Source organism: Mitsuaria chitosanitabida ATCC BAA-476 = NBRC 102408 (genome assembly GCF_001598255.1).
In the GTDB taxonomy this organism is placed as follows: Bacteria; Pseudomonadota; Gammaproteobacteria; order Burkholderiales; family Burkholderiaceae_C; genus Roseateles; species Roseateles chitosanitabidus.
The window spans coordinates 509,468-566,170 of sequence record NZ_BCYP01000018.1 but is presented as its reverse complement, the minus strand read 5'-3'; the positions used below and the strand labels follow the sequence as shown (position 1 = coordinate 566,170).

Genomic DNA, 56,703 nt, shown 5'->3' with positions numbered 1-56,703 from the left:
GCGGCGTTCATCGCCTTGCACAGCTTGTCGCGCGCGCCGTTGGTGTTGTTCTTGTACTTGGCCGCGTACTCGGCGTTGAACACCGGCTTGCCCTTGCTGGTGAAGGCCGTGTATCCACCGCACTCGTTGTACTGGTTGCATTGCTCGTTGAGCGCCATGTCGAACCAGGGCTCCAGCGCGGCGAGCTGGTCCACGTCGTTCTTCAGCGCGATGGCGAGGCCGCGCGCATGCGCCGCGTTGGCGAGGTACTTGTTGTAGTCGAGCTGGGTGGCCGCGGTCAGCGGGAAGCCGGTCTTGTTGCCGTAGCCGTCGACGTTGTCGGGCTCGACGCCGTCGCAGCCCTTGGACACGGCCAGATCCAGCCGGGTCAGCATGATGGACCGCACGTTGACCGAGCGCGTGTCCAGCCAGCGCTCGCCGGCCCAGCCGTCCAGGGCCTGGCCCATGTCGGTGGACTGGAAGCTGCCGAAGTCCGGACGCCAGTTCTCGGAGCTGCCCGCCGAGAAGTAGCACACCACCTTGCGCCCCTGCCCCTTGAGCTGCGCGATGGTCTGGGGGCTGGTGTCGAACAGGTCGATGTCGTAGACGTCGACGTTGTAGGCCGTGTCCAGGGTGCCGGACAGCTGCCATTGCCAGGTGGTGTTCAAGCCCGGCTTCCACCAGGACTGCGCCTGCGCGCCGGAGGCCAGACCGGCCGTGGCCGCCAGGGCCACGACCATCGAACGGAGGAACGATCGCTTCATGAGGTTTCCTTGTGGCGGACCGCGTCGCGGTCCGGATTGAGTTGCCCCCAACGTCCTCGCCAGGTGTCCCGGCGTCAGAACTTGATGCTCGCGCCGATCGTGAACGCGCGGCCCCAGCGGTTGTAGCCCTGCGGCAGCGTGATCTTGCCGTCGCCCAGCGTGTACTCCTGCTTGGCGTCGGTCAGGTTGCGGCCCTCGATCGAGACCTTGAGCCACTGGTTGAACTCGTACGAGGCCTGCGCGGTCAGCCAGGTGATGGCCTTGGCGCGCTCGTTGAAGCCCGGGCCGATCACGTTGATCGCCGAGACGAACTCGTCGGTGTGGTCGGCGGTGGCGCTCAGGCTCCACGGGCCCTTCTCGTACAGCAGCCCCAGCGAGGAGGTCGCCGGCGCGATGCCCTCCAGCGGCCGCTCCTCGGCGCCCACCCAGCTGCGCGAACGGTTGCGGGTGTACTGCGCCCGCACGCCGAAGCCGTTGTCCCACAGGTGCTGGAAGCCGATCTCCATGCCGCGCACCTTGGCCTTGTCGCCGTTGATGGGCTTCATCACATTGAACAGATGGCCCGGCACGCCGATGTCCACGCCGGTCTGCCAGCTGGTGGTGATCTGGTTCTTGATGTCCTTCTGGAACACCGCGAAGGTCAGCGCCGAGTTGCGCGCGTAGTACCACTCCAGCGAGGCGTCGTACTGCTTGGCGCTGTAGGGCTTGAGCTCCGCGTTGCCGCCGTAGACCTGCGTGAAATCGCCCCAGGCGACGCTGGCCGTGGTGCTGGTCGGCGCGAGCTGCTCGACCGAGGGACGCGCCATGGTCTTGGCCGCGCCCAGACGCAGTTGCAGCTTGTCGTCGAAGTGCCAGACGAAGTTGGCCGCCGGCAGGCCGTAGGTGTAGCTGGCGTCCTGGCCGATCTGCACCGGATCGGCGTAGACGGCGGTGTAGTTGAAGGGGCCGTTCTCGGTCAGGCTGGAGATCTTGGCGTCCCAGGCCTTGGCCGAGGTCTTGGTCTTGACCAGGCGCACGCCGACGTCGGCGTTCCACTTGTCGCCGGACAGGTCGGCCTGGACGAAGAAGGAGGTCGTCTTCTCCCGCACGCGGTAGCTCTGCAGCGGGTTCCAGACCGGCGCGGCCAGGCTGAAGTCGTAGACGCCGCCGTCGGGACGCGGCTTGCCGTTGTAGGCCTGCAGCGCGGCCAGGTAATTGGGCACGTCGAAGCCCAGGAAGCTGCGCGGGAAGCTGCCGCTGACGCCGTTCATGAAGTTGGGCGGGGTCAGGTGTTGATCCAGGACGTTCCCGCCCAGCGTGCCCACGTTGATCGCGTTGGTGCCGGAGTAGTAGTTCTCGCCGCCGTTGATGGCGTTGTCGACCAGGTCGCGGTTCTTGTCGCGCCGCGTGGCCTGCACGCCGAACTGGATCTGGTCGATGTTGAAGCGGTCCACCGCCCACGCGCCGTTCAGCGTCAGGCCGCGGATCTTGTCGTCGATGTTGTCGCCGCTCAGGCCCAGGTAGTGGGTGTTGAAGTCGCTCGGGCCGAAGGCGCCGCTGGCCAGGCCGGTGATCAGGTCGCGGCCGTCGGAGAACGTCGTCTTGATGTCCGGCACCTGCGATCCGGTCAGGTTGACCGTCGTCACGTTGGGCTGGTTCATGCGCAGCACCGTGTAGGTGTCCTGCCCGCCCGAATGACGACGCGAGGTCGACTGGTAGACATCGCCGTTGAACTTCAGCGTCTCGGTCGCCTTCCAGTCCAGGTTGATGCCGTAGACCGAGCTGTCCACCACGCGGTGGGTGGTCAGGTTCAGCAGCTCCGGATTCAGCATGAGGTCCGGGTTGGCGCTGTCCATGGTGAAGCCGGTCACCACGCCGTTGCTGGTCTTGATGTTGGACCAGCGGCCCGGCGAGAACAGCGTGTAGAAGGACTGCTGGTAGCCGACCTGCGGCGAGTTCAGCCGCGTCTTGATGCCGTCCACGGTGAGCTTGAGCGCATCGCTGGGCCGCCACTCGACCTTGCCCGACAGCGCGGTGCGCTTCTTCTGCTCCTGGATGGTGCCGACGCGGAACTGGCCCGGTCCGATCAGGCCCTCCTCATCGGGATCCAGCACGCCATTGCCGTTGGGATCGATGTTTCCGCCCCAGGCGTTGCCGGTCCAGTTGGCGGCCGGATCCGAGATGGGATTGCGCGTCCAGCCGCCGTCGTTCCCGGCGGTGTCCGTGCGGACCTTGCGATCGGCGTAGACCACGCCCAGCAGCACGCCCAGCTCCTTGCCGAAGGTGTTGCTGTAGGTGGCCGACACCTTGGCCCCGTTGAGCTTGGACATCAGGTTGCGATCGCCCTCCACGCGCAGCACGCCGTGCTGGCCGGGCTGGTCGAAGGGGCTGGCCGAGCGCAGGTTCACCAGGCCGCCGATCGCGCCTTCCATCACCGAGGCCTGGGCCGACTTCACGACGTCGGCGCCGCTGATGATGTCCGAGGGCAGCACGTCGAAGGCGAAGTCGCGGCCCGCGCCGTCGGTCGCCAGGATGCGGTTGTTGAAGGTGGTCAGCGTGTACTCGGGCCCCAGGCCGCGGACGCTGACCTTCTGGCCTTCGCCGCCGGCCGTGCGCGAGATCGACACGCCGGTGATGTGGCTCAGCGAATCCGCCACGTTGTCGTCGGGGAAGCGCCCCAGCTCGGTGGCGCTGATGCTGTCCTGCACGCCGGCCGCGTTGCGCTTGAGGTTCAGCGAGCGCTGCAGGCTGGCGCGGGTGCCGGAGACCTCGACGCGCTCGAGCGTCTGGTCGGCGGCGTCCTTGGCCTTGGCCTTCGCGTCGGTCTCGGTGGACGTGCCCTGCGCGGCGGAGGCGGCGCCGGCCGGCGGCTGGACCTGGGCTTGCGCGAGGGCGCTCAGCGCGGCCAGCGCGGCGGCCACCGCCACGGGCCGCGCCGCGAAGCGCGAGGCCAGGGCGGCCGGCAGGAGGGAGGACAGGGGAGCTCGCATCACATGGTTCCTTTGTTGTCGTATCCACCGCGTCCGGGCTCTTCCGGGACCGGCGGAGGGCATCCGCTGGGGGCGCGCCGGGTCTCTCTCTGGCTGGCGCGGAGTGCCGATCTCTGGACCTCTGATCGGGTTGCGGCAAGTCTACGAGTCCTTTCGATTAATTTCGCATATCGTTTTTACCGACGTTTTGACTTTCGATACGCCTATCGCCGAAAACGATCGGAATCGAAAGTCGTGCCATGGCACCAGGGTCCGGTGCTCAACAGGCGCAATGTTCATCGGGTTTTCCCTCGAAATGGCCGACTTGATGCGCTGCCACGGAAACTTCCGTTGTGTTTCCGATTTCCTTGCCCTATTCTTTCGTACGAAAGTTCACTTCCGCTTCCACCCGGGAAGCCGTCACCCGAAAGCCCTCATGCAACGACATTGGCTGACCTACGCGCTTGTCACGACCCTGTTCTGGGGCGCCTGGGGCGCGCTGACCGGTCTCTCCGCCGAGCGCGGCTTCCCCGACACGCTGGTCTATGTCGTGTGGGCGCTGACCATGCTGCCGCCGGCGCTGATCGTGCTGGCGCGCGCCGGCTGGAAGCTGCAGCGCGACCGACGCGCCGTCGTCCAGGGCCTGACCGTGGGCCTGCTGGGCGCGGGCGGGCAGATGCTGCTGTTCCGCGCGGTGGAGTCGGGCCCGGCCTACCTGATCTTCCCGATCGTGTCGCTCTCGCCCGGCGTGACCATCGCGCTGTCCTATGGCCTGCTGCGCGAGCGCACCGGCAAGCTGGGCCTGGGGGGCATCGTGCTGGCGCTGATCGCGCTGCCGCTCTTCGATTACCAGCCCGGTCAGCAGGCGCAGGACCTGGGCCTGTGGTTCGTGCTGGCGCTGGTGGTGACGGCGTCCTGGGGCCTGCAGGCCTTCTTCCTGAAGACGGCCAACAACGTCGCCAGCGCCGAGAGCATCTTCTTCTACATGGCCGTCAGCGCCGTGGCCTGCATCCCGGCGGCGCTGTGGATGACGGACTTCTCCCACCCCATCCCCTGGGGCTGGAACGGCCCCGGCCTGGCCGCGCTGATCCAGGTACTGAACGCCGTCGGCGCGCTGACCCTGGTCTACGCCTTCCGCTACGGCAAGGCGCTGGTGGTGGCGCCGCTGGTCAATGCCGGCGCGCCGCTGCTGACCGCGCTGCTGTCGATGGCGCTGAGCGGCGCCGCGCCCGGCGGCTTCAAGCTGGCCGGTGTCGCGCTGGCCCTGCTCGCCGCGCTGTTGCTGGCGCTCCAGCCCGAGACCCCCTCCCCCGCCGAGCCCGCCCCGGGCCCGGTCCGCGATCCGCTCGGCGACGGCAAGGCCTGACCCTGTCGCGTCCGACGCATCGCCCCCACCGACCTCTCAAGCCCAGGAAGGACTTCGCTTGAAACTCATGCTCGATCTCGTGCGGCGGCACAGGCAGCCGTCGCTGGTCGGCGGCGCGACGGCCGTCGGCATCCCCTCGATGTGCTCGGCCCATCCGGTCGTGCTGGCCGCGACCCTGCGCGAATGCGCGGCCCTGGGCCGCCCGGCGCTGATCGAGGCCACCTCCAACCAGGTCAACCAGGAGGGCGGCTACACCGGCATGACGCCCGAGGACTTCCGCCGCTTCGTCCGCGCGCTGGCGGACAAGGAGGGCCTGGCGCCCGAGCTGCTGATCCTGGGCGGCGACCACCTCGGCCCCAACGCCTGGCGCAGGCAGCCCGCGGCGCAGGCCATGGCCAAGGCGGAGATCATGGTCGCGCAGTACGTCGCGGCGGGCTTCCGCAAGATCCATCTGGACTGCTCCATGTCCTGCGCCGACGACCCCGTGCCGCTGCCCGAGCCGGAGATCGCCGCCCGCGCGGTGCGGCTGTGCCGGGCCGCCGAGCAGGCCTGGCGCGACGCGCCCGATCGCGGCGAGCCGCCGGTCTACGTCATCGGCACCGAGGTGCCGGTGCCGGGCGGCGCGCACGAGGACCTGGACGAACTGGCCGTGACCTCGCCCGAGGCCGCCGGCGCGACGCTGTCGCTGCATCGCGAGGCCTTCGCGGCCGCGGGGCTGGAGACGGCCTTCGAGCGCGTGATCGCGATGGTCGTGCAGCCGGGTGTGGAGTTCGACCACCACAAGGTCATCGACTACCGGCCGGAGAAGGCGCGCGCGCTGAGCGCCTTCATCGCGGCGCAGCCGGGGCTGGTCTTCGAGGCGCACTCGACCGACTACCAGACCGCCGACCACCTGGCGCAGCTGGCGCGGGACCACTTCGCGATCCTGAAGGTGGGCCCCGGCGCGACCTTCGCGCTGCGCGAGACGCTGTGGGCGCTGGCCGCCGTGGAGCGCGAATGGCTGGGCCGCCAGCGCGGCGACGAGGGCCTGGTGGAGACTGTGCTCGGCGTGATGCGCGCGGAGCCCGACCACTGGAAGCCCTACTACCAGGACCCCGCGCGGCTGGACGTCGACCTGGCCTACAGCCTGAGCGACCGCATCCGCTACTACTGGGCCCATCCGGCGGTGCAGCGCGCCTGCGCCGGGATGCTGGACCGGCTGGAGCACTCGCCCCCGCCGCTGACGCTGCTCAGCCAGTTCCTGCCGCGCCAGTACGACGCGATCCGCGACGGCCGCCTGCGCAATCGCCCCGGCGAGCTGCTGCGCGACGGCGCGGCCCAGTCGCTGCGGCCCTACCTCGACGCCTGCGCGGCCTGAGGACCGGCCCGCCAGCGACCCGACCACGGACTCGCCCGTCGACCGATCCGACGCCGACCTTCCACCGACAGAACAAGACATGACCCTGCTCCACCTGAACCCCGCCGAGCTCGACCGCCGCGGCGCCCCGCACACGGCGCGCGAGATCGCCCAGCAACCCGCCGTCTGGCAGACCGTGCAGACGCTGGTGCAGTCGCGGCGCGCGGCGCTCGACGCCTTCCTGCAACCGCTGCTGGCCCTGCCCGATCTGCGCATCGTGCTGACCGGCGCGGGCAGCTCCGCCTTCATCGGGCAATGCCTGGCCCCGGCCCTGCTGCAGCGACTGGGCGCACGGCCCGGCATCCGCGTCGAGGCCGTCGCCACGACCGACATCGTCTCCAACCCCGCGCAGTGCCTGCAGCCCGGCGTGCCGACGCTGCTCGTGTCCTTCGCGCGCTCGGGCAACTCCCCCGAGAGCCTGGCCGCGGTGGACCTGGCCGACGCGGCGGTCGGCGAATGCCACCACCTGGCCGTCACCTGCGCGGCCGACGGCACGCTGGCGCGCCGTCTGGGCGACCGCGCGCGCGCGCAGGTGCTGCTGCTGCCGGACGAGACCCACGACCGCGCCTTCGCGATGACCTCGAGCTTCACCGGCATGCTGCTGGCGGCGGCCTGGGCCTTCGAGCTGCCGTTGCCCTCGGCACGGACGCTGGGCGCGGCCGCGACGCAGCTGCTGGCGAGCGAGGCGGACCGGCTGGTCGCGCTCAGCGAGCAGCCCTTCGAGCGCGTCGTCGTGCTGGGCAGCAACGGCCTGAAGGGCCTGGCCAACGAGGCGGCGCTCAAGATCCTGGAGCTGACCGATGGCCGCCTGGTCGCGCTGGCGGATTCACCGCTGGGCTTCCGGCATGGGCCGAAGACGGTGCTGAACGAGCGAACGCTGGTGCTGATCCTGCTGTCCAACGACAGCTACACGCGCCGCTACGACCTGGACCTGCTGCGCGAGCTGCGCCGCCAGGGCCGCGGCCGCGTGATCGCGCTGAGCACCGCGGCGCTGAACGGCGCGGACGCGCTGGCCGAGGACGACGTGCTGCTGGATCTGCCGGCCAACGCGCCCGACCTGGCGCTGGCGCCGGTGGCGCTGGTGTTCGGACAATGCCTGGCGCTGCTGGCCTCGCTCCAGCTGGGCATCACGCCGGACAATCCGAGCGCCTCCGGCACCGTGACCCGCGTGGTCAGCGGCGTCACCATCCACCCGCATCCGCAGGGCTGACTCCCGATGAACGTGATGACATCGACGCCGCACGACGCGGTCTATCTCGGCATCGACGGCGGCGGCACGAAGACCTCGTTCCTGCTGCTGTCCGGCGACGGGCGGCTGCTGGCGCGACACGTCTCCACGACCAGCTACTACCTCGAGATCGGCTTCGACGCGCTGCGGGCGCTGCTGCGCGAGGGCATCGCCGAGTTGCTTCGGCAGGCCGGCCTGCCGTCCAGCGCGGTGAGCTCGGCCTTCGCGGGCCTGCCGGCGCATGGCGAGGACAGCGCGCTGCTGCCGGCCTTCGACGCGCTGCTCGCGGACCTGCCCCGCGCGCGGGTCGGCAACGACATGGTGTGCAGCTGGGCGGGATCGCTCGGCGGGCGCGACGGCATCAGCCTGGTCGCGGGCACGGGCTCCATCGCGTACGGCGAGTGGCAGGGCCGCGGCGCGCGCAGCGGCGGCTGGGGCGAGGTCTTCGGCGACGAGGGCTCGGCCTACTGGCTGGCGCGGGAGGGATTGGCGCTGTTCTCGCGCATGGCGGATGGGCGCGCGGCGCCGGGACCGCTGCTCGGGCGGGTGCGCGAGCACTTCGCCCTGAAGCATGACCTGGATGTCTGCGCGGCGATCAACGGCGCGGCGGCGCGGAGCCGGTTGGCGCAGCTGGCGCGGCTCGTCTCCGCCGCGGCGGCCGACGGCGACGCGCAGGCGACGGCGCTGCTGACGCGCGCGGGCGAGGAGCTGGCGTTGCTGGCGGCTGGCGTCGCGCGTCAGCTGCGACTGCCGACGGATGTGGCGGTCGAGGTGTCGTACACGGGCGGCGTCTTCGAGGCGGGCGACGCGGTCACCGGCGCGCTGCGCGCGGCGATGGCGGGCTCGCTGCCGAATGCCGCCCTGGTGGCGCCGCGCTTCGGGCCGGAACTCGGCGCGGCGATGTACGCGGCGCGGCTGGCAGGCGCCCGGCTCGCGCCGGCGTCGAGCGTGATCGCGGCGCTGACGCGTTGAGCGGGGCCCCCTGCACTCCCTCACTGCATCGACCCTCACCCCAACCCCTCTCCCGCGCAGCGGGCGAGGGGTTCGAGGCACCGTCTCCCGCGTTTGACAACGCCACCAATCGCCTGAGCGCCGGCAACCCCCTCTCCCGCTGCGCGGGAGAGGGCTGGGGTGAGGGCCGTGAACCACCACGAGCCCGGCATCCGCCGCCCCACGCAAGCGGCTAAGGCTTTCTCCCCGCTTCCGAACGCCGCCTCCTCGATATCATTCGAAAGTCCACGACTTCCGCATCGTCATGTCCTCCACCCGCTCCACGAGCTCTCCGTCCGCCGACAAGCCCGATTCGGCGCTGCTGATCGACGAGCGCCGTCAGCTCATCCGCGACCAGGTGCAGGCGCAGGGCCGGGTCACGGTGGAGGAACTGGCCGAGCGCTTCGGCATCTCGGTGGTGACCATCCGCAGCGACCTGAACGCGCTGGCCGCCAGCGGCGCGCTGATGCGCACGCATGGCGGCGCGCTCGCGCATCGGGACACCGAGGAAGTCCCGATCAGCGTCAAGCAGAAGCTGCGCCACGAGCAGAAGGTGCGCATCGCCATCGAGGCCGCCAAGCTGATCCGCGACGGCGAGACCATCCTGCTGGACTCCGGCTCGACGACCGAGGAGATCGCCAAGCAGATCCGCGGCCTGCGCCTGCAGTCGCTCAACGTCATCACCAACGCGCTGAACATCGCCGTGCTGCTGGCGACGGTGCCGGGCGTGAACGTGATCATGCCGGGCGGCCTGCTGCGACAGAACTCGTACTCACTGTCGGGCCCGCAAGCCGTGACCGCGCTGCAGAGTCTCTATGCGGATCGGTTGTTCCTGGGCGTCGACAGCCTCGACCCGGACATCGGCCTGATGACCCCGCACCTCCTGGAGGCGCAGCTGAACGCGCAGATGATGAAGATCGCGCGCCAGATCGTGGCCGTGGCCGACGCCTCCAAGCTGATGAAGCGCAACCTCTCGGTCATCGCGCCGGTCGAGCAGCTCGACATCCTGATCACCGACGACGAGGCCGATCCGGCCATCGTCGCGGAGCTGCGTCGACGCAGCGTGGACGTCGTGCTGGCATGACCTGACCCCGGCGCCGAGGGCCCGGTGGGCCTCGGCGATCCAGCGGCTCGACGCCTCAGCGCTTGAACACCGCGCAGGGATCCTCGCGCTTCGCCTCGGGCGCCCGCTCCACGCGGTCGTAGCCGCCGGCCGGCACGCTGCTGTCCGGCTCCAGATAGGCGACGGCGTCGATGTCCGCGGCCGGCACGCCCGCCGCCTGCAGGTAGACCGGCACCGCCACGTCGCGGCGGACATGGCCGTTGCCAGCGATCAGCACCACCTGCCTCGCGCCGGCCTGCCGCGCGTCGAGCATCGCCTTCGCCATCGCCGCATCGCGCGCGCGCTGCGCCTGGACCATGCCGGGCAGCATGGCCTCGGGCATCGCGCCGCAATGGCCGTCCTGGATGTCCTTGGCGAGCGTCGCCTGCTGGGTCGCGCTCCACGGCGCGCGGTCGCGCAGCGCGATCAGATCGACCGGCCAGGCCGCATCGCCCTCGCGCACGATCCTGCGGACCTGATCGCGATCGATGTTGCCGCCATGCGCCTCGGCGCCAGTGGCGAGCACCGCGTCGAACAGCGGCTGATGCAGCGGCCAGCGCCAGTTCTTGCGATCGAACTGGGCGGCCTCGATGACGGCCTCCACATCGCCCGGATGCGCGCGGCGCGCCTGCGCCACCGCCGCGTCCTGCGTGCGCGAGAACTGCTCGAAGACGACGACCGTGCGCGGCTCCTTCGCGATCAGCTGGCGCAGCTGCTCGGCGCGGGCGCGGTGATGGTCGGGGTTGTCGTGGAGCTCGCCGAGGAGGATGAAGTCGGGCGCGGGCTGGCGAGCGGAGGCGGAGGCGGAGACGGAGACGGCGGCGGTCGACGCGGTCGACGCGGTGCTTCCGGCGTCGGACGCGGCACAGGCGCCGAGCAGCGCGAGCGTGGGAAGAAGCGCCAGCCAGGCGCCGCGGGAGGCAATGTTCATGGTGTCGATCCTGGGATCCGGGAACGGGAACAGTCCTGGCGGTGGGCTGGGGCGGACGCGCATTGTCGCGCGTCCTTCGAGCGGGGGCCGGAAACGACGATGGGCCCGCGAGGGGCCCATCCACATCGACCGTCGCGGCCGGTTCGTCGCGGGTCGATCCTCAGCGGATCGAGGTCGCCATCGACCTCATCGTCCGCACGGCGCCCTCGCCCATCGCGGCGCCGAAGCGCTTGGCGAGTCGTTCGGCGACGTTGTCACGCGGCGTGTAGTCGACGACCTCCTCGGCCTTGACCACCTCGCGGGCGACGTAGTCCAGATTGCCCATGCCGTCGGCCAGGCCCATCTGCACCGCCTGCTCGCCGTTCCAGAACAGGCCGGAGAAGGTCTCCGGCGTTTCCTTCAGGCGCGCGCCGCGACCCTCGCGCACGACGTGGATGAACTGCTGATGGATCTGGTCCAGCATCGCCTGCGCGTAGGCCTGCTGCTTGGGCGTCACGGGGGAGAAGGGATCCAGCATCCCCTTGTTCTCGCCCGCCGTCATGAGGCGGCGCTCGACACCGACCTTCTTCATGATCTCGGTGAAGCCGAAGCCGTCCATCAGCACGCCGATCGAGCCCACCACCGAGGCCTTGTCGACGTAGATCTCGTCGGCGCCCGCGGCGATGTAGTACGCGCCCGAGGCGCAGATCTCCTCGACCACGACGTAGACCTTCTTGTTGTGCAGGGCCTTGAGCCGCTTGATCTCGTCGTTGACGATCCCCGACTGCACCGGGCTGCCGCCCGGCGAGTTGATGCGCAGCACCACCGCCGCGGAGTTCTGGTCCTCGAAGGCCGCCTTCAGCGCCGACACGATCAGCTCGGCGCTCGCCTCGGTGTCCGGGGCGATCTCGCCGCGCACCTCGACCAGCGCCGTGTGCGGGCCCACCGCGGTGCTCGCGGGATGCTTGCTCATGAACAGGGCCCAGACGAACAGCAGCGCCAGCGTCACCCAGATCAGCCGGAAGAAGGTCTTCCAGCGCCGGTCGCTGCGGCGGTCGCGCAGGTAGTCATGGGCGAACTGCTCGAGCACGTGCTCGTAGCGGCCCGCCGGGCCGGGGCTCGCGGCCGGCGCGGCGGCGGCCTCGGACGCGGTGCGCGGGGCGGGCGGCGCCTGCTTGAGCATGTCCTCCGGATGCGGCGTGGCATCGGGGATCGGGGGCGGCAGGTCGGAATTGTTGTCGTGGCTCATTCAGTCCTCGAAGACAGGACGGGTGTCGCGGGAAGGATACCAAGTCACCTGGCCGTCGCTCTCGCGCACGTCCAGCTTGGTCAGGCCGATGCGGCCGCACATGCCGGTCACGCAGCGACCGTCCTGCGGGTGGTACACCGCGCCATGGATGCTGCAGATGATGTACTCCTTGCGGCTGTCGAGGAACTCGCCCTCCTGCCAGTCCATCTCGGTGGGCACATGCGCGCAGCGGTTGAGGTAGCCCACCACCTGGCCGTCGAAGCGCAGCGCGAAGGCCGACGCCGGCTGGCGGAAATGCATGACGTCGAAGACATGCGCGCGGCCGCGCTCCTCGAGGTCGGCGGAGGCGCACAGCGGCACCGGGGGCAGGTCTTGCTCGGTCATCGGTCGGGAGAGAGGTACGGCAGGAGATCGGACCGGAGGGTCAGGCGTTGCTCAGCAGCCAGTCGTGCAGCGTCTTCACGTCGTGCGCGACCAGCAGCGGCGCGAAGTCCAGCAGCGACTCGTGCGCATGCGCGCCATAGGTCACCGCCACCGCCGGGCAGCCGGCGTTTCGCGCCAGCTCCAGGTCGTGGGTGGTGTCGCCGATCATCAGCGTGCGCTCGGGCTCGGCGCCGAACTCGCGCATCAGCTCGATCAGCATCATGGGATTGGGCTTGCTGGCGGTCTCGTCGGCGGTGCGGGTGCCGTCGAACAGCCTCGTCATGTCGACCGCCGCCAGCGCCTCGTCCAGACCGCGCCGGCTCTTGCCGGTCGCCACGGCCAGCCAGTGGTGGCGCGCCTTCAGGTCGCGCAGCAGCTCGGGCACGCCGTCGAAGAGCGTCACCTCGTGCGCCGACGCGAAATAGTGCTGGCGGTATCGCTGGCCCAGCTCCGGATAGCGCGAGGGCTCCAGGTCCGGCATCGCGTGGCGCAGCGCCTCGATCAGCCCCATGCCGATCACGTAGCTGGCCCGCTCGCGGGAGGGCGGCTCGAAGCCCAGGTCGACCGCCGCCGCCTGCATGCAGCGCACGATCAGCGCGGTGGAGTCGAACAGCGTGCCGTCCCAGTCGAAGACGATCAGGTCGAAGCGTTGAGGCATGGGGAACTCGAAGGATTCCGGGGGAAGTCAGGGCGCGGCCCGGCGCAGCGCGGCCAGGAGTGTCTCGCACTCCGGCGGCAGCGGCGCCGCCAGGGTGATGGTCTCGCCGCTGGCCGGATGGGTGAAGCGCAGCTCCCGCGCATGCAGGAACATGCGGTCGAAGCGCAGCGCGCCGCGGGCCAGCGCGCGGTTGGCTTCGAAGTCACCATACTTCGGGTCGCCCACGATGGGATGCCCCTCATGGGCGAGGTGCACCCGGATCTGGTGGGTGCGACCGGTCTTGATGGTCACGTCCAGCAGGCTGTAGCCCCCCTGCCCCGGCAGCGCCTCGGCCACCTTCACCAGGCTGATCGAGCGCTTGGCCTGATCCGCCTGCGGATCCTTGGGGTTGGGGACCGCGCGCACCCAGCGCTCGCCGTCGCTGCCGACGAACTTGAGCAGCGGCACGTCGACGACCTTCCGGCTCTTGCTCCAGGCGCCCGACACCAGCGCGGCATAGGTCTTGCCGGTCTCGCGCTCGCGGAGCTGGTCCTGCAGGTGAGTCAGCGCGCTGCGCTTCTTGGCGATCATCAGCAGGCCGGAGGTCTCCTTGTCCAGCCGGTGCACCAGCTCCAGGAACTTGGCCTGCGGACGCGCGCGCCGCAGCTGTTCGATGACGCCGAAGCTCACGCCCGAGCCGCCGTGCACCGCGACGCCGGCGGGCTTGTCGACGACGATCAGGTGCTCGTCCTCGAAGACGACGGGGAACTCGCGCGCGGGGATGGCGGGATCGGCGGGCTTCTCGGCCAGCCGGATCGGCGGGACGCGGACGATGTCGCCCACCTCCAGCCGCGAATCGGCGCTGCAGCGGCCCTTGTTGATGCGGACCTCGCCCGAGCGAATGATGCGGTAGACCAGGGTCTTGGGCGCGCCCTTGAGCTCGCGGATCAGGAAGTTGTCCAGGCGCTGGCCGGCGGAGCCTTCGTCCACGGTCAGCAGGCGGACCTGGGCGGCGACCGGGCTGTCGGCGGCAGCTGGGGCGGGCGTCGGCGCCTTGGCCGGGGCGGCGCCACCCCTCGTGGCACTGCGGGCAGTCCCTGGGGCGGGCTTGCGGGCTTTAGCCCCTATAATGCTGCTTGCCACGTTTTCGTTGTAAGTATTTGATTTTTCTCATTTTACTCGGGCAACAGCGTTCGAGTCAGACTTGAACGTGGCAGTGGATGGCAATTGTGAGTAGGCTATCCATTACTTTTGGTGATGCAACGTCATGTCGTTGGCGTCGGGCCGGCTACCCAAAGCGAGTCGGCAGGCGCGACGGCGAGATGGCAGAGCAACGTCGTCAGAACCATGCTCACGCGGCCGAAGACGTCATGGACGTCGGCAAGCGGCGCGGGCAGCACAACAAGGTTTCACGACGACAGCGAGGGACGCGAGTCCATGCGCTGTCGTCAGCACCCAGGCTCCGATTCCGGATGTTTTCTCGAGTCCCCTCAACCCCCCGCCGCCTGCGAGCGCGTGATGGCTTCGTCCACACGCCGGGCTCCGGCCGTGGACGGGTCGCCCTCCTCGGAGGGCGCGCGCGGACAGGAACATGCGGCCCCGGACCCTTGGCGCACGCGCCAACGCTGCGATTCCGAACCGTCGACTGAACGGTTCGATTGGCAGTCCAGGGCGATTCCTTTCCTGGTTCTCTCGCGTTTCTCGTGCATCGGTCGAATCGCCCGCCGGTGAATCACCGACGGCGGTTCAGATGTGGAACGCGCGTCAGCGGCAACGTCCCTGGCGTGGAGGAGAACTGATGAAACGCATGCTGATCAATGCGACGCAGCAGGAAGAGCGTCGCCTGGCCATCGTCGATGGACAGAAACTGCTGGACTTCGAGACCGAGATCGAAGGCCGCGAACAGCGCAAGGGCAACATCTACAAGGCGGTCGTGACGCGCGTCGAGCCGTCGCTGGAAGCCTGCTTCGTGGATTACGGCGAGGACCGCCACGGCTTCCTCCCGTTCAAGGAAATCTCGCGCCAGTACTTCAAGGAAGGCGCCGACGTCCGCTCGGCCAAGATCCAGGACGCGATCAAGGAAGGCCAGGAACTGCTGGTCCAGGTCGAGAAGGAAGAGCGCGGCAACAAGGGCGCGGCGCTGACCACCTTCGTGTCGCTCGCCGGCCGCTACCTGGTCCTGATGCCCAACAACCCGCGAGGTGGCGGCGTCTCGCGCCGCATCGAGGGCGAGGACCGCGAGGAGCTCAAGGAAGCCCTCGACCAGCTCGAATACCCCAAGGGCATGTCCCTGATCGCCCGCACCGCCGGCATCGGCCGCAGCGCGGCCGAGCTGCAGTGGGACCTCAACTACATGCTCAAGCTCTGGACCGCCATCGACGACGCGTCGAAGGGCGGCAAGGGCGCGTTCCTGATCTATCAGGAGTCGTCGCTGGTGATCCGCGCGATCCGCGACTACTTCACCGCCGACATCGGCGAGATCCTGATCGACACGGACGACATCTTCGAGCAGGCCCACCAGTTCATGAGCCATGTGATGCCGGAAACGGCGCACAAGGTGAAGCGTTACCGCGATGACGCCCCGCTGTTCAGCCGCTTCCAGATCGAGCACCAGATCGAGACGGCCTTCAGCCGCACGGTGAACCTGCCCTCGGGCGGCGCCATCGTCATCGACCACACCGAGGCGCTGGTCTCGGTGGACGTGAACTCGGCGCGCGCCACCCGTGGCGGCGACATCGAGGAAACCGCCACCCGCACCAACCTGGAAGCCGCCGACGAGATCGCGCGCCAGATGCGTCTGCGGGACCTGGGCGGCCTGATCGTCGTGGACTTCATCGACATGGAGGAGTCCAAGAACCGCCGCGAGGTCGAACAGCGCCTGCGCGACGCGCTGCGCCAGGATCGCGCCCGCGTGCAGTTCAGCTCGATCAGCAAGTTCGGCCTGCTGGAACTGAGCCGTCAACGCCTGCGCCCGGCGCTGAGCGAAGGCAGCCACATCACCTGCCCGCGCTGCAACGGCACCGGCCACATCCGTGACACCGAGTCGTCGGCGCTGCAGATCCTGCGCATGGTCCAGGAAGAGTCCATGAAGGACAACACCGCGGCCGTGCACGTGCAGGTCCCGGTGGAAGTGACCAGCTTCCTGCTCAACGAGAAGCGCACCGAGATCACCAAGATCGAGCTCAAGCAGCGCGTGACCGTGCTGCTGGTGCCCAACAAGCATCTCGAGACGCCGAACTACAAGCTGGAACGCCTGCGCCACGACGACCCGCGTCTGGAGAACCTGCAGGCCAGCTACACGATGATGGAAGAGCCGCAGGACGAGGTGGGCATCACCCGTCGCGGCGCCGAGAAGAAGAACAAGCAGGAGCCGGTCATCAAGGGCATCCTGCCCGAGCAACCGGCCCCGATGCCGGCACCGGCGCCCGCCCCCAAGGCGGCCGAACCGGTGGCCGCGGCCCCGGTGGCGGCACCGGCCGCGCCCGTGGCGGCGGGTGGTGGCTTCTTCGGCTGGATCAAGAACTTGTTCGGCGGCGCACCGGCCCCGGCCCCGGCGATGGAAGCCGAGGTCAAGGCCAGCGAGCCGGCCAAGAAGGAACGTGGCGAGCGCGGTGAGCGCGGTGAGCGCGGCGGCGACCGCAACGGCCGCGGCGACCGCAACCGCCGTGGCGAGCGCGGTGACCGTGGCGAACGCGGTGAACGCGGTGAACGCGGTGAACGCAGCGAGCGTGGCGACCAGAAGGCCCGTGACGGCAAGCCGCGTGGCGAGGGCAAGCCGCAAGGCGAGCGCGCCGAACGCGGTGACCGTGCCGAGCGCGGTGAACGTGGCGCCGAACGCGGTGATCGCGATCGCGGCCGTCGCAACGAGCCGCGCGCCGACAGGCCGGAACAGGCCGTCGAAGGCGCCCCGCGTCAGGAACGCGCCGAGCGTGGCGATCGCGCCGAGCGCGGTGATCGCGCCGAGCGCGGTGACCGTGGCGAGCGCGGCGAAGGCCGCCGCCGTCGCGAGGAACGTGCGCCGCGCGAAGGCGTGGCCGCCGAGAACGCGACGGAGCAGCTGCTGCCGCTGGCCGGCACCGAAGCCGCCAACGCGGAGTCCCCGCTGGCCTTCGCCGACACGCAACCCGCCGGTGAAGGCGCGGACGAGCGTTCGGGTGAAGAGCGCTCGGGCCGTCGTCGTCGTCGTCGCGGCAACCGCGGCGAACGCGCCGAGGGTGGCGAGGTCGAGGGCGCGCTGATCGAGGGCCAGGCCCCGGTCGATGGCGAGACCTCGTTCGCTTCGGGCGCCGAGTCGGCCGAAGCCCCGGTGATCCAGGGCGAAGGCGCCGAGGGCGTCGAAGCCGGCCGTGAAGGTGGCGAAGGCGAGGAAGGCCGTGAAGGCGGTCGTCGTCGTCGTGGCGGTCGCGACCGCTATCGCCGCGAGCGCCGTGAAGGCGAGCTGGGCGAAGGCCAGGGCGAGCCGTCGCCGGCCGCCGCCGCGGTCGACGGCCTGGTGCTGGATGCCGGCGCCGCGCCGCGTCAGCTGGAACTGGGTGGCGAGCAGCCGGTGGAAACGCCGGTCGCGCTGGCCGCGCCGGTGGCCGCGCCTGTCGCCGCTCCGGTGGCCGCCCCCGTGGCGGCTCCGGTCGCCGCGCCGGCTGCTCCGGCCCTGCCGCGCTTCGAGCTGCCGATGGGTGAGCTGAGCGCCGTCGCCGAAGGCGCCGGCCTGGTCTGGGTGAACAGCGATGCCGACAAGATCGCCGCCGCTCAAGCCGCGATCGCCGCCGAGCCGGCCGGCCCGGCGCTGGGCCGCGAGCCCGCGCCGGTCGTGCTGGTCGACGAGGGCCCGCTGGTGCTGGTCGAGACCCGCAAGGATCTCAGCCAGTTCAAGCTCCCGTTCGAAGCCTGATCTGGAACTGCCACGCCTCATGAAGGCCGGTTGATTCCGCGAGAACCGCGACGGGCAGTCTGATCTGCCTGTCGCCCACAGCCGCCGAGGCCCACGCCCGGCGGCTTTCCTTTTGGGGCGTCACGAGCGCCCGACGACGAGACGGAGACATTCGTTTGAACTCTTCCACCACCGCCGCCCAACTGGGCGGCGCGGCAGGCAACGCGGCCCAGACCGCGCCCAAGATGCCGCCGCAGATCCCGTACATCATCGCCAACGAGGGCTGCGAGCGCTTCAGCTTCTACGGGATGCGCAACATCCTGACCGTGTTCCTGATGACCAGCCTGCTGCTGGCCATCCCCGAGCCCCTGCGCAAGGGCGAGGCCAAGGAGGTGTTCCACACCTTCGTGATCGGCGTCTACTTCTTCCCGCTGCTGGGCGGCTGGCTGTCGGACCGCTTCTTCGGCAAGTACAACACCATCCTCTGGCTGAGCCTGGTGTACTGCGCCGGCCACGCCTGTCTCGCGATCTTCGAGAACAACCTGCAAGGCTTCTACTTCGGCCTGTTCCTGATCGCGCTGGGCTCGGGCGGCATCAAGCCGCTGGTGAGCTCCTTCATCGGCGACCAGTTCGACAAGAGCAACCGCTCGCTGGCGCAGAAGGTCTTCGACGCCTTCTACTGGATCATCAACTTCGGCTCATTCTTCGCGTCGCTGCTGATGCCGATCTTCCTGAAGAAGTTCGGCGCGAGCGTGGCCTTCGGGATCCCCGGCGTGCTGATGTTCCTGGCCACCGTCATCTTCTGGAGCGGCCGTCGCAAGTACACGCACGTGCCGGCCGGCGTGTCGCACCGCGACCCGCACGGCTTCCTGAAGGTGGTGCGCACGGCGCTGCTGTCGCAGGGTCCCGGCGAGGGCCGCGGCGGCCTGATGGTCGCCGGCCTGGGCGTGCTGCTGGCCGTCGGCGCGCTGGCGCTGACGCCCAACCTGGGCTTCGTGATCGCGTTCTGCTCGGCGCTCGTGCTGCTGCTGGGCTTCGGTGGCGCCGGCGCCTGGATGCAGCTGGAGCGCGCCGCCAAGGTGCACCCGGCCGAGGCCGTCGAAGGCGTGCGCACCGTGCTGCGCCTGCTGGTGCTGTTCGCGCTGGTCACGCCCTTCTGGTCCCTGTTCGACCAGAAGGCCTCGACCTGGGTGCTGCAGGCCGACCAGATGACCAAGCCGGCCTGGTTCGAGTCCTCGATGATGCAGGCGCTGAACCCGGCGCTGGTCATGATCCTGATCCCGTTCAACAACTTCGTGCTGTACCCGCTGCTGGAACGCCTGGGCCTGAAGCTGACCGCGCTGCGCCGCATGGGCGCGGGCATCGCCTTCGCCGGCGTGGCCTGGATCGTGGTCGGCGCGATCCAGCTGAGCATCGACGGCGGTCAATCGGTCGCGATCACCTGGCAGGTCCTGCCCTACGCGCTGCTGACGCTGGGCGAGGTGCTGGTGTCGACGACGGGTCTGGAGTTCGCGTACAGCCAGGCGCCGCTGCCGATGAAGGGCGTGATCACCAGCTTCTGGAACCTGTCGGTGACCATCGGCAACCTGTGGGTGCTGCTGGCCAACTCCAGCGTCAAGGGCGAGGCGGTGACGAGCTACATCCAGTCGACCGGCACCAGCGTGACGGCCTTCCAGATGTTCTTCTTCGCCGGTTTCGCGCTGGTCGCGGCGCTGCTGTTCGCGCTCTACGCGCGCGGCTACAGGATGCAGAACAACTACCGCGGCTGACCCCGTGGACCCGCGCGGCCCGTCGGCGATCGACCGGCGATCGACCGGCGACCGCGCCTCATGAGCAGACCGCCTTCGGGCGGTCTTTTCGTTTCCGCCCCGACGGACGGGCGACGTGAGCCCCTCCTCGGAGGGAACGGAAACGCCATCCGGCCTCCCTATGATGGCGCCCATCGTCGCGGGAGCCCGCGGCGCAGATCACACGATTTCCTCGGGAGGATTTTCATGCTTCGCATCGCCCCCACGGCGCGCTCCGCGCCGTCCGCTCGTCCCCTGTCGCGGCTGGCCGCCCTCGCGCTGGCCGTCGCCATCGGCGCTCCTGGCGCGGCCTCCGCCGAGCCCGACAGCGTCAGTCTGAACCTGATGCCGCTGCCGGCCAGCCGCCAGCAGCTCGACATGAAGACCGACGTGCGGATGACGATGTCGATGGAAGCCGGACCGGACGCGCCGGAGAAGGCGCGCCAGACCGCGGCGGCGCTCAAGGACTCGGGTCGATTCACGATGCGCAGCGAGATGCGCCAGTCCGTCACCACCACGCCCAAGGCCGCCGACGGCAGCTACGCGATGCGCGCGGACCTGGTCACGCTCAAGAGCGAGATGCGCGATGCCACGGGCAAGGTCCAGCCCATGCCCAACATGGGCAAGATCACGTTCAAGGCCGGCTTGAAGAACGACGAGATCCAGTCGATCGACGTCGAGCTGGACCCGAACAGCCCGATGGCCTCGACCTGGTCCCAGGAAGTCACCCGGCAGATGTTCGACAAGGCCTTCGACTGGATGCGCAAGTTCAACGGCACGACGCTGAAGGTCGGCGAGTCCATCGAGCTGCCGATGGACGTCAGCCTGCCGCCGGGCGTGGCCGCGGGCAACGGCCGGATGGTGGGCCGCTACACGCTGACCGAACTCAAGCGCGGCATCGCGACCTTCGACGTGGGCGTGAAGATGGACATGGCCCTGACGGTGCCGGTCCCGCCGGCGAAGGCCGCCTCGGGCGAGGACGCGGCCTCCACGCCGGCCGATACGGCCTCGGTCCCCGCGAACGCCGCCTCGGCGCCGGCCGATCGCGCCGGCCAGGCGGCGATGTCGGGGACGGGCCAGGGCACGATGGTGCTGCGCATGGCCGACCGCCTGATGCTGCGCAACGACATGACCATGACCCTGGACATGGACCTGGGCATGCAGCAGGGCGTGATGATGCGCATGAACATGCAGATGGACATGCAGGCGGTGGGCAAGTCGCTGGCCGCCGCCAAGGGCGCCGCGCCGGCCAAGACCAAGACCAAGGGCTGATCCAAGGACTGATCCGTCGCCCGCCTCCAATGAAAGGACCGCCCGAGGGCGGTCCTTTTGCATTCGTGAGGCTTCAGTGCAGGAACCTCAGCAGCGTCATGACGGCGATCAGCAATCCCACGCCGCCGAAGATCGATCCGAGGGTCCGGCGCTGTCCATCGGAGATGCGCTGGATGAGCTCGGCGCGCATGTCAGACACCTCGATGCGCACCTTGCCGATCTCGCTGTCCAGACGCGCGATGTCGCTCTTCGTCGCCAGGTCTCGATGCGCCGAGGCGACGAGGGCCTCCACGCCCTTGCGAACGCCCTCGGCGGCCCATCGCGCCTCCGGCTCGGCCACCCCGCCCCGGGTCAGCGCCAGATAGATCTCGAGCTCCATGCATCAGCTCTGCTGTTCCTGCGTTCCAGTGCAGGTGAGGAATCTACGCGGGGGTGCGCAGGGACACACTGACTTGTTCTCGCATGAATCATGGCGAGGCCACCCGGAAGCAGCGGATCCCTGACGGATCCCGGTCGTCCTCAGCGGTCGAGCGGCGACGCCAGGCCCACGACCGTCTGCGCGAGCACCACCCGCGCCTGCGTGAGCACCTGCCGCTTCCACTCGTCGGTCTCGACATAGAAAGCCGCGCGCAGCGCGCGCTTGATGTCGCGGCGCGTCTCGTCATCGGTCTCGGGATGGTTCTCCAGCCAGTGGTCGCGGCGCAGCGCGTCCAGCACCGCGCGACCGGGCAGCGTGCCGTACTCGAGCGTCAGCCCGTTGTACTCCGCCTGCGGACATTCCTGCATCACGCCCTGGTCGAGCGTCCCGCCCAGCACGCTGGACGAGGAGTTCCCCTCCTCGCTGCTGGTCACGTCCTGCCCCCACCAGCGCCGCGCGCGCGCGATCGAGGCCGCGTCGGTGCGACCCTTGTAGATGCGCTCGCCCACCCCCATCGGACCGAGGCCGGTATGGATGTCGATCCAGCCGATGCGGCGGCAACGCTGCGCCTGCTCGCGCAGGATCGCGCGCAGCTGCAGGTTGCTCCAGGTCGGTCCGTGACCGGCGAAGAACAGCCCCTTGGGATCGACCTGCTGGCCACGCGAGATCGCCGCCTGGATGGCCTTGCGACCGCGCGTCAGCGCCTTCCAGGTCAGACCGAGCGAGCTGCCCAGCGTCGGCGGGCAGCGCTCGGGCAGCAGCAGATGCGCGATGGCCAGGTAGTCCAGGTCCTCGCTCCATGGCCGACCGAAGTCGCGGAAGTTGCGGTTCAGGTCGACGTTCTCATGGGTGACGCGGCGTTCCCACGAGAAGCCATGCGGGTTCAGCGCGTGCAGATAGAGCACCGCCAGATCGTCCCGGTCGCAGGCGCGCTGGAAGGCCGCGTCGCGCAGCAGGTCGATCTGCACCGCCGAGCCGCAGAAGCCCTCGATGCCGTGGCAGCCGCTGCTGACGACGAGCAGGTTGCTCGCGTCCTCGCGGCCCACGCGCACCAGGTCGAGGGCCAGCCGCTCGCCGTCCCGCCCCTCGAGCGGATGCAGGTACGAGCGCACCGTCAGCCCCAGGCGCGCCGTCGCCGCGAGGAACTTGTCGCGCGCCTCGACGTAGCTCGACGAGAAGACGCTCAGATCGAGGTCACTCGTCGAGGTGGCCGGCATGGCGGCCGCAGTCATGGTGGTGGTCGTGGTGCTCATCGTGGTGGCCGCCTTCACGCCTTCGCCGCGCCGGCAGGCACGGGACGCTCGATCACCACGCGGCCCACGCTGCTCGCCTGACCGTCGACCTCGGTCGACGCGATCTCGATGCGGGTACCGAATTCCTCCGACAGCAACGCGAGCCGCTCCAGGATGCGCCGCGCCTGATGCTGGTTCGCCTCGGTATCCACGGCCATGCGCGGGATGCCGCGCTCGGCGTCGCGTCCGGAGAAGCCCAGCTCGATCGGATGCAGCAGCAGCTCGCGCAGCTGGCCGTCCGCGCCGAAGCGGCATTCCGCCACCACGCTCTCGAACCAGATCGGCTCGGCGAAGATGCCCACCACGCGCCGCCATTCGAGGAACTCGGCCGGCGTCGTCAGCCTGGGGTTCGTGATGCCCTTGGGGCCGACGATCTGCTCGGCGGCGGCCCATTCGAGCTCCTCCCACTCGTCGCGCGCCACCACCTGCTGGCTGTTGTCCATGAAGCAGAAGTTGCCCAGCGAGTACAGCAGCGGCTTGCCCTGGTGGACCTCGATGCCACGCAGCTGATGCGGGCCGTGGCCGCAGAGCATGTCCGCGCCCTGCTCCACCAGCGCGCGCGCCAGCGCGGGCAGGTAGTTCGGCACCTCGGTGGTGAAGTTGTCCGGCTCGTGCGTGTGCTGCGCGACGATGGTGAAGTCCGAGGTCTGCTTGGCCTGGCGCACATGGCGCAGGATCTCGTGCCGGTCGCGCGGGTCGCACTCGTGATGGATGCGCAGCGAGCCCGGCGCCGCGCCCGGGTCCACGCGGTAATGCAGCTTCATGCCCAGGTGCACGCTGTGCTGGCCGTACAAGGCCTTGAGCAGGTGGTGGTCCTGGAAGGCTTCCTGCTCGTTGAGCCGCTTGAGCACGGCGAAGTCCTCGGCGCTCACCAGCCGGTGCGGCGTCGTGCGCAAGGGGTTCAGGCCCGGACGCGGCGGGACCACGCCCATGCCGTCGTTGGCGGGCGAGTTGGCCTCGAAGGTCGTCGCGTAGGACACCAGCGAGACGCGACCGCGGTCGGTGTCCACGAAGGCCGGCGCGCGCGCGGCGCTCAGGCTGCCGCCGGTGCCGGCGTGCGCGATGCCCGCGTCGTCGAGCAGGTCGTCGGTCATGCGCATGCCGGCCACGCCCCAGTCCAGCGCGTGGTTGTTGGCGCGGGCCATCAGGTTGAAGCCCATGGACGCGAGATCGGTCGGCGCGTCGGGATCGCTGACCAGCCAGGCGAAGCCGGACTCGGCCTCGGGATGACCGTCGTAGCGCTTGAGGTCGATGGCCGAGCCTTCGTAGTTGCCCACCACCACGTCGCCGCGCGCGAGCAGGTCCAGCAGCGCCGGCGAGTGGCGCGCGAGCTTCTTTCGGATGGCATGCGTGATGATGATGTCGCCCACCGCGACGACGGTGAAGCCGTCATCGACGGCGGCGTCGCGCCAGGTCGGTGAGAGCTCGAGGGAGGCGGGCCGCTGCTGCGGCGCCTGGACGCGCAGCGGGCGCGAGGACTTGTCGGACATGAGAGGGCTGCCTGACCGCGCGAGCGGCCGGATCTGAGGAAGGAAAACGGAGAAGGACATCGACGACGGCCGCCGCGCGGCCATCGATCCGGGAGCGGGACCCGACCCGGAAGACGACCGCCGCGCGGGTGTCGCGGTCAGCCTGAGGTCGCGCGACGGCTGCGCTCGGGATCGATGAAGCGCCAGCCGATCACGCCGGCGGCGATCAGCGCCAGGCCGAAGCCCCCGAGGGCGAGCTCGAAGCCGCGCGCGATGTCGCCGCCGAAGTGCGCGACCGCCACGCCGACCCCATGCGGCGCGAGCATCCCCGCGCTGGTCATCAGGCCGATGTGGATCGCGAGCATGCTGGCCCGCCGCGCCTCGGGCGCGATGAAGGCGACGATGCTGTTCGAGAAGGCCGGCAGCAGATTCACCAGCATGCTGCCGACCACGAACAGCGCCAGCGTCGCCGCCAGGGGCCGCGCCGTGAAGCCGATGGCCGCGAGCGCGACGCCCGACAGCACGCAGGACAGCATGGGCGGCGCGACCATCGCCGCGCGCACCGAGACGCCGCGCTGCAGCGCCCGCTGGGAGAGCGAGGACACGACCAGGTTGAGCAGGATCACGCCGACGGTCGCCACCATCACCATCAGGCCGGACTGCGTCGGCGTCAGGCCGAGGCCGCGTTGCAGGTAGACCGGCACCCAGCTGTAGATCAGCGCGGTGGGCAGGTAGCTGCAGAAGCCGGCCAAGGTCACGACGACGAAGCTGCGGTTGAGGAGCAGGCGGCGGTAGGACGCGGGGACCGCGCTCGGGGCGGTGCTCTGTTCCTGCGCCGGTGCCGTGGCGTTCGCAGGATCCCCATGATGGACGCGCGGCGCGAGATCGCCGTGTCCATCGGGGATCCGGGCCGGTCCGTGGTCGACGGCGTCGCCTTCCGCGCCCTCGCGGCCGAAGACCTGCCACAGCAACAGCCAGGCCAGGCCCACGCCGGCCAGGATCAGGTAGGCGTTGCGCCAGCCCAGCTTCTGGATGAGCAGCGGCAGCGACAGCGCGCCCGCGACCGCGCCCAGCATGATCGCCACCTGGATCATCGCGGCGGGGACGACGCGCTCGCGCGGGGCGTACCACTTGAAGCAGGCGTGCTGCGTGACCGCCGTGCCCGGGCCGCAGCCCGCGCCGAGCAGCATGCGGCTCGCGACCAGCGCCGAGAATCCGCCGGCCGCCGCGGTCGCCAGCTGCGCCAGCATCCACACCAGGGACATGCCGCTGAGGATCCAGCGCGCCGGCCAGCGGTTGGCCAGGAAGCCCACCAGCAGCCCCGACACGGAGTACAGGAAGAAGAACGCGCTGCCGACGAAGCCGAACTGTTCCGGGCTGAGCGCGAGCTCATCGATGATCTGCGGCCCGGCGAAGGCGAAGATGGACTTGTCCAGCACGCTGATCACCATCACGGCCATCAGCAGCGCCACGACGAGCGCGCGCCGCGGCCGGACGCGACGGCCCGGGCGGTCCCCCTCGCCGGCGTCGACGGCCGGGTCGCGGAGAACGGCACCGGCGTCGCGGGGCGCGGTCGGAGCGTGGTGCTCCGTGGAGGAAGGGGTCGGCACGGCGGCGCTCATCGTGTCAGAAGTGGACGTACATGCCCAGGGCGGCGGTCTGCGTCTCGATGCCCAGCTGGGCGTTGGTCGAGCCCGCCTGCAGCGGCAGCTGCGCGTTCTGGAAGACCACCGTCGAGGCGCCGAAGTTGCGGATCAGGCCGGCACGCGCGTACAGGCCGACGCTCTTGGACAGCTCGTAGTCGTAGCCGGCCATCAGGCCCAGCGCCGCGCTGTCCACCTCCTGCTTCGTGAGCTGGTTGCGCACGCCGCTGGTGTCGCGGTAGACCGCCGACACGCGCCACACATGGCGGCCGCGCGGCACGATCAGGCCCAGCGAATAGACCGTGGCCTTGCCGCCGTCGGCGATCTTGACCTCGTTCTGGTTGACCGCGGCGGACAGCACCAGGTCGCCCGCGTCGTAGATGCCGGCCAGGCCGGTGACGTCGGTGCGCACGGCCGCGCCGGTGACGGTGTTGTTGCCGAAGACCTGGTTGTAGCTGGCGGCCGCGAACCAGGGGCCGTTGACGAAGGTCGTCACCACGGCCTTGTTGTAGACCTTGTTGAAGGCGGTCGTGTTGGCGCCCGGGGCGTACATCAGCTTGGCGTCGAAGCCGGCGACGCGCGGCGAGGTGTAGCTGATGGCGCGCGGCACGCGCGTGGTGACCTGCGAGGCGCCGTTGCCCAGGTCGCTGTTCAGACCGATGGACGAGATGCCGGAGGTGTAGGCGCTCTTCTGCACGATGGCGCTGGCGAGCCAGTAGCTGACCGAGTTGGTGGTCACCACGCCGAAGACGTCGACGAACAGCGGCAGCGTGGCGCCGAGCTGGTTGCCCAGGCGCAGCGTGCCCCAGTCCCTGGACTTGAGGCCCACCCAGGCGGCCCGGTCCCAGAACTGCGTCGCGGTGACGGCGCCGGTGTCGGCCTTCAGGCTGGCCTCGAGGTTGAACTCGGCCTTGAGGCCGCCCCCCAGGTCCTCGCGGCCGTAGATGCCCAGCTTGGAGGTGTAGTCGCCGCCACTCTGCAGGGTCTTGGCGGCGGGGGCGCCCTCGGTCCTGGTCCAGTTGGCGCCCAGGTCGACCGTGCCGTACATCGAGACCTTGTTGTCGCCGCTGCTGAACTCGGGCCAGCGCGCCAGGTGGGTGTACAGGTAGGGCTCGGCGGCGGAGGCGGCGCCGCCGGCCAGCAGTGCGCAGGCGGCCAGCGCCAGGCGGACCGGACGGACGCGGCCGGCGCTCGCGGACCGGCGGGACAGGCAGGCCCGGCGGGCGGTGCCGGCGGCGCGCGGCGGGGGGGTCATCAGGGTCACGGGATCTCTCTTGTCTCAGGGGGAGGGGCTGTGCGGTGGGGGACTGCTCTGGACCGCTTCTGGGGGCGCCGTACAGCTCGTGGCGGAACGGACTCTGAGGACGAAATCGAGAACCGACAATTCACGGATGGTTATGCCGATAACCAGCGCTTATTGATCGGTTTCCCGGGTTGCCCGACACTCGCAGCCCGTTGCAGCGGGCGATCGGGCCCGGCGCGACGCCGATCCGAAGCGCCCGCGGGCGCCCTTCCCGCCCCCTCCCTCGCGCCCTTCCCGTGAAGCAGCATCAACTCATCGCCCTCGTGGCCGTGGCCGAGCACGGCGGCATCAACGCTGCCGCGCGCGCCTTGCATCTGACCCAGCCGGCGGTGACCAAGGCGATCAAGGATCTGGAGGCCGAGATCGGCCTGCGATTGCTGGTGCGGCAGACCCGCGGGGTGAGCCTCACCGCGGAGGGGGAGATCGTGTTGCAGCGCGCACGGCTGATCGTCAGGGAAATGCAACGTGCCGAGGACGACATCGTGGCGCTCAAGGGGCACCGGGGCGGGCGCCTGACCGTGGGCGTGACGCCGCTGGCGGGACTGACCATCGTGCCGCGGGCCTTCGCGCGTTTCCGCCAGGCCTGGCCCGATGTGGCGCTGAGCTTCATCGAGTACACCTCGGACCAGCTCTACGAGAACCTGCAAAGCGGCGAGCTCGATTTCGCCGTGGGCGCGGCGACCGGGCCTCAGGAAGGGGGCGGCGCGACGTGGGAACCGCTGTTCTCGCTGCCGACCTCCCTGGCCGTGCACCGGGACAGCCCGCTGGCCGCGTGCACCACGCTGGCCCAGCTGCAGGAGGCCGAGTGGATCCACACCGACATCACCGGCCGCTTCCCGACCTTCCTGTCCGAGCTCTTCACCCGGCAAGGCCTGACCCCGCCGCGGCGGGTGACGCGCTGCACCTCGCAGGCGCTGTTCCACAGCCTGGCGATGCAGAACGACGTGGTGTTCTTCTGGTCGCTGCTGGCGATCGGCATGCCGCAGCTGCGGGAGCGCTTCACGCCGCTGCCGGTCGCCCAGGACCTGCCCCGCCTGAGCATGAGCCTGCTCGTTCGCGAGGATGGGTTGCTCACCCGTGCGGCGGCGTATTTCGTGCGCTGCATCCGCGAGGTCGCCGCGGAGGAGTGGGCGGCGCTCGACTGAGCCTGCCGATCACAGCGCCTTGCTCAAGGCGACGATCGTGCCGAACAGGCCGAAGCCACCGAAGACGATGACGATCGTCCACTTCAGGTGATCGCCGAAGCGCCGTTCCAACTCGGCCGCGAGCTTGCTCTCGCTCCGCTGAACGTCCCCCTTGGTCGCCAGGTCCTCCCTCAAATCCTGGACGGCGGACTTGACCTCATCGCGGACGGCATCCGCGACTGATCGCGCCTCGGCCTCGGCGACGCCTGCGCTGCGCAACGCGAGAAACATCTTCATCTGCATGGCTGGATCCACCTTCTTCGGCACCGTCGCCGAGGCAACGAATCTACGCCCCGGCGCCCTGGCAGGCACTGACTCGTTCTCGGGTGATCGGCTCCGTCGACACCCGTAAATGCGGGTTGACCGACCTGGATCGCGAGCGGTGCCCGAGGCTCACCGCCGCCGGATCTCCCGCATGCCGCGCAGGGTCGGGATGACCTCGCGCATCACCTGCAGGAAGGCGCGCAGGCGCGCGGGCTGCAGGCGCCGAGACGGGTAGACCAGCGAGATCGGCAGCGGCGTCGCGCACCAGGACGGCAGCAGCCGCACGAGGCGGCCGTCGGCGAGGTCGTCCATCACCGCCCATTGCGACACCAGCGCCACGCCCAGGCCGCGGCGCGCGGACTCGACCAGCGCGAACAGGCTGTCGGTGCCCAGGCGCGGCTTGAAGGGGATGTCCATCCGGTCGGTGCCGTCGGCGCGCACCAGCTCGATCCCATCGCGATAGAACGCGAGCAGCGCCAGCCAGGGCTGCGCCGCGAGCACCGCCGAGATGTCACGCGGCGACTGACGGTCCAGGCCCTTGGGCAGGGTCTTCGCTATGGCCGGCGCGGCGACCAGCACGCGCGGCACCTCGGCCAGCTGCGTGGCGATCAGGTGGGGCTGGGCGATCTCGCCGACCAGCAGCGAGCAGTCGACGTTCTCGCGGCTGAAGTCGGGGAGCTGGTCCTGCAGCATCCACTCGACGGACACGCGCGGGTGTCTGGTCAGGAAGGCGGCGAGCGGCTCGATCAGCTGGCTCTGGCCGAAGGCGTGCGGCACGCGCAGGCGCAGCGTGCCGGAGAGCTCCTCCCCACCGTCGATGTCCTCGGCCAGCGCGTGCCAGCCGTCGATCAGGTCCTGCGCCTGCGCGGCGCAGCGCTCGCCCTCCTCGGTCAGCCGCAGGCCGCGGGTGGAGCGCTCCACCAGCCGCGCGCCGAGCAGCGATTCCAGCATCTGCACCCGACGGCTCACCGTCGGCTGCGTGGTCGCCAGTTGCTGCGCGGCCGCGGAGAAGCTGCCCGCCTCCGCCACGCGCAGAAAGGTCTGGAGCAAGGCGAGGCGGTCCTGGCCGCCGTCTCGGAGAGCGTCGTTCATGGCCCGCTTTATACGCCTCGCGTATGGATGCTGTGCGCGCCGGACCGCTTCCCGGGACGGGATCCGATCCGAAGAATGCTCATCCATACGCCGCGCACAGGGCTCAGGGCTTCGTCGCTCCACCCCGTCCAGCGGATTCGTCCCCTTCTCATCCACCGGGAGTCGACATGTCCTCGCTGCCCTTCCCCGCCACCTCATCGCCGACGACGGCCGCGTCATCCGTCTCGGCCGTCCCCTCGTCGGCCACCCCGTCGACCGGCCACGGCGCCGCGGCATCGCCGCGGGCCGCCGCGCCCTCGGCGCCGCTGATCGTGCTGCTGGCCGCCTCGGCCGGCCTGGGCGCCGCCTCGCTGTACTACAGCCAGCCCATCCTGGCGCCGCTCGCCGACGACCTGCACGCCAGCACGGGCGGCATCGGCGCGGTGCCCATGCTCACCCAGCTCGGCTATGCCGCCGGCATCCTGCTGCTGACCCCGCTGGGCGACCGCTTCGACCGCCGTCAGGTGATCCTCGTCAAGTTCGCGCTGCTGATCGCGACCTTGCTGCTCAGCGGCTTCGCCCCGGGCTTCGCGGCCTTCCTCGCCGCGAGCGCGCTGCTGGGCCTGACCGCCACGCTCGCCCAGGACGTCGTGCCCATGGCCGCCGCGCTCAGCCCGCCGGATCACCGCGGCCGCATCGTCGGCCAGGTCATGACTGGCCTGCTGCTGGGCATCCTGCTGTCCCGCGTGATGAGCGGTGTGATCGCCGACCTGCTGGGCTGGCGCTGGGTCTATGGCCTGGCCGCGCTCGCGCTGAGCGTGGCGGGCCTGGCGAGCTGGCGCTGGCTGCCCTCCTCGCCGCCGGCGACGCGCACGACCTACGGCGCGCTGCTGCGCTCGCTGGGCGGCCTGTGGCGCGCGTGGCCGACGCTGCGCCGCGCCACGATCGCGCAGGCCCTGCTGGCGATGGCCTTCAGCGCCTTCTGGTCCACGCTGGCGGTGATGCTGCATCAGCGCTTCGGGATCGGCAGCGCGGTGTCGGGCGCCTTCGGCTTGGCCGGCGCGGCGGGCGCGCTGGCCGCGCCGCTGGCGGGCCGCATCGCCGACAAGCGCGGTCCGGGCGTCGTGACCAAGCTCGGCGCGCTGCTGACGGCCCTGTCCTTCGCGGCGATGTCGATCACGCCCTGGCTCGACAAGGGCGCCGCGATCGCGGTGCTGGTGGTGCTGGCGGTGGTCTTCGACTTCGGCGTGCAGGCGACGCTGGTGGCGCACCAGACCATCGTCTACAGCCTGGACCCGGCGGCCCGCAGCCGGCTCAACGCCCTGCTGTTCACCGGCATGTTCATCGGCATGGCCAGCGGCGCGGCGCTGGGCAGCGTCCTGTTGGCCTCCTGGGGCTGGATCGCGGTCACGCTGATGGCCGCGGTGAGCAGCGTCGTCGCCCTCGTGATCCGGTTGCTGGCCGACGAGTGAGCGCGTGAGCGCGCGGGAGGATGCTCAGTCGCCGCGGCCCAGGTCGGCGACCTCCTCCGAGAACATCGCGGCGATGCCGTCGAGGTCCTTGGCGGCGTCGCGGCGCAGGTCGTCGCGGAAGCGGTCGGAGAGGGTCGTGTCAGACGGGGTCATGGCACACCACGCACAGCTTGTTCCCATCCGGATCCCGGAAGTAGGCGCCGTAGTAGTGCTCGTGGTACTGGGGGCGCGGACCGGGCGGACCTTCGCAGACGCCGCCATGCGCGAGCGCCGCGGCGTGCGCCTCGTCGACCATCGCGCGCGTCGCGGCCTGGAAGGCCGTCATCTGGCCGTTGCCGGCCGTGGCCGCCATCGCGTCGAAGGGATGGGCGATGACGAACAGCGGCCGCGGTCCCGGCACCGATTGCCAGCCGGCCCAGGGGCGCGCCGGATCGCAGAAGCGTCGCGGCAGCTGGAGGGCCGCCATCAGCGGCGTGTAGAACGCCAGCGCGCGATCGAAGTCGGCGACGCCGAGGAAGACATGCGAGAACACGCGATCGCCCCGCTCACTGCGTGCGGCCGCGCCAGCCGATCAGGCTGACGCCCAGCGCGACGAAGCAGGCGCCGAAGGTCCGGTTCATCGCCTTCACGCGACGCGGCGAGGCCAGCCCGCGACGCAGCGCGCGCGCCAGCACGACGTAGAAGCCGTGCGCCAGCACCGCGCAGGCGGAGAAGGTCACCGTCAGCACGACGAAGTCGCGCACGGCCGTGTCCGCGTGGTTCATGAACTGCGGGAACAGCGCGGTGAAGAAGAGGATGGCCTTGGGATTGGTCAGCGCCACCATGATCCCGCGCAGGAACAGCGCCCGACGCGTGAGACCGGCCGTCGCGGCGGCGTCGCCCTCGGCCAGCGTGGCCATGCGCTCGCCCTGGCGCCACTGCTTGATGCCCAGCCAGATCAGGTAGCAGGCGCCCAGCAGCTTCACCACCAGGAAGGCCCGGGCCGAGGTGCTCAGCAGCACGCCCAGGCCCGCGGTCGTCGCGGCGGACACCGCCAGCAGGCCCACCGCGTTGCCGAGCGAGCCCACCATCGCCCGCCTGGGGCCGACGCTGAGCGAGTTCGAGATCGCCATCAGGACCGCGGGTCCCGGCGTGAAGGTGACGAACAGCGCCACGCTGACGAAGCCCAACCAAGCGGTCACATCCACGACGATCTCCAAGCGCGCGACGACAGGAAGCGCCGATGTTAGCGGGCATGCGGGCGCGGCTAGGATCGCCCGGTCCCAAGCCCTTGCCGCGAGCGCCCGATCGCGGCGCCTTCGCCAAGGTCCGCGCCTCCATGAATGACGCCGTCGCCATCGGCCCGCTGGTCCTGCCCTGGACCTTCGTCCATCTGTGCCTCGCCGGCGCGGCCTCGCTGGCCGTGGCCGGCGTCATCGCGCGCCGCCGGCGGGTCGATGCCGGACCGCTGCTGTGGCGCAGCCTCCTCGTCGCGTTGGTCGTCGCGCGCCTGGGCTTCGTCTACCAGTACAAGGAGCTCTACGTCGCCCACCCGCTCAGCGTCTTCAACGTGCGCGACGGCGGCTGGTCCCCGGAGGTCGGGATCATCGCGATGTGGATGTTCGCGACCTTCCGCCTGAGGAACGCGCCGGCGCTGCGGATGCCGGTATCGGTGCCGCTGGCGCTGGGAACGGCGCTGTTCATCGCGGGGCAGATCCTGCTGGCGATGCGTCCGCCGGCCGAGCCCCTGCCCGCGTTCGCCTTCGAGCAGCTGGAAGGCGGCCGCCTCGATCTCGCCGCCCTGCGCGGCAAGCCGGTGCTGATCAACCTGTGGGCCAGCTGGTGCGGCCCCTGCGTCCGCGAGATGCCGATGCTGGCGGACGCGCAGCGCGAGCGGCCCGATGTCCAGTTCGTCTTCCTCAACCAGGGCGAGGCCCCGGCGGTGGTGGCGAAGTGGCTGGCGTCCCAGCGGCTGACGCTGCGCCACGTCGCGATCGACGAGCAGCGCCAGGCCAGCGCGGTCTTCAGGCAGGCGGGCTATCCGACGACGCTGCTCTTCGACGGCTCCGGCCGGCTTGTGGCCAAGCGCACGGGCGAGTTGTCGCAACCCGCGCTGGAAGCGATGCTCGGCCGGTTGCGCTGAAGCTCGACCGCCGACTCAGGCAGACCTGAAGAGGGTCGAGGCAGCAGTCGAGATCGAGGTCGAGGTCGAGGTCGAGGTCGAGGTCGAGGTCGAGGCCGGAAGTCGGAAGTCGGGGGTCGGGGGTCGGGGTCGGGGTCGGGGTCGAGATTGCGATCAGGCCGACACCAGCTCCAGCAGATAGAGCCGATCCCCGGCACCGAGCTCGGCGAGCTCCTTCGCATGCGGCGGGGCGAGGTCGAAACCCAGCCGATCCAGCAGCGCGATGGACCGCGCATTGCGCGCGTCGACCGACGCCAGCAGCCGCCACGCGTCGTGCTCGCGCTGGAGGTAGGCGATCATTGCGGCCACCGCGCGGGTCGCATGCCCTTGACCGCGTCCCTCGCGGCTCATCACGTAGCCGATCCAGCAGCGGTCGCGCGATTCGATGGTCGCCTGCACATAGCCGATCAGCCGGCCGTCGTCGCGCCGCAGCATCCAGTTGAACCACTGCTCGGCGCCATCGGGCGAGTGCCCGACCGAACGCCGTTCGTAGGCGGCGCGCAGCCCGTCCAGCGTGGGCGGCTCGTCCGACAGGAAGGCGTAGATCGACGGATCGGCGAGGACGGCGTGCATCTCCTCGGCATGGGCGACGCAGACGGGTTCGAGCACCAGGGAAGGCGCGGTCAACGGGGGGAACGGCGACATGCGGGGAGTCTCGGCCAAACAGACTGGAGACAGAACCGGGAACACCCCTTGCTACCGTTCCTTCATGAACACCGCCGCCATCCGCACCGTCCACCTCTACCTCTTCGAGGGCTTCGCCGACTGGGAGGCCGCGTACGCGGTCGCGGGCATCAACGCGCCCGACTTCCAGAGGTCGCCCGGGACCTGGCAGGTGCGGACGGTCGCCGCGGCAGGCGCGAACCTGACGCGGTCGATGGGCGGCTTGTCAGTGATGCCGGACCTCCGCCTGTCGACACTCTTCCCCTCGGACAGCGAGCTGCTGATCCTCCCCGGCGGCGCCGGCTGGGACAAGGGCGAGCACCTGGAGGCGGCGAGGAAGGCCAAGGAGTTCCTCGACGCCGGCAAACGCGTGGCCGCGATCTGCGGTGCGACGGCGGGACTGGCGCGGTTGGGCGTGCTCGACGACCGGCGTCACACCAGCAACGCACTGTCCTATCTGAAGGGCGTGCCCGAGTACGCCGGCAGCGACCGTTACGTCGACGAGCCCGTCGTCATGGATCGCGGCCTGATCACCGCGGGCGGCATGTCCGCGCTGGATGTCGCCCGCGCGATCTTCGACACGCTCGGCGTCTACGAGCCCGAGACCCTTGACGCCTGGTACCAGCTCAACAAGACCGGCAACGCCGCGCACTTCGCCCGGATGGCGCAGGCGGCGGCGCGCTGAGGCGGCCCGGAGGCCTCACCGACTCGCGGCGCCCCTCGATCGCGGCCCGCGCCATCGCGCGGCCTCACACGCCCTTCGCCGCGGTCACGATGCCCTGCCCTGCCGCCCAGGCGTTGATGTCGTCGCGGCGGATGGCCGCGGCCATCAGGCCGGGGAAGGCATCGGGCGTGCAGGCGAAGGACGGCACGCCCAGCGCGGCGAGCTTGGCCGCCAGCGCGTGGTCGTAGGCCGGCGCGCCCTCGTCGCTCAGCGCGAGCAGCGCGACGCACTGCACGCCGCTCTCCACCAGGTCCGCCGCGCGGCGCAGCAGCTGCGGCTCCACGCCGCCTTCGTAGAGGTCGGAGATCAGGACGAAGATCGTGTTGCGCGGCTCGCGGATCAGCGACTGGCAATAGGCGACCGCGCCGTTGATGTCGGTGCCGCCGCCCAGCTGGACGCCGAACAGCAGGTCGACCGGATCGTCGAGCTGCTCGGTCATGTCGACCACCGCGGTGTCGAAGACCACGAGCTTGGTGCTGACCGCCGGCAGCGAGGCCAGCACCGCGCCGAAGATGCTCGCGTACACGACCGAGTTGGCCATGGAGCCGCTCTGGTCGATGCACAGCACGATCTCGCGCTGCGGGCGACGGGCCTTGCGGCCGTAGCCATGCAGGGTCTCGGGAATCACCGTGCGATGCGACGCTTGCCAGTGGCGCAGGTTGGCGCGGATGGTGCGGTGCCAGTCGATCTCCGCCAGGCGCGGCCGGCGGTTGCGCTGGCTGCGGTCCAGCGCGCCGGTGATGGCCGCGCGCATCGGCTCCTCCAGGCGCTTCATCAACTCGTCGACGACCTGCCGGACCACGCGGCGCGCCGTGTCCTTCGTGCCCGCCGGAATCACGCGCGACAGCGCCATCAGGTTGGCCACCAGGTGCACGTCCGGCTGGACGCCTTGCAGCATCTCCGGCTGCAGCAGCATGTCACGCAGGTTCAGCCGCTCCAGCGCGTCCTTCTGCATGACCTGCACCACCGTGCTCGGGAAGTACTTGCGGATGTCGCCCAGCCACCGGGCCACGCGGGGCGCCGATCCGCCCCGCCCGCCGCGCCGATCCCCGCCCAGGCCCGCGCCGTCGTCGTAGAGCGCGCCCAGCGCCTGGTCCATCTCCACGGCCGGGCCGCTCAGCGCGCCGCAGCTCTCCTCGGCTTCGCCGCCGAGCACCAGGCGCCAGCGGCGCAGGCGGTCCGCATCGCTCGCGCCGGGACCGCTCGCGGCCCTCGTCGCGTCCGTCGTGGGGTCCGTCGGCGCTCCGCGGGCCGTCCCGTCCGCGTCCGGCGTTCCGTTCACATCGCTCATGCCGTCACTCCCAGCATCGCGCGCAGCAGCGGCAACGGCAGCGCCGCGCGGGTCTCGTCCCATTCGGCGGACGCCGCCGATACCGCCCCGACGCCCGGCTTGCGCGCCGCGCGCTGACCGAGGTCGCGTCGCTCGCCCGGGCCGAAGTGCGCGAAGGTGCGTCGCACCAGCGGCAGCACGCGGATGAAGTGTTCCTCGTCGAGGCCGCTCAACCAGGCGTCGACCAGCGGCCACACACCGTCGTGATGCAGCAGGACCACCGCGTTGCGATTGAGGAAGCCGTCCAGCCAGGCCGCCGCCTTCGCGGGCTCCGCCGCGCGCGACAGGTGCAGCGAGATCGCCGTGCCCGCCTCCTCCGCGGTGATCAGTCCGTCATCGAGCAGCAGCCGCGTGCACAGCCCGCGCAGCAACGCATGCGCGCCCTCGCGCGCGGCCAGTTGCGCGATCGCGGCGCGCCAGTGCGTCGACGGCTCGGTCTGCCGGCCCGGGTCGCGCAGACGGATCGCCGACTGCGCGCCGAGCACGCGGTCACGGCATTGCGCGGCGGCCGCGTCGTCGAGCGAGTCCCCCGCCAGCGGCAGTCCGATCGCCGCGCGGGTCACGAGACCGTCGAAGACCTGTCCCACCAGGGCCGCGTCGGTCTGCCGCACGTTGCCGTAGCGGAAGACGTTGGCCAGCGGCGGCAGCGCGGCGAGCAGCTGATCGGCGTCGCCGGTGACCGCCGCATGATCCTGCAGCGCGCGCGAGGCGACGGCCACCGCGTCCGGCAGATCGGCCAGCAGCACACGGTCCACCAGCTCGGCCAGCGCTCCCAGCGTGCGCTCGCCGCCGCAGCGCTCGGCCACCGCGACGGTGGCGGCCTGCGCGACCGACTGGCCCCAGCGGCTCGCCTCGATCAGGCGCAGCGCGTACTCCGGTTGCCATTGCAGCGACCAGACCTCGTGGAAGGTGCCGCGCGAGGACTTGCCGGCGCGCGCGATCTCGCCCCAGGGCAGATCGATCAGGCGCAGGCGGTGCAGCAGGTGGCTGCGGGCGAGGTCGTTGGGCTGACGCAGGTCCAGGTCCAGCGTCTTCTGCGTCGCCTCGGGCTTCATGCGCAGCGACTTCTGCAGCTGCTCGAGATCGCGCTGCAGCGGCACCATCGGCACGCTCGCGGGCACGCGGCCAAGGCGGTCACCGATGACCAGCTCGTCGCGGATGAAGCTCGACACGGCGTCGTCGCCCAGCGTCATCACGGTGCGCGTGGCTTCGTGCAGCTCGTCCAGGCCTGGCGCCGGGCGCTGGCGGAGCGCGGCCAGGGTGTCGGCCAAGCGCGCGGCCTCGATCAGGTGGGCGGAGGAGCAGTCCAGATCGCGCTCGCGCATCAGCCGCGCGACGCGCGCCAGCCAGCCGATGGCGCGCGGTCGGCTTTCGCCGTCCTGGGCGCTGCGCCACAGGTGCTCGTACCAGCCGGGCGAGGCGATGCCGGCGCCGTAGCCGCTCTCGCGGGCGAGGTGCCGGTAGGTCCACGGCACCCAGGTGCTGGTGACCTTCAGCTTGGGCGCGCCCTTGAGCAGCGCCTGATCGGACTTCACCGCCACGTCCGCCTGCAGGCCGCCGAGGTGCCAGGCACCGCAGACCACGGCGATGCGCGCGAAGCCCTCCTTGCGCGCGGCGCGGATGCACTGGCGCATGTGGGCCTCGCGCATCGCCTCGCGGCGCGCGCGCGGCGTCCGTGGATCAAGGGTCTCGTCCTCGCCCGATGCCGCGGCCTCGGCGCGCAGCGTGGTCATGGCCTCGGCGATGGCGAGGAACAGGTCCTCGCCGTCGCCACGCTCCTCGACCATGTGGTTCCACCAGGCCTCGCCGTCGGCATAGCCCGCCGCGCGAGCGAACCAGTCGAGCGGATCGCCCCGGCGCGTCGAGGCTTCGCCGGCGACGACCGGCAGGGCGTCGTCGGCGTCCTCCGCCGGCCCGTCCCGCTGCTCGAGCGGAGGCTTGGGCGGGGTCGCGTTCCGGGACTCGGAGGCGGCCTCTTCCCTGCTCGCTGCCTCCAGGCCTAGGGAGATCGCCACCGGCAGATCGATGAAGCGCACCGGGACGCCGGCGGCGGCGGCCCAGCGCAGGGCCTGCCATTCCGGCGAGAAGGTCGCGAACGGGTGATAGACGGCGCGACCGGCATCCTCGACACCGTGCGTGAGCAGCGCCACCGGCGGCGCCATCTCGGGATCGAGCACCGCCGCGACGAGGCCGTCCGCCTCGGGCGGACCCTCGATCAGCACGCAATCGGGCCGCAGCGCCTCGAAGGCGGTCAGCAGGCTGCGCGCGCAGCCCGGACCATGGTGGCGGACACCGAAGAAATGCACCGGATCGGTCATGGGGATCGTCGGAAGGACGTCGGGGAATCGTCGGGGGCGTCGCCGGTCGTGGCGGGTCCCTCGGGCCTGTCGAGGTCGATGGCGACGGTGTTCAGGTCTGCTCGCGGCAGGCGCGGTACAGGTCCTTCCAGTCGGCGCGCTCCTTGACGACGGTCTCCAGGTACTCGATCCAGACGACCTGGTCCTGCATCGGGTCCTTGACGATCGCGCCGAGCAGGCCCGAGGCCACGTCGCGCGGGCGCAGCACGCCGTCGCCGAAGTGGCCGGCCAGCGCCATGCCGCTGTTGATCACCGAGATCGCCTCGGCGGTGGACAGCGTGCCGCTGGGCGACTTGAGCTGGGTCTTGCCGTCCTCGGTGCGGCCATTGCGCAGCTCCCGGAAGATCTGCACGATGCGCCGCACTTCCTTCAGCGCGGGCGGCTCGGCCGGCAGCTGCAGCGCGACGCCCAGCTCGGCCACGCGCTTGACGACGATGGACACCTCGGCGTCCTCGCTCGCCGGCACCGGCAGCACCACCGTGTTGAAGCGGCGCTTGAGCGCGGCCGACAGCTCGTTCACGCCCTTGTCCCGGTTGTTGGCCGTGGCGATCACGCTGAAGCCGCGCGTGGCCTGCACCTCGCCACCGAGCTCGGGAATGGGCAGCGTCTTCTCGGACAGCACGGTGATCAGGCTGTCCTGCACGTCGGCGGGAATGCGGGTCAGCTCCTCGATGCGCGCGATCTTGCCGGCGCGCATCGCCTTCATCAGCGGGCTGGGCACCAGGGCCGCCTCGCTCGGACCATTGGCCAGCAACTGGGCGTAGTTCCAGCCATAGCGCAGTTGCTCCTCGCCGGTGCCGGCGGTGCCCTGGATCAGCAGCGTCGAGTCGCCGCTCACCGCCGCCGACAGGTGCTCCGAGACCCAGGACTTGGCCGTGCCCGGCACGCCGTAGAGCAGCAGCGCGCGGTCGGTGGCCAGCGTGGCGACGGCGATCTCCATCAGGCGCTCGTCGCCGATGTACTTGGCGCTGACCTCGAAGCCGTTGTCCAGCCGCCCGCCCATCAGATAGCGCAGCACGGCCCAGGGCGACATCGCCCAGTTCTCGGGCCGCGGTCGCGTGTCCTGACGCTTCAGCTCGGCGAGCTCCTCGGCGAACTGATGCTCGGCATGGCGGCGCAGCAGCTGCGAGGCGTTGGCGGTCTCGGTGGAAGTGCTCATGGGGTCCTCGGGCGGGAATCCGGATGGGAAGCGTGCGCGGAGCCGCTCGCGGCGGCGGTCGCGGGGAAGGCGGGCGTGACGCGCGGCAGCGCCAGCAAGGCGCGGCGCAGCGTGGCCGTCTGGGCGACGGCCTGCAGCATGTCGGTGTAGGACGGGCTCTCGCCGTCCGAGCGCAGGTCGGCCAGCGAGCCGTATGCGGCCAGGCTGTCGGGATGCACGACGGCGCCGAACTCGGTCAGCATCGCGCGCACCGCGTAGTCGTCCTTGAGCAGGCCACCGCGGGCCCGCGCGATCAGCTGCGCGGTCAGCGCCTGCGACAGCGCGGGGCCCAGCGTGTCGCCGCCACTGGCGGCCGCGATCAGCGCCGACAAGGGCAAGGATTTCTGCTCCAGATGCCGCAGCCAGTAGCGCTCGCGGCGCGCCTGCGGCAACCAGCCCAGCGCCTGCGCGACCTGGTGCGTCGGCCGATGCGCCGACTCCGCGTTCGCGGGGCCGGCGGAGGCGATGTCGATGAAGGCCTCGCACCAGTCGGGCTCGCGCGTCGCGCCGAGAACGTCGAACCAGCCGCGGGTGAGCGCCTCGTGCCAATCGGTCCCGGCCGCCCAGTGCAACAGCTCGGCCGGCGTCATGCCGGTGGTGCTGATCCAGTGACCGAGCGGCACCTGGCGCACGAGCTGATACAGCCACCAGGCGCGCTCGCCGAGCTTCTCGGCCTGCGGCCGCTCCAGGATCAGCTGATCGGCGGACCAGTCGGCCGCTCGGGCCGAGGCCCCGGCGGCGTCCACGGCCTGCGGCGCGTCGATGACCCAGTGCTGCCGGATCAAGGCGCGCTCCCGGCGCAGCAGCGGCGCGAGGCGGGCCGCCGCGCGGCGCGGATGGGCGGCGTCGGGCAGGCGAAGCAGCAGCGACAGCGCGACCTCGCGCACCTCGCGACCGCGGTCGGCGCGCAAGCGATCGAGCAGCGCCTCGTCGTCGGGGCCCAGGCCGATGGCGAGCTGCCCGGCCAGATCGGCGCGCTCCTTCGCCGGCAGCTCGGGCAGCGCGGCTTCGAGCCGGGCGCGCGCGGCGGCGGCATCGAGGCCGCGCTCACGGGCCAGGAAGGCGCGTCGCTGCTCGAGCGTGCCGTCGGTCCATTGAGATTCGTCGGGCGCGGCGCTGCCGACACCGGCGGCGTAACGCCAGTCCTCGCGCTGTCGGGCCAGCCACAGGCCGCGCTCGCCGAGCACGGGCAGCAGCGGCGCGCGCAGCGCGACGGATCGGCGACCGATCTCCAGCGCCAGCGGCAGCAGGGTCTCGGGCAGGCGCAGCCCCGCGGCGGCGAGGTCCGCGAAGACCTGTTGCTGCAGGCGCGCGGGGGCGTCGGTCAACGCCCAGCGCAAGAGCAGGCGCAGGTGGCCGCCCGCGCCGTCGGGCACGGCGGGCCGCGCGTCGGTGGGCGCGGCCTCCGGCGGGGACGCGGTCCAGGCCCGGTCCTGCAGACCGGCGGCCTCGCAGGCGGTGATCACGGCCATCGCGCGCAAGACCGGACCCGACGGGCCGGGCGCGTCCCGCGCGGCCTCGGCGACAAGGGCGCCGACCGCGCCGGGCCACGCGGGCAGCGGGCCGGGTTGTCGTTCGGTGCCGACCATCGCGATCGGCAGCAGCGGCGTCCAGGCGCTCATGCGGCGCCCCTCACCCAGGCCGGGCCGACCGCGCCGGACGTCCAGGCGGTGAGCGGGCCCAGGCGATACCCGTCCCATTCGCCCATCACGCGCAGCGGATGTCCGCCCGACACGGCCATCAGCGTCCACCAGTCCGAGTCCCCGAGGCGCAACGGCAACGCGCGGCCGTCGGCGACCAGCTGCGGGCCGGACTCGGTCTGGACCGGCGTCGCGTGGGCGAGCACCACCGGATGCAGCATCGCGAAGGGATTCGCCGCGACGCGCGACGCGATGCGACGCCATTCCGCGGACCAGGCGTGAGCACTGGCCGCAGCGGCACCAGCAACCGCACCAGCACCAGCACCAGCAACGGCACCGGCATCGGCATCGGCGTCGACGTCAGTGTTGGTATCGACGTCAGTGTTGGCGTCAGCGTCGGGATCGAGCGCATGCACCGTGCTCGGCGCGACGGCGGGACCGATGGACTGGGTCGATGCGATGGTCGTCGTCGGCGACGTTTCGGCAACGAGTGCCCGCATCGGCGCGGCGCCCGGATGGAAGACCAAGGTCAGGTCCGCCGCGCTGCCCGGCAGCCAGACGCCGTCGAAGCCTCGTGCGCCATGCGCGTGATCGAGCAGCCAGGCCCGACGGCCGGTACTCGTGCCTTGCAGCCAGACGCGGCGCTCGTTCAGGCGTGCGTCGCGTTCCTCGACGATGGCACCCAGCACGACCCAACGATCCGTGACGCGTTCACCAGTGGCCAGCACCTCCGACTGGTCGACGGGCCAGCCGCACAGCGTGCGCAGATCCGCCTGTACTTCTGGGGACAGCGTCTCGCGCCGCGAGATCGCCTCGCAGGCGAGTTGCAGCAGCCCCAGTCGCGACAGCAGACGCTCGGGCCAGTCGGCGCCCACGCGCCAGACATCGGCCGCGGCGCCCAGTCGCTGACCGAGACCGGGCGCCTGCGCATCCACCATCCGCGCGGCCATCGTGCGCCAGCCGCGGATCGTCGCGTCGTCGATGGCCCCCAAGCCACGACCGAGCTGGTCGCCCAGCCAGCGCTGCAGTTCCGCGGCAGCGTCCTCGATGCGCCGCCAGCGCTGGGCCTCGCGCCGCGTGGCGCCGTCGGGATCCACGAGCGCCGACGCGGCCTGCGCGGGGTCCACGCCCTCGGCGATCTGCGCGGCGCGTTCCGCCGCGCGCTCAACGGCCTTCTGGTCGCGCTCTTCCTTCTTCTGGGCGCGTTCGTCGCGCGAGGCCAGCCATTCGGCGACCCAGGTGGGCGGCTCGCCAGCGCTGAACCGGCCGGCCTCCTGCGCATGCAGCATCAGCAACGCGAGGCCATGCTTGCAGGGGAACTTGCGGCTGGGGCAGGAGCAGCGGAAGGCTGGGCCGGCACGGTCCACCTGTGTCTGATAAGGCTTGGACCCGCTGCCCTGGCATTCGCCCCAGACGGCGGCGTCGTTGGCGCCGAGCACGGGCCACTTGGCCGGCGCGATCAGCCCCCGCGCGGCCTTCGCCGAGGCCTCGTCCGGCGCCAGCGCCAGCACGCCTTCCATGGTCAGCGTCATGCTGGCCCGCTCCCTGGTTGTCTGGTGATGGATGAGAACCGGGCGAGTCTAGCCGTCAGCAGACCGGGACCCCGCCCCCTTCAAGGGGGAAGCCCGCGCGATCCGCGGAAGATCCGGCCCACGCCGGCGACACCCGTGCCAGGTCTTGCCCACGGACTCGCGGGCGACTCGCGGTTCAGGTGCCCGAGGCCTTCGCGTTCACCGGCAGACCGATCTCGAGGATAGCGTTGGGGTCGCGGGGATCGAAGTCGTCGCCATAGCGCTCGAAGTGGGGACCGGCGCGCAGCGTCCAGGACGACGCCGGCAGCCATTGGCGATAGAGGAAGTCGAAGCCCTGCGCGATCTCGCCGAAGGGCCAGCGCAGCACGGCGTAGGTGCCGGCCGGGATCGCCCAGCGGGACAGGCCCTCGGGGAGCGCGCTCTCGGGCGTCACGGGCACGGCGGCCATGTAGCGCAGGCGCGCGTCGGACGCGGCCTCGGGGCCGCAGCCTTCCATCACGCCGTAGCTGACGCCGGGCTCGGCGACGGGCCCGATCTCGTCCATCCGCGCGACGAAGCGCGGCCACATCGCGGGGATGTCGGGGGACACCGGCACGGTGTCGATCGCCATGCCGATGACGGGAATCTCGGGCAGGTCGACGATCTTCGGGTCCATGAGCACTCCTGGTTCAGCGCACGCGAAACGCCGCATGCGAAGCGCCCGCGATTCTGCCCGCCAGCGTCGACGGCGTCGTGTCAGCAGGGGGCGTCGGGAGGGAGACCTCGGGCCCGCATCGACTGCCTGGGGAGCGTCCCATCCGCGCGGCTTGGCCGGAGATGGAAGCGCCCCATCGGCCCATCGATCAGGGCAGGCGCGCCAGCGCCTCCAGGTAGCGCGGGGCGAGCATCAGCTCGTCCCAGGTCAGCGGCGCCGATTGCGGCACCAGCGCGGCGCGGCGCGCCTCGCCGTCGATGGCCGGCGTCCAGCGACCGTCGGCCGCCGCGGCGCTCAGGCCGTCCAGCAGCTCGTCGATCGCGCGGCCGCCGTCTTCCAGGCTCTGGTTGCACAGCAGCACCAGGTCGCAGCCCGCGTCCAGCGCCGCCAGCGCGGCTTCCGTGTAGCCGACCTCGCGGCCCTCGATGACGCGGGCGCCGGCCATGCTCAGGTCGTCGCTGAAGACGGCACCGGCGAAGCCCAGGCGCTCGCGCAGGATGTCCTGCAGCCAGCGGCGGCTGAAGCCCGCCGGACGCGCGTCCACCTTGCGGTAGATCACGTGCGCCGGCATCACCGCCGACAGGCTCAGGCTCAGCCATTCGAAGGGCCGCGCGTCCTCGGCCAGGATGGCCTTGAGCGTGCGCGTGTCCACCGGCACGCCGACATGCGAGTCCGTGGCCACGTGCCCGTGCCCCGGGAAATGCTTGCCGCAGCTGCCCATGCCCGCCAGGGCCAGGCCTTGCATCAGGCTCTGCGCCAGCAGGCTGACCACGCGCGGGTCCGCATGGAAGCTGCGCGAACCGATCACCGCGCTGCGCGACTGGCGCGTCTCGTCGTCCTGGTGGTCCAGGTCCAGCACCGGCGCGAAGGTGAAATCGACGCCGCAGGCGCGCAGCTCCAGCGCCAGGACCAGACCGGTCGCGGTCGCGGCCTGCACCGCCCGCATCGCGTCCTCCATCCACAGCTCGCCGAGCGTGCGCATCGCCGGCAGCGCGGTGAATCCGTCGGTGCGGAAGCGCTGCACGCGGCCGCCTTCCTGGTCCACCGCGATCAGCAGATCGGGCCGGATCGCCTTGGCCTCGGCGCACAGCGCCGTCAGCTGGGAGCGGCTCTCGAAGTGGCGCGCGAACAGGATCATCCCGCCCGTCAGCGGATGCGCCAGCCGGCGGCGGTCGGCCTCGGTCAGCGCGGTGCCGGCGATGTCCAGGATCACCGGGGCGTGCAGGGATTCGGTCATGGTTGTCTCTCTCTGTTGATCAGGTGAAGGGGCCGCGGCGGGATCGCCACGTCGATCGGCACCGTGGGTGCGGCGACGCGGCCCCGGCGCTCAGTCCCGCGTCTCGACAACGACGAAGGCGGTCGCGTAGTCGGTCTCGTCGCTGACGCTGACGTGGGCCTTCAGGCCCTTGGCCTCGAACCACTCGGCCAGCGCCCCGTGCAGCCGGATCTCCGGCTTGCCGCTGGGCGCCTTGACGACCTCGCAGGACCGCCAGGTCATCGGCATGCGCATGCCCATGCCGACGGCCTTGGAGAAGGCCTCCTTGGCCGAGAAGCGGGTCGCCAGATAGGCGATGCCGCGCGCCTCGACCTTCTCGAAACGCGACCGGAAGACGGCGATCTCGTGCGGTCCGAGCACCTTCTCCGCGAAGCGCTCGCCGCGTCGCTGGAAGGTCTCCCGGATGCGCCGGATGTCGCAGACGTCGGTGCCGATGCCGTAGATCATCGCGGTCCTTTCAAGCCCGACGCGTGCGGGCCGTGTGCGTGCTTCGTGCCGTTTGCGTGCCCGCGTCGCAACGCGAGGTCAGCGCCGTCATCAGACGTTTCCCGGCACGCCGCGGTGGGGGCTGGCAGCGGCGGCGGCCGCTCAGGCGTAGGCGCGCTGGATGCTGCGCTGGTAGTCGCGCACGGTCTCGGCGTAACCGAGTTCCAGCGCGTCCGCGATCAGCGCGTGGCCGATCGACACCTCCGCCACGCCCGGCACCTCGCGCAGGAAGCGGGTCAGGTTGTCGCGGTTGAGGTCGTGGCCGGCGTTGATCGCCAGGCCCTGCGCCAGCGCGGCGCGCGCGGCGGCGGTGAAGCGCGCCAGCACCTCATCCTCGCGCGCCGTACCGAAGGCGCTCGCCCAGGTCTCGGTGTAGAGCTCGATGCGCTCAGCGCCCAGGGCCGCGACATGCGCCATCGCCTCGGGCAGCGGATCCATGAACAGGCTGACCCGCACCCCCAGCGATCGGCATTCGGCGATCATGGGCCGCAGCCGCTCGGCGTCGGCGGGCAGGTTCCAGCCATGGTCCGAGGTGAACTGGTCCTCGCTGTCCGGAACGAAGGTCGCCTGATGCGGACGGACCTCGCGGATGAAGTCCATCAGGTTCTGGGTCGGGTTGCCCTCGATGTTGTACTCGGCCTGCGGCCAGGCCTTCATCAGCGCGGCCAGCTCGCGCACGTCGCCGGCGCGGATGTGGCGCTCGTCGGGACGCGGGTGCACCGTGATGCCCTGCGCGCCGGCCTCCAGGCACAGCTGCGCGGCCCGCGTCACGCTGGGAATGCCCAGGTGCCGGGTGTTGCGCAGCAGCGCGACCTTGTTGACGTTGACCGACAGCGCGCAGCGCGCGTCGTGACGGCCGGACTCGGGAGCGATCAGCGGATTCATGTGAGCAGCTTCTGGACGTCGAGCAGCACCTGCCGCGTCCGCAGAGGACGATGACCGAGATGATAGTGAAGCAGCGCCCGCAGCAGCGGCTTCAAGGGCGGTCCTGCGAACTCGCAGGCCTGGCGCAGCGCCGGCAGGCTGCCGTGCATGAGCGCGGCCTGCAGCTGGATGAAGGCCTGGCCGCCGAGCTGCGGCGCGTCGTGCGTGGGCACGACGACGCCGGACTCGGGCGCCAGCATGTAGAGCCGGTCGGGATCCAGCGGGGCCTGCGTCGTGGCCAGCACGCTCAGGTCGGGCAACAGGCCGCAGGTGGCCAGCAGGCGCAGCTCGAAGGCGCGCAGCGCGGCTTGCGCGTCGTCCACCGATTGCAGCTGCGGCAGCAGCGCGGCATAGGCGTCGAAGAGCTCGGGTTGCGCGTCCTGCCGAGGCAGGAACTTCAGCAGCAGCTCGTTCACGTAATAGCCGCTGAACAGGGCCGCGCCACCGGGCAGGGTCTGACCGCCGACCCATTCCGCGCCGCGCAGCGACTGCACTTCGGCCGCGCCGTCCTCGTTCATCTTGGACGGCTTGGACAGCGTCACCTGCAGCCTCAGGAACGGGAGCAGCACCGATCGCAGCTGGGAATACGGCCGTTTCGCGCCCTTGGCGACGACCGCCAGCCGGCCCTGCTCACGGGTGAACAGGTCCAGCACGAGGCTGGTCTCGCTCCAGTCGTAGTGATGCAGGACGAACGCCGCCTGGGTGCCGGGCGGCCTCGGGGCGCGGGGAGCCATCCCCGATCACTCGTAGCCGTAGGAGCGCAGGTGCTCTTCCGAATCCGCCCAGCCCGAGCGGACCTTGACCCACAGCTCCAGGAACACGCGCGCCTCCATCAGCGTCTCGAGTTCCTGACGGGCCTCGGAGCCGATGCGCTTGAGGCGCTCGCCGCCCTGGCCGATGACCATGCCCTTCTGGTTGTCGCGCTCGACCACGATGGTCGCGGCGATGCGGCGCAGGTTGCCCTCCTCCTCCCAGCGGTCGATGACCACGGTGGCTTCGTAGGGCAGCTCGTCGCCGGTCAGGCGGAAGAGCTTCTCGCGGATCATCTCCGCGGCCAGGAACTTCTCGCTGCGGTCGGTCAGCGCGTCCTCCTCGTAGAACCATTCCTGGTTCGGGAGGTAGGGCTTGAGGATCTGGAACAGGCGCTGGACGTCCGCGTCCTTCTTGGCCGAGAGCGGGACGAACTCGGTGAAGTTGCGGCGCTCCTGCATGCTCTTGAGCCAGGGCATCAGCTCGGCGCGGCGATGCACCGCGTCCAGCTTGTTGGCGATCAGCACGACCGGCTTGTCCTGCGGGAGCAGCGACAGCACCTTGGCGTCGTCCAGACCGAACTTGCCGGCCTCCACGACGAAGAGCACCAGGTCCACGTCGGCCAGCACGCCCTGCACCGTGCGGTTCAGGTTGCGGTTCAGCGCGGTGCTGTGCTTGGTCTGGAAGCCCGGGGTGTCGACGAAGACGAACTGCGCTTCGTCGACGGTGCGCACGCCGGTGATGCGGTGACGCGTGGTCTGCGCCTTCTTCGAGGTGATCGAGACCTTCTGGCCCACCAGCGCGTTCAGCAGCGTGGACTTGCCCACGTTGGGCCGGCCGACGATGGCGATCAGGCCGCAGCGGGCGTCGCCTTCGTACGGGGGCGCGCCGATGCCGCCCTGGACCTCGGGCAGGTCGCCCTCGTCGTCGTCCTCGATCCCGTCGTCGTGCGCGGCGTCGACGCCGTCGTGGGCGTCGGTCTCGGGGATCTCGGGCGTGTCAGGCGTGGCGGGGGCGTGCGGGGCGTTCAGAACAGGGTCCTTGGAATCGGGTTGGGGGTCGGAAGAAGACGAGGACGCCGTCGCGGGCGTCCTCGGGGGGGTCGGTGCGTTCATGGCGAACTCCGCGTCAGTCGCGCGTCAATCGCGCAGGCCCGTGCCGGGTCGGTCGCCCGCGAGCAGCTCGTCCAGCACCTGCCGGGCTGCCTCCTGCTCGGCGATGCGCCGCGAGCGGCCCTCGCCGCGCCGCGCCAGGGTCAGCGCCGCGACCTCGCACTCGACGGTGAAGGTCTGGGCATGCGCCTGACCGCGCGTCTCGGCGATGCGGTACGACGGGACCGGGAGCTTGCGCGCCTGCAGCCATTCCTGCAGCGCGGTCTTGGAATCCTTGGCCCACTGCTCGATGCCGCTGGCCGCGATGGTCTCGCCCAGCAGCCGGCGCACGATCTCGCGGGCGGCCTCGTAGCCGCCGTCCTGGAACGCGGCGCCGATCACGGCCTCCAGCGCGTCGGCCAGGATGGACGGGCGCTGCGCGCCGCCGCCACGGGCCTCGCCCTCGCTCATGCGCAGGCATTCGGGCATCTGCAGCTGCAGCGCCAGCTTGTGCAGGCTGTCCTCGCGCACCAGGTGCGCGCGGATGCGGGTCAGGTCGCCCTCGTCGGAACCGGCGAAGCGCTCGAACAGCAGCGCCGACACGGCCAGGTTCAGCACCGCGTCGCCCAGGAACTCCAGCCGCTCGTTGTGCTGCTGGCCGAAGCTGCGGTGCGTCAGCGCGCGCTGCAGCAGCGGCGCCTGCGTGAAGCGGTAGCCGAGGCGTTGCTGGAGCGATTCGAGCGCTTGCGGGGTCATGGAGAGGGTCCTGCAGGTCCGCCGGCGCGCCCTCGACGAGGGCCCGCGCGGCGGGTGGTGCGTCAGTGTGACGCGCCTTTGTACTTGATGATCAGGAACACCGGCCCGAACAGGGGGACTTCCTTGTCATACCCGAAGCTGATCTTCACCTTGTCCTCGGACTTGGTGATGACAAGATCCTTGGGCTCGATGCTGACGATGGAGTACTCGATCTCCTTGGCCCGGGCGAAGGCGTCGCGCGCGGCGGGCACCGTCGGGGGGTTGTCCCGGGCGATCTTGTCGACCGCCTTCTGGATCGTGTAGTACTCCATCACGGTGGGGATCACGCGCATGCCCACCACCGAGCCGCCGCCGATGAGGATGGCCCAGAAGAGCAGGCCCAGCAGGCTGATGCCCCGTTGTTTGTTGCGTGCCGTCATGGCGCGTCGCTCCCTTGTGATGCCTGGTGATGCCGCGCGGCGTTTCCTCGCCGCCCGGCCTTACTTGATGCCGCCGATGCGCTTCAGGTTGCCGAAGTTCATCCAGACGACGAATGCCCGGCCCACGATGTTCTCATCCGGGACGAAGCCCCAGAAGCGCGAGTCCTGCGAGTTGTCGCGGTTGTCGCCCATCATGAAGTAATGACCGGCCGGGACCTTGCAGGTCACGCCTTCGATCGTGTACGTGCAGTTCTCGTTGTACGGGAAGTCATACAGCTTGCCGATGCGCCCCTGCGCGTTCGGGTCGACCAGGATCTGGTGGTCGACGTCGCCCAGCTTCTCGGTGAAGCGGGGGCGGAAGCGCATGGAGTTCGGGCTGGGATCGTCGTCGAAGAACTCGCCCTCGGAGGTCGTCGGCACCAGCTTGCCGTTGAGGTACAGCTTCTGGTTCAGGTAGGCCACCTCGTCGCCGGGCAGGCCGACGGCGCGCTTGATGTAGTCGACGCTGGGGTTCTGCGGATAGCGGAACACGACCACGTCGCCGCGCTTGACGTCGTTGTTGCTGATGATCTTCTTGTTGATCACCGGCAGACGGATGCCGTAGTGGTACTTGTTGACCAGGATCAGGTCGCCGATCAGCAGCGTCGGGACCATGGAGCCCGACGGGATCTTGAAGGGCTCGAACATGAACGAGCGCAGCAGGAACACGATCAGGATCACCGGGAAGAGCCCCGCCGTCCAGTCCAGCCACCAGGGCTGGCGCAGGATCTCCTGGCGGGCGCCCTCGACGTCGCCGTCCACGCGCTGGATGCCCTGCGCGGCGAGCGACTCGCGGCGCTTGGCGTCGTTGGCCGCCAGCGTCTCGGCGGCGCGCTCGCGCGCCGGCTGGAAATGGAAGCGCTCGGCCAGCCAGTAGGCCAGCGTCACCGTCGTCAGGACGAACAGCAGCAGCGAGAAGTTGCCGTTCCAGTAGCCCTTGTACCAGCCGCCCAGGTAGGCGATCAGGGCGGCATACAGCAGCCCGGTCAGTGCGCTCATGGCTTTCATTCTTGAAGGATCACTCGTCGACTTGGAGGATGGCCAGGAAGGCTTCTTGCGGCACCTCCACCGAACCGATCTGCTTCATGCGTTTCTTGCCGGCCTTCTGCTTCTCGAGCAGCTTGCGCTTGCGGGTGATGTCACCGCCGTAGCATTTTGCCAGCACGTTCTTGCGCAACGCCTTGATGTTCTCCCGCGAGATGATGTTGGCGCCGATCGCGGCCTGGATGGCCACGTCGTACATCTGGCGCGGGATGATCTCGCGCATCTTGGCGGCCACCTGGCGGCCGCGGAACTGCGACTGCGAGCGGTGCACGATCAGCGACAGCGCGTCGATGCGGTCGCCGTTGATCAGCATGTCGACCTTGACGACGTCGGAGGCGCGGTATTCCTTGAACTCGTAGTCCATGGACGCGTAGCCGCGCGAGACCGACTTCAGCTTGTCGAAGAAGTCCAGCACGATCTCCGCCAGCGGGATCTCGTAGGTCAGCATGACCTGGCGGCCGTGATAGGCCATGTTCAGCTGCACGCCGCGCTTCTGGTTGGCCAGCGTCATGACCGGGCCGACGTACTCCTGCGGCATGTAGAGATGCACCGTCACGATCGGCTCGCGGATCTCGGCGATCTTGCTCTGCTCGGGCATCTTGGACGGGTTCTCGACCTCGATGACCTCGCCGTCGCCGCCCAGTTGCACCTCGTAGACCACGCTGGGCGCGGTCGTGATCAGGTCCTGGTCGAACTCGCGCTCCAGGCGCTCCTGCACGATCTCCATGTGCAGCAAGCCCAGGAAGCCGCAGCGGAAGCCGAAGCCGAGCGCCTGCGACACCTCGGGCTCGAAACGCAGCGAGGCGTCGTTGAGCTTGAGCTTCTCCAGCGCGTCGCGGAGCTGGTCGTACTCGCTGGCCTCGGTCGGATACAGGCCGGCGAAGACCTGGGGCTGGATCTCCTTGAAGCCGGGCAGCGCCGTTTCAGCGGGACCCAGGTTGTTCGGAAGCTTCTTTTCCAGCGTGATGGTGTCGCCCACCTTCGCGGCCGCCAGTTCCTTGATGCCGGCGATGATGAAGCCCACCTCGCCCGCGTTCAGTTGGGGACGGTTCTCGGACTTGGGGGTGAACACGCCCAGGTGCTCGGCCGGATAGACGGCGTTGGTCGCCATCATGCGGATGCGCTCGCCCTTCTTGAGCGTGCCGTCGACCACGCGGACCAGCATCACCACGCCGACGTAGTTGTCGAACCAGGAGTCGATGATCATCGCGCGCAGCGGAGCCTCGACCACGCCCTTGGGCGGGGGCATGCGGGCGATGACGGCCTCGAGGATCTCGTCGATGCCCATGCCGGTCTTGGCCGAGCACGGGATCGCGTCGGTGGCGTCGATGCCGATGACGTCCTCGATCTCGGCCTTGGCGCCGTCCGGGTTGGCCTGCGGCAGGTCCATCTTGTTCAGGACCGGGATCACCTCGACGCCCAGTTCCAGCGCGGTGTAGCAGTTGGCGACGGTCTGCGCCTCGACGCCCTGGCTGGCGTCCACCACCAGCAGCGCGCCCTCGCAGGCGGACAGCGAGCGGCTGACCTCATACGAGAAGTCGACGTGTCCGGGGGTGTCGATCAGGTTGAGGTTGTAGACCTGCCCGTCCTTCGCCTTGTATTGCAGCGCGGCGGTCTGCGCCTTGATGGTGATGCCGCGCTCGCGCTCGATGTCCATCGAGTCCAGCACCTGCGCTTCCATCTCCCGGTCGGACAGCCCCCCGCAACGCTGGATGATCCGGTCGGCCAGCGTGCTCTTGCCGTGGTCGATGTGGGCAATGATCGAGAAATTGCGGATGTGGTTCATGGACTCGGGCTGAGACCGCACTTTCGTCCGCGGGTCCAGAAGCGCTCGATCGGAGCACCCTGAATCACGTTGCGGACGACCGGTCGAGGCAGTGAAGCACGGCCCTTCTCAGAGCCGGAACTGGACATAAAAAAAAGGCACGTCGAATTGGTGACGCGCCTTCCAACAAAACGTATGGCAACTGCTTGTTGGGCTTTCATTGTAGCCAAAAGCCCCGGCCTGGAAACCGCATGGATGCGAGCTTCTCGGTCGTTGCCCTTCGCCAACAGCGATTTTGTACACAGGTTATCCACAAAAAGCTTTGGACATCCTGTGGATCGCTGAAGCCCGCCAAAGCAGTGTTCCGATTCACCGTCGGAACGGCGACAAAGGCCCGTTGACGCGGGTCGATTGTAGCGGAGCAAGGCACCAATCCGCCGCCTTGGTCACAGCCGTGAGCAAGCACCAACCGACCCGAAATCTTCAATTCAGTTCGCTAGGCCAGCCCGGATTCCGCATCGCGGAAAGCCCCAGGCCGGCGCTGGGTTGCCCGGCCGTCGTCGCCGGCCAGGCGCGTCGTTCAGCCCTTGCCGGGCTTGAGCACCACGTAGGTGGCGACGTCGCCACGGCGCACCAGCATCTGCAGCGACTTGCCCTTCTCGAGCTTGGCCAGCACGCCCTGGAACTGCTTGACCGTCTTCACGTCGACGTTGTTGGCCGTGAGGATGACGTCGCCGGTCTTCAGGCCCGCGCGCGCGGCGGGGCCTTCAGCGGTGTCGATCTTCAGGCCGCCGTCGACCTTCAGTTCCTTGCGCTGCGCGTCGGTCAGCTCGCTGACGCTCAGGCCCCAGGCCTGAGCGCCGCCGGCCGCCGGGGTCTCGGTGTCGGGCGTGGCCGGGGTCCGGTCATCCGGCAGCGCCTGCATCGTGGCGGTCAGCTCTTTATATGAGCCCTTGCGGAATACCGTGACCTGCACCTTGCTGCCCGGCTTCGCGGCCGCGGCCAGGCGACGCAGGTCGACCGCCTTCTCGACCGTCTTGCCGTCGAACTTGGTGATGACGTCGCCCAGTTGCACGCCGGCCTTGTCGCCAGGACCGGCCGGGGTGATGCGGGTGATCAGCGCCCCCTGCGGCTTGCCCAGGCCGATGGCCTCGGCCACTTCCTTGCTGACGTCGTCCGGATAGACGCCCAGCATGCCGCGCGTGACGCGGCCGCTGGCGCGCAGCTCGTCGGCCACGCGCATCGCCTCGTCGATCGGGATCGCGAAGGAGATCCCCATGAAGCCGCCCGACTGGCTGTAGATCTGGGAGTTGATGCCCACCACCTCGCCGCGCAGGTTCAGCAGCGGACCGCCCGAATTGCCCGGGTTGATGGCCACGTCCGTCTGGATGAGCGGGAGCAGGTCGCCGGTGTCGCGCGCCTTGGCGCTGACGATGCCGGCCGTCACCGTGTTGTCGAAGCCGAACGGGGAGCCGATGGCCATCACCCATTCGCCGACCTTGAGCTTGCTGACGTCACCCATGCGCAGCTGGGGCAGGTTCTTGGCCTCGATCTTGAGGACCGCGACGTCGGTGCGGCGGTCCAGGCCAATGACCTTGGCCTTGAACTCGCGCTTGTCGGTCAGCGTGACCGTGACCTCATCGGCCTCGTCGACCACGTGGGCGTTGGTCATCACGTAGCCGTCGGCGGCGATCACGAAGCCCGACCCCAGGCCGCGCCGCTGCGGGGACTCGTCATCGTCCTCGTCGTCCGGGGCGGGATTCGGCGCCGGCGTGCCGCGGCGTTGCTGGGGAGGAACGGGGATGCCGAAGCGGCGCAGCAGTTCGCGCATCTGCTCGTCGACCTGCGCGTTGGCGACCTTCACCTTCTCCGAGGTCCGGATGTTCACCACCGCGGGGCCGGCCTGCTCGACCAGCGCGCTGAAGTCCGGCAGGGCCGCCATCACTTGCGGAGCGGCGACCGGCACCGCCGGGGTCTGGGAGAACGCCGGCAGCGACGCGCCCAGGGCGGACGCGGCGGCGACCGTCAGCGCGAGGAATCGATGAGAGCGGAAGCGCTGGCGATCGAGTCGATGAGGATTGGCCATGAACACTCGCGAGAGGCGAAGCAGGAAAACAAGACGCACATCATGCCCGGATTTCGCCGGCGTGCATGACGCCAGCCTTAGGCCAGGAAGAGGTGCAGCCGCAGGGTGGTCCATGACGGTCCGAGCCCCCGTCGCGACAACGCCAGCCAGCCCCGCGCGCGGTGGCCGAGCGCTCGACCCTCGTCATCGCGGGCCCGCAGGCGCAGCAGCATCCAGTGCTCGGCATCGATGAACACCTCGGGGACGATGGCAAGCGGCTCGCCCGGCCGGTCCCACCACCAGAGCGCGCCGTCGAAGCGCAGCACCTCGGCGGCACGAGGGCGAACCGGCCAGAGGGCCGCGAAGATCGCCGCGAGCAGCACCGCGCCGAGCACGGCGATCGCCACGAACCCCTCCGCCTCGCTGGCCGGATCCGGGTCCGGCAGCATGCCCCACTGGGCGAGCGCCGCCGCGATCAGCGCCACCGCGCCGGCACCCGCGAGTGCCCGGGTGAAGCGCGTCCATCGCGCATCGATCGCGCATGAAAAACGCCGGGCGTGGGCCCGGCGTGTCGAGGATCGATCCGGCGTCATGCGTCGCCGTCCGATGCGGTCTGAAGCTCAGACGCGCTTGAAGATCAGCGTGCCGTTCGTGCCGCCGAAACCGAAGTTGTTCTTCGCGGCGTACTCGATCGGCATCTTCCGCGCCTCGTTGGCGCAGTAGTCCAGGTCGCAGGCGGGATCCTGGTTGAAGATGTTGATCGTCGGCGGAGCGATCTGATCGTGGATCGCCTTGACGGTGAAGACGGACTCGATGCCGCCCGCGCCGCCCAGCAGGTGACCGGTCATCGACTTGGTCGACGACACGACCAGGCCATTCTTGGCGTAATCGCCGAAGGCGGCCTTGATCGCGTTGGTCTCGTTCGCGTCGCCCAGCGGGGTCGACGTGCCGTGCGCGTTCATGTACTGGATCTGGTCCGCGTTCAGTCCCGCGTTGCGCAGCGCGGCGCGCATCGAGCGCGTCGGACCTTCCACATCGGGCGCGGTCATGTGATAGGCGTCGGCACTCATGCCGAAGCCGACCAGTTCCGCGTAGATCTTGGCGCCGCGCTTCTTGGCGTGTTCGTACTCTTCGAGCACCAGCACGCCGGCACCCTCGCCCAGCACGAAACCGTCGCGGTCCTTGTCCCAGGGCCGCGACGCGGTCTTGGGATCGTCGTTGCGGGTCGACAGCGCGCGGGCCGCGGCGAAACCGCCGACACCCAGCGGGCTCACCGTCGATTCCGAACCGCCTGCCACCATCACGTCGGCGTCGCCCGCCTCGATCATGCGACCGGCGGTGCCGATGCTGTGAAGACCGGTCGTGCACGCCGTGACGATCGCCAGGTTCGGCCCCTTGAAGCCGCACTGGATCGACACGTGGCCGGAGATCATGTTGATGATCGAGGCCGGCACGAAGAACGGACTGATGCGACGGGGGCCGCGATTGGTCAGTTCCTCATGCGTCTGCTCGATCATCGGCAGACCGCCGATGCCGGAGCCGACGAGCACGCCGATGCGTTCCGCCAGGTCCGGGCTCAGCGCGTCGCCGGTGGGCAGACCCGCGTCGCGGATCGCCTGCAGCGAGGCGGCCAGCCCGTAATGGATGAACGTGTCCATGTGGCGGGCTTCCTTCGCGGGGATGTAGTCATCCACCTTGAAGTCCTTGACCTCGCCAGCGAAGTGGCAGGCCAGGTTGCTGGCATCGAAACGGGTGATGGTGTCGATGCCGGACTTTCCGGCCACGATGTTGGCCCAGCCCTGCTCGACCGTGTTGCCCACGGGCGAGATCAGGCCGAGACCGGTGACGACGACGCGACGACGGCTCATGCTGCTTGCTTACGCCTTCTGGTGCTTGACGGCGTAGTCGATCGCGAGCTGGACGGTCGTGATCTTCTCGGCCTCTTCGTCCGGGATCTCGATGCCGAACTCGTCTTCGAGGGCCATCACCAGTTCCACGGTGTCCAGAGAATCGGCGCCCAGATCGGCCACGAAGGCCTTCTCGTTGGTCACATCGGCTTCGGGCACGCCGAGTTGCTCGGCGATGATTTTCTTGACACGTGCTTCGATATCGCTCATGACTCCTCCAGGAGGGGTTTGCTAGAACAACCCGGGATTCTAAGGCCTTAGAGTGGCGCCCCTAGACGGACCTCCCGAGGCACGTCAACCACGAGGGGAACCGACGCGCGCTCGCACTCTATCAGCCCCACACCGGCCGGGTGAATCCGGTGGGTGGGCCGTCCGCGGACCGTCCGCGGCCGGTGCTCCACCTCAATTCATGTACATGCCGCCGTTGACGTGCAGCTCGACGCCGGTGATGTAGCTCGCCTCGGGCGAGGCCAGGAAGGCCACGGCGTGGGCGATCTCCTCCGGGGCGCCCAGGCGGCCGGCGGGGATCTGCGCCAGCAGCGCGGTCTTCTGCGCCTCGGGCAGCACGTCGGTCATGTCGGTGGCGATGAAGCCCGGGGCCACGCAGTTCACGGTCACCGAGCGGCTGCCCAGCTCACGAGCCAGGGCACGCGTCATGCCCGCGACGCCGGCCTTGGCGGCCGCGTAGTTGGCCTGACCGGCGTTGCCGGAGGCGCCCACCACCGAGGTGATGTTGACGATGCGGCCGTAGCGCTGCTTCATCATCGGACGCATCACCGCGCGGCTGACGCGGAACACGGCCTTCAGGTTGGTGTCCAGGACCGCGTCCCAGTCCTCGTCCTTCATGC

50 protein-coding genes (2 of these 50 only partly in view) are annotated in these 56,703 nt (G+C 70.2%); 12 read left to right on the top strand and 38 right to left on the bottom strand.

Annotated features, from left to right (window positions below; translation table 11 throughout):
- Positions 1–743 carry the 5' portion of an endo alpha-1,4 polygalactosaminidase gene (locus tag MCHT01_RS13330; protein ID WP_084452531.1) on the bottom strand. 64 nt of this gene lie to the left of the window's left edge, so 743 of the gene's 807 nt are visible here — the first part of the coding sequence; its start codon is at positions 741–743; its stop codon lies off the left edge, out of view.
- Positions 744–817: 74 nt separating this feature from the next.
- A complete protein-coding gene (locus MCHT01_RS13325) occupies positions 818–3,712 on the bottom strand; it encodes a TonB-dependent receptor (protein WP_067065776.1) in 2,895 nt (964 codons plus the stop codon).
- Positions 3,713–4,127: 415 nt separating this feature from the next.
- Between MCHT01_RS13325 and MCHT01_RS13320 the strand changes: the two genes are divergently transcribed.
- The 5 genes from MCHT01_RS13320 (at position 4,128) to MCHT01_RS13300 (ending at position 9,755) form a co-directional block, all read left to right on the top strand.
- Positions 4,128–5,057 (top strand): DMT family transporter, encoded by a 930-nt coding sequence (locus MCHT01_RS13320; RefSeq protein WP_067065775.1) that lies wholly within the window; start codon positions 4,128–4,130, stop codon positions 5,055–5,057.
- Between the two features lie 58 nt (positions 5,058–5,115).
- Complete coding sequence (locus tag MCHT01_RS13315; RefSeq protein ID WP_148661514.1) at positions 5,116–6,414, top strand: D-tagatose-bisphosphate aldolase, class II, non-catalytic subunit; 1,299 nt, start codon at positions 5,116–5,118, stop codon at positions 6,412–6,414.
- A 79-nt stretch (positions 6,415–6,493) separates the two neighbouring features.
- Complete coding sequence (locus tag MCHT01_RS13310; RefSeq protein ID WP_067065773.1) at positions 6,494–7,663, top strand: SIS domain-containing protein; 1,170 nt, start codon at positions 6,494–6,496, stop codon at positions 7,661–7,663.
- 6 nt (positions 7,664–7,669) lie between these two features.
- Positions 7,670–8,653, top strand: coding sequence for a BadF/BadG/BcrA/BcrD ATPase family protein (locus MCHT01_RS13305; RefSeq protein ID WP_245643262.1), 984 nt, complete (start codon positions 7,670–7,672; stop codon positions 8,651–8,653).
- A gap of 283 nt (positions 8,654–8,936) precedes the next feature.
- Positions 8,937–9,755 (top strand): DeoR/GlpR family DNA-binding transcription regulator, encoded by an 819-nt coding sequence (locus tag MCHT01_RS13300; protein WP_067065772.1) that lies wholly within the window; start codon positions 8,937–8,939, stop codon positions 9,753–9,755.
- A gap of 55 nt (positions 9,756–9,810) precedes the next feature.
- Here the strand turns inward: MCHT01_RS13300 and MCHT01_RS13295 are convergent, their stop codons facing one another.
- The 5 genes from MCHT01_RS13295 to MCHT01_RS13275 form a co-directional block, all read right to left on the bottom strand.
- Positions 9,811–10,704: a ChaN family lipoprotein gene (locus tag MCHT01_RS13295; protein WP_067065771.1), complete on the bottom strand. Its 894-nt coding sequence runs from the start codon at positions 10,702–10,704 to the stop codon at positions 9,811–9,813.
- A gap of 160 nt (positions 10,705–10,864) precedes the next feature.
- Complete coding sequence (locus MCHT01_RS13290) at positions 10,865–11,932, bottom strand: S49 family peptidase (RefSeq protein WP_067065770.1); 1,068 nt, start codon at positions 11,930–11,932, stop codon at positions 10,865–10,867.
- The gene (locus tag MCHT01_RS13285) at positions 11,933–12,316 is read right to left on the bottom strand and encodes a Rieske (2Fe-2S) protein (protein ID WP_067065769.1); all 384 of its coding nucleotides are present in this window, start codon (positions 12,314–12,316) and stop codon (positions 11,933–11,935) included.
- A 40-nt stretch (positions 12,317–12,356) separates the two neighbouring features.
- Complete coding sequence (locus tag MCHT01_RS13280) at positions 12,357–13,013, bottom strand: HAD family hydrolase (RefSeq protein ID WP_067065768.1); 657 nt, start codon at positions 13,011–13,013, stop codon at positions 12,357–12,359.
- Between the two features lie 27 nt (positions 13,014–13,040).
- Complete coding sequence (locus tag MCHT01_RS13275; RefSeq protein WP_067065842.1) at positions 13,041–13,988, bottom strand: RluA family pseudouridine synthase; 948 nt, start codon at positions 13,986–13,988, stop codon at positions 13,041–13,043.
- A gap of 802 nt (positions 13,989–14,790) precedes the next feature.
- Between MCHT01_RS13275 and MCHT01_RS13270 the strand changes: the two genes are divergently transcribed.
- From MCHT01_RS13270 to MCHT01_RS13260, 3 genes are all read left to right on the top strand, one after another.
- Positions 14,791–17,880 (top strand): Rne/Rng family ribonuclease, encoded by a 3,090-nt coding sequence (locus MCHT01_RS13270; protein WP_067065767.1) that lies wholly within the window; start codon positions 14,791–14,793, stop codon positions 17,878–17,880.
- A gap of 224 nt (positions 17,881–18,104) precedes the next feature.
- Positions 18,105–19,628: a POT-type proton-dependent oligopeptide transporter gene (locus MCHT01_RS13265; RefSeq protein WP_067065841.1), complete on the top strand. Its 1,524-nt coding sequence runs from the start codon at positions 18,105–18,107 to the stop codon at positions 19,626–19,628.
- Positions 19,629–19,853: 225 nt separating this feature from the next.
- The gene (locus tag MCHT01_RS13260) at positions 19,854–20,918 is read left to right on the top strand and encodes a hypothetical protein (RefSeq protein ID WP_067065766.1); all 1,065 of its coding nucleotides are present in this window, start codon (positions 19,854–19,856) and stop codon (positions 20,916–20,918) included.
- Between the two features lie 73 nt (positions 20,919–20,991).
- Here MCHT01_RS13260 and MCHT01_RS13255 read toward each other — a convergent pair whose 3' ends face one another.
- From MCHT01_RS13255 to MCHT01_RS13235, 5 genes are all read right to left on the bottom strand, one after another.
- Positions 20,992–21,297 (bottom strand): hypothetical protein, encoded by a 306-nt coding sequence (locus tag MCHT01_RS13255; RefSeq protein ID WP_067065765.1) that lies wholly within the window; start codon positions 21,295–21,297, stop codon positions 20,992–20,994.
- 140 nt (positions 21,298–21,437) lie between these two features.
- On the bottom strand, positions 21,438–22,589 hold the full coding sequence (locus MCHT01_RS13250; RefSeq protein ID WP_245643261.1) for a M14 family metallopeptidase: 1,152 nt from the start codon (positions 22,587–22,589) through the stop codon (positions 21,438–21,440).
- Between the two features lie 14 nt (positions 22,590–22,603).
- The gene (locus MCHT01_RS13245; protein ID WP_067065764.1) at positions 22,604–24,118 is read right to left on the bottom strand and encodes a CapA family protein; all 1,515 of its coding nucleotides are present in this window, start codon (positions 24,116–24,118) and stop codon (positions 22,604–22,606) included.
- 137 nt (positions 24,119–24,255) lie between these two features.
- Entirely contained in the window at positions 24,256–25,719 is a 1,464-nt protein-coding gene (locus MCHT01_RS13240) for an MFS transporter (RefSeq protein ID WP_084452525.1), read from the bottom strand.
- 4 nt (positions 25,720–25,723) lie between these two features.
- On the bottom strand, positions 25,724–26,995 hold the full coding sequence (locus MCHT01_RS13235) for a porin (RefSeq protein ID WP_084452569.1): 1,272 nt from the start codon (positions 26,993–26,995) through the stop codon (positions 25,724–25,726).
- Between the two features lie 284 nt (positions 26,996–27,279).
- Here MCHT01_RS13235 and MCHT01_RS13230 point away from each other — a divergent pair, with 284 nt between their 5' ends.
- Positions 27,280–28,188 carry a LysR family transcriptional regulator gene (locus MCHT01_RS13230; RefSeq protein ID WP_067065762.1) on the top strand — a complete coding sequence of 303 codons (909 nt, stop codon included), beginning with the start codon at positions 27,280–27,282 and terminating at the stop codon, positions 28,186–28,188.
- A 9-nt stretch (positions 28,189–28,197) separates the two neighbouring features.
- Here MCHT01_RS13230 and MCHT01_RS13225 read toward each other — a convergent pair whose 3' ends face one another.
- Both MCHT01_RS13225 and MCHT01_RS13220 read right to left on the bottom strand, forming a co-directional pair.
- On the bottom strand, positions 28,198–28,470 hold the full coding sequence (locus MCHT01_RS13225; protein ID WP_067065761.1) for a hypothetical protein: 273 nt from the start codon (positions 28,468–28,470) through the stop codon (positions 28,198–28,200).
- 150 nt (positions 28,471–28,620) lie between these two features.
- Entirely contained in the window at positions 28,621–29,583 is a 963-nt protein-coding gene (locus MCHT01_RS13220) for a LysR family transcriptional regulator (protein WP_067065760.1), read from the bottom strand.
- A gap of 167 nt (positions 29,584–29,750) precedes the next feature.
- On the opposite strand from MCHT01_RS13220, the gene MCHT01_RS13215 reads away from it, so the two are divergent.
- The gene (locus MCHT01_RS13215; protein ID WP_067065759.1) at positions 29,751–31,034 is read left to right on the top strand and encodes an MFS transporter; all 1,284 of its coding nucleotides are present in this window, start codon (positions 29,751–29,753) and stop codon (positions 31,032–31,034) included.
- Between the two features lie 24 nt (positions 31,035–31,058).
- On the opposite strand, the gene MCHT01_RS27730 is transcribed toward MCHT01_RS13215, so the two are convergent.
- Genes MCHT01_RS27730 through MCHT01_RS13205 form a run of 3 tightly spaced genes read right to left on the bottom strand, consistent with a single transcriptional unit; the run spans position 31,059 to position 32,221 of the window.
- On the bottom strand, positions 31,059–31,187 hold the full coding sequence (locus MCHT01_RS27730; RefSeq protein WP_259375153.1) for a hypothetical protein: 129 nt from the start codon (positions 31,185–31,187) through the stop codon (positions 31,059–31,061).
- The gene (locus MCHT01_RS13210; protein WP_067065758.1) at positions 31,174–31,566 is read right to left on the bottom strand and encodes a VOC family protein; all 393 of its coding nucleotides are present in this window, start codon (positions 31,564–31,566) and stop codon (positions 31,174–31,176) included. Before MCHT01_RS13210 ends, MCHT01_RS27730 begins: the two co-directional genes overlap by 14 nt.
- A gap of 13 nt (positions 31,567–31,579) precedes the next feature.
- Complete coding sequence (locus MCHT01_RS13205; protein WP_067065757.1) at positions 31,580–32,221, bottom strand: LysE family translocator; 642 nt, start codon at positions 32,219–32,221, stop codon at positions 31,580–31,582.
- A gap of 131 nt (positions 32,222–32,352) precedes the next feature.
- On the opposite strand from MCHT01_RS13205, the gene MCHT01_RS13200 reads away from it, so the two are divergent.
- A complete protein-coding gene (locus MCHT01_RS13200; RefSeq protein WP_067065838.1) occupies positions 32,353–33,156 on the top strand; it encodes a TlpA disulfide reductase family protein in 804 nt (267 codons plus the stop codon).
- 153 nt (positions 33,157–33,309) lie between these two features.
- On the opposite strand, the gene MCHT01_RS13195 is transcribed toward MCHT01_RS13200, so the two are convergent.
- Positions 33,310–33,840 (bottom strand): GNAT family N-acetyltransferase, encoded by a 531-nt coding sequence (locus tag MCHT01_RS13195; RefSeq protein ID WP_067065756.1) that lies wholly within the window; start codon positions 33,838–33,840, stop codon positions 33,310–33,312.
- 64 nt (positions 33,841–33,904) lie between these two features.
- Between MCHT01_RS13195 and MCHT01_RS13190 the strand changes: the two genes are divergently transcribed.
- Complete coding sequence (locus MCHT01_RS13190; protein WP_218017897.1) at positions 33,905–34,543, top strand: DJ-1/PfpI family protein; 639 nt, start codon at positions 33,905–33,907, stop codon at positions 34,541–34,543.
- Between the two features lie 64 nt (positions 34,544–34,607).
- Here MCHT01_RS13190 and MCHT01_RS13185 read toward each other — a convergent pair whose 3' ends face one another.
- From MCHT01_RS13185 to fabG, 20 genes are all read right to left on the bottom strand, one after another.
- Positions 34,608–35,873 (bottom strand): VWA domain-containing protein, encoded by a 1,266-nt coding sequence (locus tag MCHT01_RS13185; protein WP_084452516.1) that lies wholly within the window; start codon positions 35,871–35,873, stop codon positions 34,608–34,610.
- Positions 35,870–38,230 carry a DUF5682 family protein gene (locus MCHT01_RS13180; protein ID WP_067065755.1) on the bottom strand — a complete coding sequence of 787 codons (2,361 nt, stop codon included), beginning with the start codon at positions 38,228–38,230 and terminating at the stop codon, positions 35,870–35,872. The genes MCHT01_RS13185 and MCHT01_RS13180 overlap by 4 nt, the downstream gene beginning before the upstream one ends.
- A gap of 91 nt (positions 38,231–38,321) precedes the next feature.
- Positions 38,322–39,428 carry an ATP-binding protein gene (locus tag MCHT01_RS13175; protein WP_067065754.1) on the bottom strand — a complete coding sequence of 369 codons (1,107 nt, stop codon included), beginning with the start codon at positions 39,426–39,428 and terminating at the stop codon, positions 38,322–38,324.
- Positions 39,425–41,089: a DUF5691 domain-containing protein gene (locus tag MCHT01_RS13170; protein ID WP_067065753.1), complete on the bottom strand. Its 1,665-nt coding sequence runs from the start codon at positions 41,087–41,089 to the stop codon at positions 39,425–39,427. The genes MCHT01_RS13175 and MCHT01_RS13170 overlap by 4 nt, the downstream gene beginning before the upstream one ends.
- Positions 41,086–42,639, bottom strand: coding sequence for an SWIM zinc finger family protein (locus MCHT01_RS13165; protein WP_067065752.1), 1,554 nt, complete (start codon positions 42,637–42,639; stop codon positions 41,086–41,088). The genes MCHT01_RS13170 and MCHT01_RS13165 overlap by 4 nt, the downstream gene beginning before the upstream one ends.
- 175 nt (positions 42,640–42,814) lie before the next feature.
- Entirely contained in the window at positions 42,815–43,294 is a 480-nt protein-coding gene (locus MCHT01_RS13160; RefSeq protein ID WP_067065751.1) for a GyrI-like domain-containing protein, read from the bottom strand.
- Positions 43,295–43,481: 187 nt separating this feature from the next.
- A complete protein-coding gene (nagZ, locus tag MCHT01_RS13155; protein ID WP_067065750.1) occupies positions 43,482–44,570 on the bottom strand; it encodes a beta-N-acetylhexosaminidase in 1,089 nt (362 codons plus the stop codon).
- Positions 44,571–44,660: 90 nt separating this feature from the next.
- Positions 44,661–45,056 carry a holo-ACP synthase gene (gene acpS / locus MCHT01_RS13150; protein ID WP_067065749.1) on the bottom strand — a complete coding sequence of 132 codons (396 nt, stop codon included), beginning with the start codon at positions 45,054–45,056 and terminating at the stop codon, positions 44,661–44,663.
- Positions 45,057–45,197: 141 nt separating this feature from the next.
- A complete protein-coding gene (locus MCHT01_RS13145; protein ID WP_067065748.1) occupies positions 45,198–45,980 on the bottom strand; it encodes a pyridoxine 5'-phosphate synthase in 783 nt (260 codons plus the stop codon).
- Positions 45,977–46,753: a DNA repair protein RecO gene (gene recO / locus MCHT01_RS13140; protein WP_067065747.1), complete on the bottom strand. Its 777-nt coding sequence runs from the start codon at positions 46,751–46,753 to the stop codon at positions 45,977–45,979. Before recO ends, MCHT01_RS13145 begins: the two co-directional genes overlap by 4 nt.
- 6 nt (positions 46,754–46,759) lie before the next feature.
- Entirely contained in the window at positions 46,760–47,884 is a 1,125-nt protein-coding gene (gene era, locus MCHT01_RS13135) for a GTPase Era (RefSeq protein WP_084452512.1), read from the bottom strand.
- Positions 47,885–47,908: 24 nt separating this feature from the next.
- Complete coding sequence (rnc, locus tag MCHT01_RS13130) at positions 47,909–48,616, bottom strand: ribonuclease III (protein ID WP_067065746.1); 708 nt, start codon at positions 48,614–48,616, stop codon at positions 47,909–47,911.
- A 62-nt stretch (positions 48,617–48,678) separates the two neighbouring features.
- On the bottom strand, positions 48,679–49,035 hold the full coding sequence (locus tag MCHT01_RS13125; RefSeq protein ID WP_067065745.1) for a DUF4845 domain-containing protein: 357 nt from the start codon (positions 49,033–49,035) through the stop codon (positions 48,679–48,681).
- Positions 49,036–49,095: 60 nt separating this feature from the next.
- Positions 49,096–50,073, bottom strand: a complete 978-nt coding sequence (lepB, locus tag MCHT01_RS13120) for a signal peptidase I (RefSeq protein ID WP_067065744.1) — start codon at positions 50,071–50,073, stop codon at positions 49,096–49,098.
- Positions 50,074–50,092: 19 nt separating this feature from the next.
- The gene (gene lepA, locus MCHT01_RS13115; protein ID WP_067065743.1) at positions 50,093–51,904 is read right to left on the bottom strand and encodes a translation elongation factor 4; all 1,812 of its coding nucleotides are present in this window, start codon (positions 51,902–51,904) and stop codon (positions 50,093–50,095) included.
- Positions 51,905–52,463: 559 nt separating this feature from the next.
- Positions 52,464–53,969 (bottom strand): DegQ family serine endoprotease, encoded by a 1,506-nt coding sequence (locus tag MCHT01_RS13110; protein WP_067065834.1) that lies wholly within the window; start codon positions 53,967–53,969, stop codon positions 52,464–52,466.
- 77 nt (positions 53,970–54,046) lie between these two features.
- Positions 54,047–54,541, bottom strand: coding sequence for a hypothetical protein (locus MCHT01_RS13105; protein WP_148661513.1), 495 nt, complete (start codon positions 54,539–54,541; stop codon positions 54,047–54,049).
- Between the two features lie 27 nt (positions 54,542–54,568).
- Positions 54,569–55,816, bottom strand: a complete 1,248-nt coding sequence (gene fabF, locus MCHT01_RS13100) for a beta-ketoacyl-ACP synthase II (protein ID WP_067065741.1) — start codon at positions 55,814–55,816, stop codon at positions 54,569–54,571.
- A 9-nt stretch (positions 55,817–55,825) separates the two neighbouring features.
- Positions 55,826–56,065 (bottom strand): acyl carrier protein, encoded by a 240-nt coding sequence (gene acpP / locus MCHT01_RS13095; RefSeq protein ID WP_058936430.1) that lies wholly within the window; start codon positions 56,063–56,065, stop codon positions 55,826–55,828.
- Positions 56,066–56,257: 192 nt separating this feature from the next.
- Positions 56,258–56,703: the 3' portion of a 3-oxoacyl-ACP reductase FabG gene (fabG, locus tag MCHT01_RS13090; protein ID WP_067065740.1), read on the bottom strand. It continues 292 nt past the right edge of the window; 446 of the gene's 738 nt are visible here — the last part of the coding sequence; the start codon falls outside the window, past its right edge — the gene reads right to left on this strand; the stop codon is at positions 56,258–56,260.

Coding starts and splice junctions, on each gene's coding strand:
- lepA (WP_067065743.1), bottom strand. CDS start 51,904: ATGAACCACATCCGCAATTTCTCGATCATTGCCCACATCGACCACGGC.
- MCHT01_RS13215 (WP_067065759.1), top strand. CDS start 29,751: ATGTCCTCGCTGCCCTTCCCCGCCACCTCATCGCCGACGACGGCCGCG.
- MCHT01_RS13270 (WP_067065767.1), top strand. CDS start 14,791: ATGAAACGCATGCTGATCAATGCGACGCAGCAGGAAGAGCGTCGCCTG.
- MCHT01_RS13235 (WP_084452569.1), bottom strand. CDS start 26,995: ATGACCCCCCCGCCGCGCGCCGCCGGCACCGCCCGCCGGGCCTGCCTG.
- MCHT01_RS13180 (WP_067065755.1), bottom strand. CDS start 38,230: ATGACCGATCCGGTGCATTTCTTCGGTGTCCGCCACCATGGTCCGGGC.
- acpS (WP_067065749.1), bottom strand. CDS start 45,056: ATGATCTACGGCATCGGCACCGACGTCTGCGACATCCGGCGCATCCGG.
- MCHT01_RS13285 (WP_067065769.1), bottom strand. CDS start 12,316: ATGACCGAGCAAGACCTGCCCCCGGTGCCGCTGTGCGCCTCCGCCGAC.
- acpP (WP_058936430.1), bottom strand. CDS start 56,065: ATGAGCGATATCGAAGCACGTGTCAAGAAAATCATCGCCGAGCAACTC.
- fabF (WP_067065741.1), bottom strand. CDS start 55,816: ATGAGCCGTCGTCGCGTCGTCGTCACCGGTCTCGGCCTGATCTCGCCC.
- recO (WP_067065747.1), bottom strand. CDS start 46,753: ATGGCTCCCCGCGCCCCGAGGCCGCCCGGCACCCAGGCGGCGTTCGTC.
- MCHT01_RS13305 (WP_245643262.1), top strand. CDS start 7,670: ATGAACGTGATGACATCGACGCCGCACGACGCGGTCTATCTCGGCATC.
- MCHT01_RS13175 (WP_067065754.1), bottom strand. CDS start 39,428: ATGAGCACTTCCACCGAGACCGCCAACGCCTCGCAGCTGCTGCGCCGC.
- MCHT01_RS13240 (WP_084452525.1), bottom strand. CDS start 25,719: ATGAGCGCCGCCGTGCCGACCCCTTCCTCCACGGAGCACCACGCTCCG.
- MCHT01_RS13220 (WP_067065760.1), bottom strand. CDS start 29,583: ATGAACGACGCTCTCCGAGACGGCGGCCAGGACCGCCTCGCCTTGCTC.
- MCHT01_RS13265 (WP_067065841.1), top strand. CDS start 18,105: ATGCCGCCGCAGATCCCGTACATCATCGCCAACGAGGGCTGCGAGCGC.
- MCHT01_RS13295 (WP_067065771.1), bottom strand. CDS start 10,704: ATGAACATTGCCTCCCGCGGCGCCTGGCTGGCGCTTCTTCCCACGCTC.
- MCHT01_RS13325 (WP_067065776.1), bottom strand. CDS start 3,712: ATGCGAGCTCCCCTGTCCTCCCTCCTGCCGGCCGCCCTGGCCTCGCGC.
- MCHT01_RS13225 (WP_067065761.1), bottom strand. CDS start 28,470: ATGCAGATGAAGATGTTTCTCGCGTTGCGCAGCGCAGGCGTCGCCGAG.
- MCHT01_RS13200 (WP_067065838.1), top strand. CDS start 32,353: ATGAATGACGCCGTCGCCATCGGCCCGCTGGTCCTGCCCTGGACCTTC.
- MCHT01_RS13290 (WP_067065770.1), bottom strand. CDS start 11,932: ATGAGCCACGACAACAATTCCGACCTGCCGCCCCCGATCCCCGATGCC.
- lepB (WP_067065744.1), bottom strand. CDS start 50,073: ATGAGCGCACTGACCGGGCTGCTGTATGCCGCCCTGATCGCCTACCTG.
- MCHT01_RS13255 (WP_067065765.1), bottom strand. CDS start 21,297: ATGGAGCTCGAGATCTATCTGGCGCTGACCCGGGGCGGGGTGGCCGAG.
- MCHT01_RS13165 (WP_067065752.1), bottom strand. CDS start 42,639: ATGACGCTGACCATGGAAGGCGTGCTGGCGCTGGCGCCGGACGAGGCC.
- nagZ (WP_067065750.1), bottom strand. CDS start 44,570: ATGACCGAATCCCTGCACGCCCCGGTGATCCTGGACATCGCCGGCACC.
- MCHT01_RS13145 (WP_067065748.1), bottom strand. CDS start 45,980: ATGAATCCGCTGATCGCTCCCGAGTCCGGCCGTCACGACGCGCGCTGC.
- MCHT01_RS13280 (WP_067065768.1), bottom strand. CDS start 13,013: ATGCCTCAACGCTTCGACCTGATCGTCTTCGACTGGGACGGCACGCTG.
- rnc (WP_067065746.1), bottom strand. CDS start 48,616: ATGACCCCGCAAGCGCTCGAATCGCTCCAGCAACGCCTCGGCTACCGC.
- MCHT01_RS13260 (WP_067065766.1), top strand. CDS start 19,854: ATGCTTCGCATCGCCCCCACGGCGCGCTCCGCGCCGTCCGCTCGTCCC.
- MCHT01_RS13300 (WP_067065772.1), top strand. CDS start 8,937: ATGTCCTCCACCCGCTCCACGAGCTCTCCGTCCGCCGACAAGCCCGAT.
- MCHT01_RS13185 (WP_084452516.1), bottom strand. CDS start 35,873: ATGAGCGATGTGAACGGAACGCCGGACGCGGACGGGACGGCCCGCGGA.
- MCHT01_RS13190 (WP_218017897.1), top strand. CDS start 33,905: ATGAACACCGCCGCCATCCGCACCGTCCACCTCTACCTCTTCGAGGGC.
- MCHT01_RS13105 (WP_148661513.1), bottom strand. CDS start 54,541: ATGACGCCGGATCGATCCTCGACACGCCGGGCCCACGCCCGGCGTTTT.
- MCHT01_RS13195 (WP_067065756.1), bottom strand. CDS start 33,840: ATGTCGCCGTTCCCCCCGTTGACCGCGCCTTCCCTGGTGCTCGAACCC.
- MCHT01_RS13245 (WP_067065764.1), bottom strand. CDS start 24,118: ATGTCCGACAAGTCCTCGCGCCCGCTGCGCGTCCAGGCGCCGCAGCAG.
- MCHT01_RS13170 (WP_067065753.1), bottom strand. CDS start 41,089: ATGAGCGCCTGGACGCCGCTGCTGCCGATCGCGATGGTCGGCACCGAA.
- MCHT01_RS13250 (WP_245643261.1), bottom strand. CDS start 22,589: ATGAGCACCACGACCACCACCATGACTGCGGCCGCCATGCCGGCCACC.
- MCHT01_RS13110 (WP_067065834.1), bottom strand. CDS start 53,969: ATGGCCAATCCTCATCGACTCGATCGCCAGCGCTTCCGCTCTCATCGA.
- MCHT01_RS13310 (WP_067065773.1), top strand. CDS start 6,494: ATGACCCTGCTCCACCTGAACCCCGCCGAGCTCGACCGCCGCGGCGCC.
- MCHT01_RS13125 (WP_067065745.1), bottom strand. CDS start 49,035: ATGACGGCACGCAACAAACAACGGGGCATCAGCCTGCTGGGCCTGCTC.
- MCHT01_RS13160 (WP_067065751.1), bottom strand. CDS start 43,294: ATGGACCCGAAGATCGTCGACCTGCCCGAGATTCCCGTCATCGGCATG.
- era (WP_084452512.1), bottom strand. CDS start 47,884: ATGAACGCACCGACCCCCCCGAGGACGCCCGCGACGGCGTCCTCGTCT.
- MCHT01_RS13320 (WP_067065775.1), top strand. CDS start 4,128: ATGCAACGACATTGGCTGACCTACGCGCTTGTCACGACCCTGTTCTGG.
- MCHT01_RS27730 (WP_259375153.1), bottom strand. CDS start 31,187: ATGACCCCGTCTGACACGACCCTCTCCGACCGCTTCCGCGACGACCTG.